This is a genomic window from Bifidobacterium sp. B4142 (genome assembly GCF_026537325.1).
Taxonomy (GTDB): Bacteria; Actinomycetota; Actinomycetes; order Actinomycetales; family Bifidobacteriaceae; genus Bombiscardovia.
In genome coordinates this window covers 57672-115342 of record NZ_JAFNMJ010000003.1, presented here as the reverse complement: position 1 = coordinate 115342, position 57671 = coordinate 57672, and the positions used below count along the sequence as shown (strand labels likewise).

39 protein-coding genes and 1 tRNA gene (2 of these 40 cut by a window edge) are annotated in these 57671 nt (G+C 59.4%); 26 read left to right on the top strand and 14 right to left on the bottom strand.

Annotated elements, in window-relative coordinates:
• From J3U06_RS06525 to J3U06_RS06510, 4 genes are all read left to right on the top strand, one after another.
• Window positions 1-1208: the 3' portion of a sugar porter family MFS transporter gene (locus J3U06_RS06525; protein ID WP_267444679.1), read on the top strand. The gene continues 178 nt to the left of window position 1, outside the view; the window shows 1208 of its 1386 coding nt (coding positions 179-1386); its start codon lies off the left edge, out of view; its stop codon occupies window positions 1206-1208.
• 39 nt (window positions 1209-1247) lie between these two features.
• A complete protein-coding gene (locus tag J3U06_RS06520) occupies window positions 1248-1922 on the top strand; it encodes an SGNH/GDSL hydrolase family protein (RefSeq protein WP_267444678.1) in 675 nt (224 codons plus the stop codon).
• 130 nt (window positions 1923-2052) lie between these two features.
• Window positions 2053-2140, top strand: a tRNA-Ser gene (locus tag J3U06_RS06515).
• A gap of 266 nt (window positions 2141-2406) precedes the next feature.
• On the top strand, window positions 2407-2721 hold the full coding sequence (locus tag J3U06_RS06510; RefSeq protein ID WP_267444677.1) for a hypothetical protein: 315 nt from the start codon (window positions 2407-2409) through the stop codon (window positions 2719-2721).
• A gap of 1 nt (window position 2722) precedes the next feature.
• Here J3U06_RS06510 and J3U06_RS06505 read toward each other — a convergent pair whose 3' ends face one another.
• Window positions 2723-3493: a GNAT family N-acetyltransferase gene (locus J3U06_RS06505; protein ID WP_267444676.1), complete on the bottom strand. Its 771-nt coding sequence runs from the start codon at window positions 3491-3493 to the stop codon at window positions 2723-2725.
• 315 nt (window positions 3494-3808) lie between these two features.
• Between J3U06_RS06505 and J3U06_RS06500 the strand changes: the two genes are divergently transcribed.
• Window positions 3809-4429: an isochorismatase family protein gene (locus J3U06_RS06500; protein WP_267444742.1), complete on the top strand. Its 621-nt coding sequence runs from the start codon at window positions 3809-3811 to the stop codon at window positions 4427-4429.
• Between the two features lie 18 nt (window positions 4430-4447).
• Here J3U06_RS06500 and J3U06_RS06495 read toward each other — a convergent pair whose 3' ends face one another.
• On the bottom strand, window positions 4448-5194 hold the full coding sequence (locus tag J3U06_RS06495; protein ID WP_267444675.1) for an SDR family oxidoreductase: 747 nt from the start codon (window positions 5192-5194) through the stop codon (window positions 4448-4450).
• 308 nt (window positions 5195-5502) lie between these two features.
• Between J3U06_RS06495 and J3U06_RS06490 the strand changes: the two genes are divergently transcribed.
• The 7 genes from J3U06_RS06490 to J3U06_RS06460 all read left to right on the top strand — a co-directional run bounded on the left by J3U06_RS06490 (window position 5503) and on the right by J3U06_RS06460 (window position 15427).
• Window positions 5503-8892: a DUF5107 domain-containing protein gene (locus tag J3U06_RS06490; protein ID WP_267444674.1), complete on the top strand. Its 3390-nt coding sequence runs from the start codon at window positions 5503-5505 to the stop codon at window positions 8890-8892.
• The gene (locus tag J3U06_RS06485) at window positions 8889-9947 is read left to right on the top strand and encodes an aldose epimerase family protein (protein ID WP_267444673.1); all 1059 of its coding nucleotides are present in this window, start codon (window positions 8889-8891) and stop codon (window positions 9945-9947) included. The genes J3U06_RS06490 and J3U06_RS06485 overlap by 4 nt, the downstream gene beginning before the upstream one ends.
• 42 nt (window positions 9948-9989) lie before the next feature.
• Window positions 9990-11429 carry a sugar porter family MFS transporter gene (locus tag J3U06_RS06480; RefSeq protein ID WP_267444672.1) on the top strand — a complete coding sequence of 480 codons (1440 nt, stop codon included), beginning with the start codon at window positions 9990-9992 and terminating at the stop codon, window positions 11427-11429.
• Between the two features lie 133 nt (window positions 11430-11562).
• Window positions 11563-12414, top strand: a complete 852-nt coding sequence (locus tag J3U06_RS06475) for an AraC family transcriptional regulator (protein WP_324123887.1) — start codon at window positions 11563-11565, stop codon at window positions 12412-12414.
• Window positions 12415-12551: 137 nt separating this feature from the next.
• Complete coding sequence (locus tag J3U06_RS06470; RefSeq protein ID WP_267444670.1) at window positions 12552-13859, top strand: MFS transporter; 1308 nt, start codon at window positions 12552-12554, stop codon at window positions 13857-13859.
• Window positions 13860-14209: 350 nt separating this feature from the next.
• Window positions 14210-14950, top strand: a complete 741-nt coding sequence (locus tag J3U06_RS06465) for an SDR family oxidoreductase (RefSeq protein ID WP_267444669.1) — start codon at window positions 14210-14212, stop codon at window positions 14948-14950.
• A gap of 111 nt (window positions 14951-15061) precedes the next feature.
• Window positions 15062-15427 (top strand): TIGR02328 family protein, encoded by a 366-nt coding sequence (locus tag J3U06_RS06460; protein ID WP_220237347.1) that lies wholly within the window; start codon window positions 15062-15064, stop codon window positions 15425-15427.
• A 157-nt stretch (window positions 15428-15584) separates the two neighbouring features.
• Here J3U06_RS06460 and J3U06_RS06455 read toward each other — a convergent pair whose 3' ends face one another.
• Window positions 15585-16835: an MFS transporter gene (locus J3U06_RS06455; RefSeq protein ID WP_267444668.1), complete on the bottom strand. Its 1251-nt coding sequence runs from the start codon at window positions 16833-16835 to the stop codon at window positions 15585-15587.
• Window positions 16836-17039: 204 nt separating this feature from the next.
• Here J3U06_RS06455 and J3U06_RS06450 point away from each other — a divergent pair, with 204 nt between their 5' ends.
• Complete coding sequence (locus J3U06_RS06450; protein ID WP_267444667.1) at window positions 17040-21896, top strand: Spy0128 family protein; 4857 nt, start codon at window positions 17040-17042, stop codon at window positions 21894-21896.
• Between the two features lie 236 nt (window positions 21897-22132).
• A complete protein-coding gene (locus tag J3U06_RS06445; protein ID WP_267400445.1) occupies window positions 22133-22549 on the top strand; it encodes a glycerophosphodiester phosphodiesterase in 417 nt (138 codons plus the stop codon).
• A 74-nt stretch (window positions 22550-22623) separates the two neighbouring features.
• On the opposite strand, the gene J3U06_RS06440 is transcribed toward J3U06_RS06445, so the two are convergent.
• Both J3U06_RS06440 and J3U06_RS06435 read right to left on the bottom strand, forming a co-directional pair.
• Window positions 22624-23394 (bottom strand): MIP/aquaporin family protein, encoded by a 771-nt coding sequence (locus tag J3U06_RS06440; RefSeq protein WP_267444666.1) that lies wholly within the window; start codon window positions 23392-23394, stop codon window positions 22624-22626.
• Window positions 23395-23647: 253 nt separating this feature from the next.
• Complete coding sequence (locus J3U06_RS06435; RefSeq protein WP_267444665.1) at window positions 23648-27139, bottom strand: SNF2-related protein; 3492 nt, start codon at window positions 27137-27139, stop codon at window positions 23648-23650.
• A gap of 160 nt (window positions 27140-27299) precedes the next feature.
• On the opposite strand from J3U06_RS06435, the gene J3U06_RS06430 reads away from it, so the two are divergent.
• The 4 genes from J3U06_RS06430 (at window position 27300) to J3U06_RS06415 (ending at window position 32080) form a co-directional block, all read left to right on the top strand.
• Complete coding sequence (locus J3U06_RS06430; RefSeq protein ID WP_220236764.1) at window positions 27300-28736, top strand: DHA2 family efflux MFS transporter permease subunit; 1437 nt, start codon at window positions 27300-27302, stop codon at window positions 28734-28736.
• Window positions 28737-28873: 137 nt separating this feature from the next.
• Complete coding sequence (locus tag J3U06_RS06425) at window positions 28874-30109, top strand: FtsX-like permease family protein (RefSeq protein ID WP_267444664.1); 1236 nt, start codon at window positions 28874-28876, stop codon at window positions 30107-30109.
• Window positions 30106-31116 carry an ATP-binding cassette domain-containing protein gene (locus tag J3U06_RS06420; protein WP_267444663.1) on the top strand — a complete coding sequence of 337 codons (1011 nt, stop codon included), beginning with the start codon at window positions 30106-30108 and terminating at the stop codon, window positions 31114-31116. Before J3U06_RS06425 ends, J3U06_RS06420 begins: the two co-directional genes overlap by 4 nt.
• 22 nt (window positions 31117-31138) lie before the next feature.
• Entirely contained in the window at window positions 31139-32080 is a 942-nt protein-coding gene (locus J3U06_RS06415; protein ID WP_267444662.1) for a hypothetical protein, read from the top strand.
• Here the strand turns inward: J3U06_RS06415 and J3U06_RS06410 are convergent.
• Window positions 32059-32724 carry an HD domain-containing protein gene (locus J3U06_RS06410; RefSeq protein ID WP_267444661.1) on the bottom strand — a complete coding sequence of 222 codons (666 nt, stop codon included), beginning with the start codon at window positions 32722-32724 and terminating at the stop codon, window positions 32059-32061. The two genes, J3U06_RS06415 and J3U06_RS06410, sit on opposite strands and share 22 nt — an antisense overlap.
• Window positions 32725-32957: 233 nt before the next feature.
• Here J3U06_RS06410 and zwf point away from each other — a divergent pair, with 233 nt between their 5' ends.
• From zwf to J3U06_RS06390, 4 genes are all read left to right on the top strand, one after another.
• Window positions 32958-34439, top strand: a complete 1482-nt coding sequence (gene zwf / locus J3U06_RS06405; protein WP_258561583.1) for a glucose-6-phosphate dehydrogenase — start codon at window positions 32958-32960, stop codon at window positions 34437-34439.
• On the top strand, window positions 34436-35452 hold the full coding sequence (locus J3U06_RS06400; RefSeq protein ID WP_267444660.1) for a glucose-6-phosphate dehydrogenase assembly protein OpcA: 1017 nt from the start codon (window positions 34436-34438) through the stop codon (window positions 35450-35452). Before zwf ends, J3U06_RS06400 begins: the two co-directional genes overlap by 4 nt.
• Before the next feature lie 78 nt (window positions 35453-35530).
• Window positions 35531-36322: a 6-phosphogluconolactonase gene (gene pgl / locus J3U06_RS06395; protein WP_267444659.1), complete on the top strand. Its 792-nt coding sequence runs from the start codon at window positions 35531-35533 to the stop codon at window positions 36320-36322.
• A 760-nt stretch (window positions 36323-37082) separates the two neighbouring features.
• Window positions 37083-43688, top strand: coding sequence for an InlB B-repeat-containing protein (locus tag J3U06_RS06390; protein ID WP_267444658.1), 6606 nt, complete (start codon window positions 37083-37085; stop codon window positions 43686-43688).
• A 292-nt stretch (window positions 43689-43980) separates the two neighbouring features.
• Here the strand turns inward: J3U06_RS06390 and J3U06_RS06385 are convergent, their stop codons facing one another.
• Entirely contained in the window at window positions 43981-44685 is a 705-nt protein-coding gene (locus J3U06_RS06385) for a FadR/GntR family transcriptional regulator (protein WP_220236755.1), read from the bottom strand.
• Between the two features lie 222 nt (window positions 44686-44907).
• Here J3U06_RS06385 and J3U06_RS06380 point away from each other — a divergent pair, with 222 nt between their 5' ends.
• The 3 genes from J3U06_RS06380 to gnd are packed head-to-tail and all read left to right on the top strand — an operon-like array spanning window position 44908 to window position 48040.
• Window positions 44908-46353, top strand: coding sequence for a GntP family permease (locus J3U06_RS06380; protein WP_258561531.1), 1446 nt, complete (start codon window positions 44908-44910; stop codon window positions 46351-46353).
• 36 nt (window positions 46354-46389) lie between these two features.
• Window positions 46390-47067 carry a gluconokinase gene (locus J3U06_RS06375; protein ID WP_267430812.1) on the top strand — a complete coding sequence of 226 codons (678 nt, stop codon included), beginning with the start codon at window positions 46390-46392 and terminating at the stop codon, window positions 47065-47067.
• Between the two features lie 28 nt (window positions 47068-47095).
• On the top strand, window positions 47096-48040 hold the full coding sequence (gnd, locus tag J3U06_RS06370; RefSeq protein ID WP_258561582.1) for a phosphogluconate dehydrogenase (NAD(+)-dependent, decarboxylating): 945 nt from the start codon (window positions 47096-47098) through the stop codon (window positions 48038-48040).
• Here the strand turns inward: gnd and J3U06_RS06365 are convergent.
• From J3U06_RS06365 to J3U06_RS06350, 4 genes are all read right to left on the bottom strand, one after another.
• Window positions 48030-48920 carry a family 43 glycosylhydrolase gene (locus tag J3U06_RS06365; RefSeq protein ID WP_258561529.1) on the bottom strand — a complete coding sequence of 297 codons (891 nt, stop codon included), beginning with the start codon at window positions 48918-48920 and terminating at the stop codon, window positions 48030-48032. The genes gnd and J3U06_RS06365 overlap by 11 nt on opposite strands.
• A 122-nt stretch (window positions 48921-49042) precedes the next feature.
• A complete protein-coding gene (locus J3U06_RS06360) occupies window positions 49043-49900 on the bottom strand; it encodes a carbohydrate ABC transporter permease (protein ID WP_267444657.1) in 858 nt (285 codons plus the stop codon).
• Window positions 49897-50826 carry a carbohydrate ABC transporter permease gene (locus tag J3U06_RS06355; protein WP_267430814.1) on the bottom strand — a complete coding sequence of 310 codons (930 nt, stop codon included), beginning with the start codon at window positions 50824-50826 and terminating at the stop codon, window positions 49897-49899. The genes J3U06_RS06360 and J3U06_RS06355 overlap by 4 nt, the downstream gene beginning before the upstream one ends.
• Window positions 50827-50840: 14 nt before the next feature.
• Window positions 50841-52091 carry an ABC transporter substrate-binding protein gene (locus J3U06_RS06350; RefSeq protein WP_267400403.1) on the bottom strand — a complete coding sequence of 417 codons (1251 nt, stop codon included), beginning with the start codon at window positions 52089-52091 and terminating at the stop codon, window positions 50841-50843.
• 185 nt (window positions 52092-52276) lie between these two features.
• Here J3U06_RS06350 and J3U06_RS06345 point away from each other — a divergent pair, with 185 nt between their 5' ends.
• Window positions 52277-53311 (top strand): LacI family DNA-binding transcriptional regulator, encoded by a 1035-nt coding sequence (locus tag J3U06_RS06345; protein WP_267430816.1) that lies wholly within the window; start codon window positions 52277-52279, stop codon window positions 53309-53311.
• Window positions 53312-53383: 72 nt separating this feature from the next.
• Here J3U06_RS06345 and gndA read toward each other — a convergent pair whose 3' ends face one another.
• The 3 genes from gndA to J3U06_RS06330 form a co-directional block, all read right to left on the bottom strand.
• Window positions 53384-54850 (bottom strand): NADP-dependent phosphogluconate dehydrogenase, encoded by a 1467-nt coding sequence (gene gndA / locus J3U06_RS06340; RefSeq protein ID WP_267444656.1) that lies wholly within the window; start codon window positions 54848-54850, stop codon window positions 53384-53386.
• A 112-nt stretch (window positions 54851-54962) separates the two neighbouring features.
• Window positions 54963-57284 carry a KUP/HAK/KT family potassium transporter gene (locus tag J3U06_RS06335; RefSeq protein WP_267430818.1) on the bottom strand — a complete coding sequence of 774 codons (2322 nt, stop codon included), beginning with the start codon at window positions 57282-57284 and terminating at the stop codon, window positions 54963-54965.
• 175 nt (window positions 57285-57459) lie between these two features.
• Window positions 57460-57671, bottom strand: the 3' portion of a protein-coding gene (locus J3U06_RS06330; RefSeq protein ID WP_267444655.1) for a TatD family hydrolase. The gene runs 745 nt beyond the window's last position; only the last 212 of its 957 coding nucleotides appear in the window; its start codon lies off the right edge, out of view — the gene reads right to left on this strand; the stop codon is at window positions 57460-57462.

Sequence of the window (57671 nt, the reverse complement as noted above, 5' to 3'; positions counted from 1 at the left end):
CGGCTGTGCTGGCTCTGGGAGCCATGGCCGGGTGCCTGGTCGCCGGCTGGATGAGCGACCATGCAGGACGTAAACCCGTCATGATCGTTGCAGGCCTCCTCTTCACACTCTCCAGCCTGACCATGGCCCTCTCGCCCACGGTGACGATACTGATCATCGGTCGCATCCTGTCCGGCATAGCCATCGGCATGGCCTCGACCATCGTCCCGCTCTATATTTCCGAGGTCGCGCCAGCCAGAATCCGCGGGACCCTGGTCAGCGCCAACCAGCTGGCCTTCGCCATCGGCATGACCGTGGTCTACATAGTCAACGCCACCATAGCCAATCTGAACCCGCCTGACTGGAACATCGCCTGGGGCTGGCGGTTCATGTTTGGCTCGGGCATGATTCCCGCCATCATCTTTTTCATCCTGACGCCTCTCATTCCCGAGAGCCCGCGCTACCTGATCGAAAAAGGCCGCACCGACACGGCCATGAAGGTTCTGACCCGCATGAACGGCGCCAGGTCCGCCAAGGACGAGGTCGGTCTGATCAGCAAGACGGTCCAGACCGAGCAAAAGGGCCTCATCAGCGAGCTCTTCAAGCCGGGCATCCGCTTCGCCCTGCTCATCGCCCTCTTGGCAGCCGCCTTCCAGCAGCTTACCGGCACCATCGCAGTCGGGTATTACGCTCCCATCATCTTCCAGAAGACCGGCATCGGCGCCAATGCATCCCTGATCGAGACCATCGGCATCGGCGTGGTCAAGATCATCTTCGTGGCCATCTTCATGGTCTACATTGACAAGCTGGGCCGCAAGAAGCTGCTGACCTGGGGCGCAGTGGCCATGGCCGGCGCCCTCTTGGCCCTGGCACTCCTCTTCTCCATCGGCAAGTTCAACACGCTCATGAACATCCTGATCGTAATAGGAATCCTCGCCCATACCGCATTCTACGAGCTCTCCTGGGGCGGCGGGGCCTGGGTCATCATGTCCGAGGTGTTCCCGACCCGCATTCGCGGCCGTGCACAGTCCCTCTGCTCCCTGACCATGTTCCTGGCCTCCTTCTTCGTTGGGCAGGGCTTCCCGATCATGCTCAACGGCATCGGAGCCACATGGACATTCATCATCTTCGCAATCTTCTGCCTTGTCATGGCATGGTTCGCCAGGAACGTCCTGCCCGAGACCAACGGCAAGACCCTGGAGGAAATCCAGGCCGAATTCCAGAAGTAAACCCCATCAGACATGGGAAGAAAGGGAATAAGACAAGACATGATGCTGTCTGAGGATTACTTCAAAGACAAGATCATCAACTGCTTCGGAGATTCGACGACCTGGGGCGACAACGGTCTGGATTCAGGAGGTCAAAGCATCTCCTGGACCCAGACCCTCCAGCGGCTCATACCTTTCAAGGAGGTGCGGAACTACGGTATCTGCGGGTCGCGCATCGCCGTCTGCGAAGACAGGGACGATTCCTTCATCGAACGGTTCGAGCAGATGGATACCGAGGCAGACGATGTCGTGATCTTCGGTGGAGTCAACGACTTCCAACACGATATACCGCTGGGTGAGGAAAACAGTACGGACAGCCATACATTCTCCGGCGCCTTGAACGTCATGCTGACTGGTCTGCTGAAGATGTATCCCACGCAAAACCTGGTCGTCATCACGGCCACGCAGAACAACTTCGTCCACCCGACCAAGAACTACCCCAACACCCGTCAGCGCAACGCCTGCAACCTTATGCAGGAGGACTATGTACAGAGGATGAAGGAGATATGCGCCAGCTACTGCATCCCGGTCATTGACCTGTTTGTGCAGAGCGGCATCAGCCCTTTCATCAAGGGGCATGAACGCTTCATGCCTGACGGCCTGCATTACAGCCAGGAAGGGTATCAACGGCTCGGGCGCCGGATTACCGGCCTGCTGCTGCCGTATCTACTGTGAGCATCATTCACCGGAGCACAGGACGATCAGACTCCTATGTCTCCACACGCCGGGAGCAGCCATATCGGCCGTCCATGCTATAGTTTTCAGTTGTGCCGTTACGGAAGTCATATGGCTCTCAACGGCACTTGGAGGATTCGCCTAGTGGTCTATGGCGCACGCTTGGAAAGCGTGTTGGGTTCACGCCCTCACGAGTTCGAATCTCGTATCCTCCGCCAATAGGTCTTGAAAAACAGCCCAAGACTTTTTTAGTATCCAGAATATCGATCTTGTAGCTCTGACTGCCGGATTCCGCGGCCTCAGCGTCGCTTAAGACACTTAAGCTGACTGCCATCGAAGCTATGCACCAATATCATGAGGCGCTAGGCCGAACCACGAAAGTCTTGAAGAATGTCGCGGACTGGCCTACCTATCCGTCGGGCAGGCTCTGGATACACTTCCCAAGGGCGAGCTGCACAAGGAAGAAATTCACAATACCTTTATTTTGGATGAGCCTACCAGTGGCCTTCACGAATCCAACATCCTGCAACAGATTGCCCTCTTGCGTAAACTCATCGTCAACACAGGCCTTACTATCATTGCCATAGAACATAACCTACGCTTCATCGGTCAGACTGACTGGGTGATCGATATGGGCCCAAGAGCCGGAAGTGCGGGCGGAAAGATGTTGTTCGAAGGAGCTCCGCTTGCATTGATGCGCCGCAATAAAACTCCTACTGCCCGAGCCATGAATACCTATTTCGGCCTCATCAAGGATGCCGCGGCGCAATCACAAGCGGCTGTATTAAAGCAGCACTAGTTCAACAATCTTGCAGACGGCGCTTCTGCTTGCCATGCTGATCGAAATTGGCATCATCCAACCAGTTCTCCAACCGCTCTTTCACTGCCGGCCATTCACTATCCGTCATGGAAAACCAATCCGTATCCCGAGTCCGGCCCTTGTAGACCATGTCATTCCTGAACCGGCCTTCAGGCTTGAATCCCAGCCTCAGCGCCGCAGCTCGTGAGGGCTCATTGAGGCTGTCGCACTTCCACTCGTACCTGCGATAGCCCAAGTCCTCGAAGACATGCTGAGCCATCAGATACTGGGCTTCGGTTGCCTGTCTGCTTCTCTGCAGCTCCTTGGTATAAATGACATGGCCCATTTCCACACTTCCCATGTCCGCCCGAATCCGCATCAAGGCATACATCCCCAACAGATCCGACGAGTCATCAGGTTTCGTCAAACTTCGTAAGCCCGGGTACTCCCCACCTGCAAATCGACCGGCGCCAGGATCAGGTGCCGGCGGCTTGCGAAGTATCGCAAAAAAGAGAGGATCACGGCTTGCCATCATGGATTCGATCCCTGCATCGAATGCAGCTCTATCAGGATAAAGGTCCTGCCTGCTATAGGTCATGATGGATTCGTCGCAATCCGGGCCAAAAATCCGTTCATAGAAGGCATCGCTTTGGTCTGCGCTCAAGGGCACCGCCAGAACGGTCCTGCCTATCAACTCGACGGACTCCGGCATCATGGCCCCCGCAAATGAGACCGCATCACCAATAGGCTGCCCGAACTCATTGATCCGCATTGCCGCTCCCTCCCTTAGGACGATGCGGGCCCAGCCTTACAAAGAAGAGACGGGCCACAATAAAGGCACCTGTCATAACCTCGCACAATCCTGGCACTCAGGATACCAAGCAGACACGCTAAAGGCCGTATGGAACCACCCCAAGTGGGCGCCTTCAATCCACCTTGCTGCCCGCCTCGCCGATGTGCACAGCCACAGGAATCGAAGGACCAGCCCGTCTGCGAGAATTAGATTGGCGCAGAAGAGGAATGATTGTCGAGCTTCAACCAGAATGATTTCTGCACACCGCCAACTTCGACCAAGGGAGTGATCACCATGTCCAAGGCTTTGATTGTCGTGGATGTTCAACCGACCTTCTGCGAAGGAGGTGAGCTGGGAGTCGAGGGAGGCAATGCCACAGCTGGCAAAATCGCCGACTATGTCCACGGCCATGCCGGGGACTACGTCTACATGGCCACCACCCAGGATTGGCACATCGAACCCGGATCTCATTGGTCCGATTACCCGGATTTTGTAGACACCTGGCCTAGACACGGCGTAGCGGGCTCGCCCGGCGCGGAGCTTCATCCCAGAATTCGTGAGCTGGGTATCGCCCACCACTTCAAAAAGGGCCAGTATTCAGCCGCCTACTCAGGATTCGAAGGCATCGAAGACAACACCGATCGCATCCAGAGCAGGGAGGAGTTCGCTGCGGCCAAATCATCTGGAGTCACCCTGGCCGATGCCCTGGCACAAGCTGGCGTCGACCAAGTGGATGTAGTAGGCATCGCCGAATCTCACTGCGTCAAGGATACAGCCCTTGACGCCGCAAAACTGGGCTACCAGGTCACGGTCTTCGAGGATCTGACTGTCCCGGTCAGCGAGGATCAGGGCATCAAAGCCCGGAAGGCCATGGCACAATCAGGCATCCGTCTGCTTTCCTCCAGCGGCGACTAAAGGCATTGGCAGAGGAATTCACCAAGGCTGGATGGTAGGGCCTACGGTGAATTCCGACACATTGGTATCCTCAGGCTGATCGATGGCAAAGGCCACCACCTGGGCCACCCGTTCGGGATCAATCTGGTAGCTGTCGTAGGTCTTGTTCATATCAGCCAGAGTCTGCTTATCTGTGATGGTATCCAGCAACTCGGTTCGAATGGCCGCCGGGTAAATGGTAGAGGTACGAATATGAGTCCCTTCCTGGGCGGACTCCATCCTGAGCACCTCCATCAGATCACGCAGACCCCACTTAGTCGCTCCGTAGACTGCTCCACCGGGATAGGCTTTGAGGCCCGCCACCGAAGAGGTGGCGATGAACTGTCCATGACGCTGCCCGGTAAACTCCGGCAAGGCCGCTGCGATGCCGTACAAAGCACCTTTGAGGTTGACGTCAATAGTCCGATCCCACTCGTCCACATGCCGGGCCGACAGGGGCGAGTTGGGCATGAGCCCGGCGTTGAGGAATACCACGTCCACTCCACCGAACTGCTTCTTGGCGAAAGCCACGAAGTCCTCATTGGCCCGCCGATCTGTCACATCCAGAGCCATAGAGGCAGCCTGGCCACCCGCCTGAACGATGTCGTCGACGATTTTATCCAGCCGATCCTTGCGGCGAGCGCCCAGCACCAACTTGGCCCCTCGCTGCGCCAAGAGCCTCGCCGTGGCCTCCCCGATGCCTGATGAAGCTCCTGTGATCAGCACTGTCTTATCTGCAACAGTCATAACCGTCCCACCTTTCCTTGATCCTTAATTGGCCTGATGGTACAACTTCGAGTCGCTGGAGGTGCAAGTCAAAAATGGACCGCCTGTGACTTACCCATCAGAATTTGTGATTTCAAAACCGACAGACCGAACTGGCACGAGGCTACAAATCCTCCTGCTAAGAGCAAGAATCCGAAATAAAAGGACAATTTTACTGGTCACAACCCAAATATCCAGCCTTAGTGTGAGACGTAAGGAGACAGCATCGGAGCTGCTTCGGGCCGCTCGACTCTCCCAGACATAGCCTTAAAAAGACAAAGGAGCAGGTAATGTCTTCAACCGAACACGTCAAAATTTCTGACACCACCTTGGTCATTCCCACCTACGGAGTCGGCAAACCGGATAAGAATCCTCAATTTATTGAAAAACGCGTCTATCAGGGATCCTCGGGCAAGGTCTATCCATACCCGGTCATCACTTCCATCAAAGATGCCAAGGAAGACAAGTCATACAAAGCTGTCATCATTGAGAATGAATATATAAAGGTAACGGTGCTCCCCGAGCTAGGGGGCAGAATCCAATATGCCCAGGATAAGACCAACGGGTACGATTTCGTCTACCGAAACGATGTCATAAAGCCTGCACTGGTCGGCCTTACAGGACCGTGGATCTCGGGAGGCATCGAATTTAACTGGCCTCAGCACCATCGCCCCACTACTTTCAGCCCAGTCGATTACCGTCTTGTCGACCTCGCCAATGGCGGCAAGGGAGTCCAATGCCATGATGTCGACCAGATGTACGGCACCGAGGTCGTCACTACAATTGCCCTCTATCCAGGTAAGGCATACATAGCCATCACGGGAGATCTCTACAATGGCACAAGCCTTCCCCAAACTTTCCTTTGGTGGGCTAACCCAGCCGTATCTGTCAACGCCCATACCAAGACGGTCATGCCTCCGGATGTGACAGCGGTGATGGATCATGGCAAACGCGACGTGAGCAGGTACCCTATTGCCACAGGCACTTATTACAAACACGACTACTCGGAAGGCGTGGACATCGGCAGGTACAAGAACGTCCCCGTTCCCACCTCATACATGGCTGCCGGAAGCAAGTACGACTTCGTTGGTGGATACGATTACGCAGCTCAAGCTGGCATCCTGCATTATGCCGACCACCACATCAGTCCCGGCAAGAAGCAGTGGGTCTGGGGTAGCGGTGATTTTGGACATGCCTGGGATCGGAACCTGACCGATGACAATGGCCCCTATGCCGAACTCATGACCGGTGTATTCACTGACAACCAACCGGATTTCAGCTGGCTCAAACCTTTCGAAACCAAACGCTTCACCCAGTATTTCATGCCGTATAAGGCCTGCGGTCTGGTAAAAAACGCTACATTAGACGCCGCTGTGAACATGGAGTTTGGCCCCGTTGATCCCGCGAAAGCCCCTGGGGAGACCGAAGGCGTCGACGGCAGCGGCTTGTCGGATGGGCAGGGCCGGGTAACCGTGTACGCCACGTACATTGTGGACCATGGTCTGGTCAAGGTCACAAATCATAAAGGAGAGACGCTACTCGAACAAAGCACTCGACTAAGCCCTGTCAATATCCTCACTGAAGAGTTCGACACTCATGGGGCGGCTCCCACAGACATGACCGTATCGGTCACTGACCAAGACACCGGTAAGGAACTCGTCTCTTACACTCCGGAACCGGATACTATCGACAAACTGCCCAGCCCCGCAAAAGCCGCACCCAAACCGAGCGATGTCGCCACCAATGAAGAGCTATTCCTAATCGGCACTCATCTCGAACAATACCGCCATGCCACATATCGTCCTGATCCCTACTATCTGGAAGGACTGCAACGTGATCCCGGCGATGCCAGGATCAACAATGCATATGGCCTGCTTTTGCTACGACGTGGCGTATTCGAAAAAGCAAAAGATCATTTCCAAAAAGCCATCGACCGCATAACCAGCCGTAACCCCAACCCCTATGATTCAGAACCATACTTCAATCTCGGCTTGGCCAATTGGTATCTGGGACTAGAAGATCAGGCATATGATGCCTTTTACAAGTCGACCTGGGATGATTCCCAACAAGAAATGGGCTTCTTCTATCTCGCAGCAATCAGCGCACGCCGCGGCGACTGGTCTCGATCCTTGGACTTCGTCAATAGAAGCCTGGTGAAGAACTCCGAGAATATCAGGGCTAGAGGGCTCAAAACCTACTTGTTGCGTAAATTGGGCCGAACAGATGAGGCCGCCAGTCAGATGGAGAAGAACCTTGCCCTGGACGCATTCGACTTCGTCTCACGCTACGAACACTACCTGACCACAGGCAACAAACACGATTTGGACCTTACCCGGGGATTCACGAAGAACCACATCAAGGCAGCTCGCGAATACGCGTCATTCGGAGCTTATGATGAAGCCTTGGCCATGCTGAACCAAGCCAAAGGCCAAGATCCTATGCTGGACTACTACAAAGGCTATTACCTGGCAGCCATGAATCATCCTGACCAAGCCAAGGAAGCTGTCCTGAAAGGCGAAGAAGACGACAGCTACTGCTGCTTCCCCAACACCTTGGACGATGTTCCGGTCCTTCAGACTGCGATGAAGATGGGCGCCAACGCTAAGGCACCATACTATTTGGGATGCCTTTATTACGACAAGCTTCAATCAGGCAAGGCAATTGAGCTATGGCAGACCAGTGCTCAGAACGATCCGAACTTCCCCACTGTCCACCGCAATTTATCCCTGGCATACTACAACAAGCGACATGACGAAGCCAGTGCCCTAGAGCATATGGAAAAGGCCTTCAGCCTTGATCCATCAGATTCCAGCATTTTCTTGGAGCTGGATCAACTCCGCCGGATGCTTGGATGGACCTACAGCCAGCGTCTGGTCGAATACCGCCGCAATCTCAACGCCGTTCAGGAACGCGATGACTTGTACATCGAGTATCTGACAGTGCTAAACATGACCGGCAACTATCGCGAAGCCTATGAACTGATGGGCAAACGGCATTTCCATCCTTGGGAAGGTGGAGAAGGGAAGATCACTGCCCAATACCGCATTAGCCTGACGCTCATGGCAAAGGACGCAATGAACGCCCAAGATTGGCAAACAGCTAAAGATCTACTGACCCAGGCCCAGTCCTATCCAGAAAATCTGGGCGAGGGCAAGCTCGAAGGACAGAAAGACAACGATCTGCATTATCTCTTAGGCCTGATCGAAGCAAACATGGGTCATGATGATGCGGCAAAGGCTCAATTCCGTCAAGCGACCATCGGGCCGGACGAAGTCAAGGGGGCAATGTTCTATAACGATCAGCCTGCAGAAATGATCCTGTACCAGGGCCTAGCTCATGATGCATTGGGTGAACACGGACCTGCCAATGCCAGGTTTTACCGCCTGCTGGACTTCGGCGAACAGCACCTTCACGATCAAGCAGCTATAGAATACTTCGCAGTATCCCTTCCAGACTTCGTAATTTATGACAAAGATTATACAAGAATGAACCACATTCATTGCTTGTATGTCACGGCTTTAGCCAACATCGGATTGGGCAAAACGCAAAAGGCGTCGGATCTGCTTGCCAAGGCTATGTCCGAAGATCCCAGCCACATCCAGGTCAACCTATTTAGCGACGAACTCTCCCATCGGCATATATTGATGAACAGTTCCGCTGCAGCCAAGGCGACAGCATGAAGGCAACGGACATGTCTGTCAGCGAATATGGCAGATTAGACGATGACAGAGTCGCGCACCTGTTCAAGCTCCAGAATGAACAGGGACGATCGGCAACAATCACCGATTTCGGAGCGAGGCTTGTCTCTTTCCTCACCCCGGACAGTGCAGGAGATCTTAGGCAAATAGTCTTGGGATGCCCGGATTTAGCGAGCTATTGCGCTGACACCTGTTGTCTGGGCGCCATCATCGGACGCAATGCCAACAGGATATCCAATGCTCAGTTTCAGCTGAATGGACATACATACCAATTAGAAGCGAACGACGGCAAGAATAACAACCACAGCGGCCCTGACGGTTACGAGCACCGGCTGTGGACGACTGATTCGTATGACGGCCGGCATGTCACCTTGAGGATGGATACCCCAGACGGCGATCAAGGCTTCCCAGGAGCCGTGTCGATCACGGTATGCTACAGACTTCAGGATGACGGACTCGAAATAACCTTCGAAGGCGCCACGAATGCAGATACCATATGCAATCTCACCAATCATGCCTACTTCAATCTGGATGGCAATGGATCTGGCAATATTCTGGATCACACACTGCAGATAAATGCAGATACGTTCTGCCCCATGCTCAGTGAGGATGCCATACCATCAGGCTCTCGACAGGCCGTGGCCGATACTCCGATGGATTTCAGGAAACCCTGCAGCATTGGTGAGCGGCGCGATCCGACTTTCGATCAGATCAGACTTGGGCACGGCTACAACCATGCCTACCCGATCAACAAAAACCCCTGGGAGTTCGGCCATATGGCCACACTAGCCAGCGCGAAGACCCGTATTCGGCTTGACATCTTTTCCGATCTACCCGCAATCCAGATGTACACCGGTGACCATCTGGGCAACACCCGAGCTAGGGATGGCCACTGCTATGGGCCTAGAGAGGGGATAGCGCTTGAGTGCGAATATGTACCCAACGCCATCAACAGCGACGACCCCATAAAACCCATCTTGAGAGCAGGCGACATTTTTACCGCCAGGATCTGCTACCGAACGAGCATCATCGCCTGAAACAACCGCGATCCGTCAACGACACAGAAAGAAGTTTCTCACATGTCTCATCCAACTAAAACCGGTATACCGTCGGCAAAAGGCTTATCCAACGGCAATAGGATCAAACTCATTATCGTTTGTGCAGCCGCTGCCGTCGGCGGATTCATGTTCGGTTACGACACATCCGTCATCAACAGCGCCGTCAAAGCACTGACCAGTCCAGATTCCGGATTCGGCGTCACAGGCTTCATGTCCGGATTCACAGTTTCATCGGCGCTTGTCGGCTGCGCTGTAGGAGCTTGGTTTGCTGGGAAACTCGCCGATCGCTATGGTCGCACCAAGGTTCTTATCGGCGCATCCATACTTTTCGTGGCCTGCGCCCTGGTATCGGGCCTGACAAGCAACGTTTGGGTGTTCTTCATATTCAGATTCCTAGGAGGAATCGGGGTTGGCTTCACCTCCGTCATCGGGCCTTCATACATCTCGGAAATCGCTCCTCAGAATCTGCGCGGCATGCTAGGTTCCATGCAACAATTCGCCATCGTCCTTGGACAAATAGCAGCTTTAGGTCTCAATGACCTCTATGCGATGGGCGCAGGCGGTGCTGAAAAGACCTGGTGGCTGGGTCTGGCGGCTTGGCGATGGATGCTGATGACTATGGCTCTGCCAGGCATACTTATGCTCATTGTGGCACTGATGCTTCCGGAGTCCCCGAGATATCTGGTGATGAAAGGGGAGAACAAGAAGGCCAGGACTATCCTCTCCGAAATCACAGGCGAGCCCGATCCCGACGACAAGGTTCAGGAAATACGTGGAACCATGCTCGAACGTCCGGCGCGCTTGTCTGATCTGAGGGGCGATTGCTTTGGATTGCGCAAGGTTATGTGGGTAGCAATCGGAGTAGCCATGCTGCAGCAGCTCCAAGGAACAAACGTTATCATGTTCTATGATTCATCCATGTGGCAGATGGTCGGATTCTCCGAGCAAAGCGCATTGCATATGTCATTCGTTCGCACGATCTTCGCTCTGATTGCAACCATGATCGGGATGGCCTGCATCGACAAGATCGGTCGGCGCAAGCTGTTGACTATTGGCTCCGTGACCATGACCATTGGTCTGGCGCTTATGGCCGTAGGATTCTTCACCGGCAAGGTGGTCAACGGTGAAGTGAATGTGACCACAGGCTGGGCCTGGTTCTTGCTGATCGTAGCTAATCTATTCTGGTTCTGCTATTCCGCGACCTGGGCACCTGGCATGTGGGTCGTCATCTCCGAAGTGCTGCCAAACTCCATTCGCGCCATAGGAGTGTCAGTGGCGACTTTCTTCTGCTGGATTGCTTCAGCCGCCTGCAACTGGGTCTTCCCCTCCATGCGTGACGGGATTGGCTTGGGCTGGTCCTATGTTATCTTCGCCCTTTTCGGCGTAGTAGGTTTCCTTCTGGTCACCAAGGCTCTGCCTGAAACCAGCGGCGTAGCGCTAGAAGACATGAGCGAGAACTGAAACTAGGACCCTACACGGGCATTTTGATGATGGCAGGGGCCATGCCACACGGTTCCTGCTATCATCCTTACCTGCCTAACGGCTGAACTCATAGCATCTCGTTAACGAATACGGACAAAGAGGAACAGTAATCATGAAACCCGCCGAGCACTTCATCGACTTGGCTAAGTCGGACTTCGTCATGCGAATTCCTTCAGCCACAGCCCGGTGTACATTTCTTTACCTGTTAAGATCTGGCCTGTTCAGCTACCAGCCTGGCTATCGTCTTGATCGCCGGTCCTTTGACAGTTTTCTAGTCATGCTAGTGCTCTCAGGATCCATGGATTTGGATCTGCCTGCAGGTCATTTACAGGCTGTGGCTGATCAATTCGTTCTCGTTGACTGCTATTCCCGTCATCGTTATGGGACTGACACTGAAACGGACGTATTGTGGATGCACTTCGACGGAATAACGGCAAGACCGTATTATGATTTGATCACAGCTAAACTTGGAAACGTAATTACCCTTCGCAACCCTTCATATGCGCGGACTCAGCTGCGTGAGATCCACGATATGGCCACGGATCATAGTGGATACTCCGAACCGGAAATGGCTCGTCATATTACAGATCTGCTTACGGAATTTGCTGTAGAGAACAAGCCCGGAGTCACAGCAAAGCGCTCACATGCCGTTGATGACTCGATAGCATACATCGCCGCTAATCTCAGTCAGTTGCTAACGGTGAGCTCACTGGCCAAACGGGCATATATGAGCGAATACCACTTCATCCGTATCTTCAAAAAACAAACAGGACTGACACCTCACGCATATATCACTGCTTCACGTATTGATGTGGCCAAGTTCCTACTTGTCAACAACGACCTTTCCCTGGACGAAATCCGCAAACAGTGCGGATTCTCCTCGATACCAATCCTGTGCAACACTTTCAAACATCAAGTAGGTATGACTCCTATACAATACCGCCGCCTAAACGGTAATTGCTGAGTGCTCGCAACTTTTAAAATCCTATTAGGGTAATTCGTGCCCATATCGGCATCCTCATCGCAGATTCCGCAACAACATACTGGTATCATCCCTTGTAATTTGTTCCGCTCTTCTCTGCAAAAGAAAGGTCAGCAGTCATGCCTCGACCATCACCATCATCTGCCCGGATGCAGACCGTTTACCCCTACTTGATCGTTTTGAGCGGCATTATACTCAACGCTGTACCAGTTTCGCTAATTTGCAGTTGTGCAGGAATATATTTCACACCTGTCAGCCAGTATTTCCACGTGCCCAAAGCTGTGTTCACCGGTTACTTTAGCCTGTTTAGCATCACCATGGTGTTCTTCTTGCCTGTAGCGGGACGGCTGATGAGCAAATTTGACCTGCGCGCTGTGCTAAGCGCAAGCATCCTTTTGGTGGGCTTAGGCTGTCTGGCGATGTCCCGTACCACAGCTGTATGGCAGTTCTACGTCTGTGGATTCATCATGGGCGTGGGCATGCCGGCCATACTTTACCTAGCCGTACCCACCTTGATCAACGCATGGTTCTGCAAGCGCATCGGATTCAATATAGGTTTGTGTATGGCCTTCACAGGTATAGGCGGTGCTATCTTCAACCAATTAGGCAATTCGATCATTCAATCTGCACCCGACGGATGGAGACGTGGATACTTGACATTTGGAATTATTATCCTGGCCGTCACTCTTCCATTTACCTTATTCGTCGTTCGCTCACACCCATCAGACCTAGGTCTGCAACCATATGGGACTGATTGGTCCCCAGTCAACGCACAGACGGATAAAGCGACAAACAAGGAAGAAAATGAGTCTGCAACAAAACCCACGAGCAAGGGCATAACAGCACATCAGGCCCTGCGTACCCCGGCTTTCTGGTCTTTTGAGATATTCTGCGCACTGATCACCATGAATCAGACTGTCTACCAATTCCTGCCCTCCTATGCGACATCCATTCCCTCCATAGCAGCCATGGCAGGTCTGATTGCCTCCTCCTGCATGATTGGACAAGCAATTGGCAAGATCGTACTTGGATTCAGCAACGACCGGAATGTAGTCCTCGGCTTAGGGGTGGGGATCAGCAGCGGACTGATAGGCATCTTTTTGATGTGGGCTTTCCCCACCCATGGCGTCCTGCTGCTGCTCGGTTCTTTCGGATTTGGATTCGTATATGCCTGCACGACGGTCGAAACACCTCTATTGGTGCGTTCGGTCTTCGGCACCTTGGATTATACGGAAATTTATGCCCGCATACAGATGGCCGGTTCCGCCGCCTCAGCCGTTGCAGCGATCCTCTGGGGAATAATTATTGACCGACCACATGGATATGCCGTACTGTTCACCTTGAGCGCGCTGATCATGGTAGCAGCTCTGGCAACTGGCTCTCTTCCACTAATCAATGGCCGTAGGAAAGGCAGCCTGTATACCTGAAATCATTTTACAGTAATTGCTGTATTGCTGCTTTTCCAAAGATAGGGTACAAAGCTACAAAGCCCAATGAGTGCGAATAGGTTATTAACCAAAAACATATCGGCCATTCTCCTTAACCAATCCGTGAACAATACAGTTGGCATAATTCTGATTTACGCCATATAGCATCGCTTTTGAAGTCGAAATATCTGATTTAGATACAGCCCGCAGGCTTGACGAAGCAATAACACAAACCTACATACCGGCCTTAGGAGACGTATTATCCGGAAGGGCTCATGCAGCAACCATCAGTATGGGCAGGCCATCAGATAAAATGGGATATGACGGCACATCTCTATAAAGGAGTGGATATGACTGATCGTCTACGAGGCAAGGTAGCCATCATCACTGGAGGAACGGGCGGCATAGGCATGGGCATCGCCGAATGCTACGTCCGCGAAGGAGCCAAGGTGGCCCTTACAGACATCAAGGAGAGCGATGCCTCCCGCAGCTTCACGCAGAAGCATCCCGAACAGGTCGTCTTCCACACCTTGGACGTAACGGACGAGGACCAGTGGGTTTCCGCCATCGACGCCGTCGAAAAGGAGCTGGGCCAGCTTACCACTGTGGTCAACAATGCCGGCATAGGCGGCAGCGGCGCCACCATGGACGAGGAGACTTACGAGGATTGGAAGAAAGTCATTGCCATCAACCTGAACGGGACCTTCCTGGGCACCAAACATGGCATGCGGGTCATGAAGGGCCGAGGCGGATCCATCATCAATATCTCCTCCATCGAAGGATTCGTAGGTCTGAGCCGAGCCGGCGCATACAACGCCAGCAAGGGCGGCACCAGGCTACTGACCAAGTCTGCCGCGCTGGATTCCGCCAACAACGGCTACGGGGTCCGCATCAACTCGGTCCATCCCGGATTCATCAAGACCCCGCTGATCAGCCAGAGCCTTGAGGACAGAATGAGCAAGCTGACGCCTCTGGGCCATATCGGCGAGCCGCAGGACATCGGCGAGATCTGCGTCTACCTGGCCAGTGACGAATCCAAGTTCGCCCTAGGTGCCGAATTCGTTGTGGACGGTGGATTCATCGCCCAGTAAGCAATCCCAGTAACGAATTCCCGGACCCCCCCTCTACCTGTCCGCTTCACAGTGATGCAAGCAGCTAGGCTGAAGGAGGGGTTCACCTATGACCCCAATGAGGGGATCGTTATGCGACTGTGGCATCAGGATCTGATTCCGTTGCTTCCCAGACATCAGCTGCTGGGCCAGCACCGCGAGATAACCGCGCTGCGAGGCCTGGGCTGGGGTCGGCGGCATGCCACCGTTGACTACGTCTTCCGCCACTGCCCTTACAAGCTCTTTCAATTTCACCTGCTGGTCATGGCAACGATGCGCGAGCGCGGCTACCACCCTGATCCTGACTGGTATGATCCGCTTTACCGTGGCAAGCATTGCCCGCCATACAAGGATTTAACTGCCGTGCCGTTGACGGACCCCATCTACCCCGAGCACGATGCAACCTATCTGCAGGAGTGCTTGGAGAACTTGGCTGGGAAAGGCATCCATCTGACCTAAGGCGATCCTCAGGGCCGGCGCCAACTGAATGCTGCAGCCATACAATTCACTGATGTTTACGGCAATATTTGGGAACAGCCGTTTGAATCCGATTGTCTGCCCAGAGACTGTACTTCGTCCGACAGCCGGTCGGCGGAGCTTTGCCAACCGAAGAGCATCATTGCCGAGTGAGCCTGGCCACCGAAGGCACCAAGAGGGTAACCACCGCCAGCAAGAGCGCCAAAGGCAGCAGCGCCGGCCTGACACCAGTATGGTCTGCCAGAAATCCAATAGCCGGAGGAATGATCCATGAGACCCCGTAGTAAGCAGTGGAGATGACCGAGGCACGCTGGGGTGCCACGGCTGGATCCCTGGTTGCCAAGGTAGTGACAATAGGTACGCCCAGAGCAGCTCCGACACCCCAGATTCCAGTGCCCACAAGGCTGAGCACGAAAGAGGGCGAAAGAGCGTAGACCAGGATGCCCAGAGCCGAGACCAGCAGGGTCAGGGCCAGCGAACGCATGTTCCCCAGTCGCTCGATCAGATGCGTACCCAGCAACCTTGAGATGATCATGGCTGCAGCGAAGATCGTGGGAGCGAGACCGGCTTGAGACTCGGGGACGCCAAAGGCATCGACCAGGCCGATCCCGCTCCAGTCGTTGACGGCGCCCTCGCTGGCCTCCAAGGCTACGTTGATCAGAGCGAGCATGAGAACCAGGGCATCGCCCCAGGCCGCCAGCTGCTTGCCGAAAGCGGATGATTGCCCTGAACCCGCCTGCTGATCCGAGCATCCTTCGTCAGCGCTGCCCTTATAATCCCCTAGAGGCTGAGCCGGGCAGAGCAGGACGCAGGAGACTACCAAAGCCAGGCTGATCAGCGCATTGACCGCCAGGTGAGTGCCGATGGCCACGCCCAGATGAGACAGGAACGAGCCTAGTCCCAAGGCAAGAAACATGCCCAGGCTATATGAGGCATGGAAGCGCGGCATTATGGATCGAGAGGAGAATCGCTCCACTGCGCCGGCCTCGACGGTGTTGACCGTTCCCCAAAGGCTGATCCCAGCCGAATTGAAAAGCAGGCCCAAAACCACCCCAGGCGCTGAGCGCAGGGTGACGGCCAGGGCCGCGATTAACATGCCCAGGCACCAGGTAGAGGCTGCCAACAGCATGGCCCGGCGCACGCCCAGTCGATCGGTCAGAACCCCTGAGACCAGTATGCCAACCAGAGCGCCACATCCGCCCAGGATAGTCATCAGAGCCAGACCCGAAGGCTGCAGACCGAGGCCGGCCTTGACTGTTGGCAGTCGAGAAATCCATGCCGAAGTGCCGATGCCCATGATGATGAAGAACCCGTAGACAGCCGACCGCTCGCGCATTCCGTGACCCTGAAAATCGGCCGCCGGTGGCTCACGATGATCCCGTTCGCTCATGCGGGCCTCCCCACTCTGTTCACCGTTGACCCTTTTCTCCGGAGGCGCACAGCAATAGCGGAATCCTAGCCAATGATTTTGTATACTGTTCCATATCACTATAATCGGTTGACTCGAAAAACATCGTGGATAGTTGGCCGGATGACCTCAGGGGGATGCCTGGCCCCATGCCCCAGGCGATCGTCGGCGCTCAAAAGGAGAAACGTGGCAAAGGGTAATTTGAGCGGAAGAGTCCTGGCCGGCCTGATAGCTATGGCCATGCTAATACCCGCCATTGCTATAGCCGGCAGTGGGCAGACCGCTGAAGCCCAGACCACCGCCTCCACACCGCTATCGGCAACAACGCGTAAGCAACAGGCTGGAGACAACAGAAAGACATCAGACAAGAGCAATCGAGTCCAAGCTACGGCAACCATTCAAACTTCGGCACCCCAATCAGACATAACTAAATCCGACACAGCCCGATCCACCTCTCCCAACCAGATTGCATCCATACAACCAAGCAACACAACGAGTGCCAAATCAACCCTCAATGACATGTTGGATACCGACAATGCCAGAGTCACCTCAATAAAACAGACCTCCCGCAGCACCGGCACCGCACCTTTTGACAATGACAATGCCCCCGGTGATGACCGCGATGCGGACAATGACATCGTGCGCTCTTTCGATACAGCGATATATGACTTTACCTTCTCTGTGAACTCCCTGAACGATACGTCTTACCGACAGGCTCGGATAGGCTTTCAATTCACGCTGAATCAACCTAAGAAACTGATCACTTTTGATCAGGACTCCATGCCATGGATAGACAATACGCCCGGCTATGAGCCCAAGCTAGAGCAAAAAAGCGTCAACGGTCAAACCACTCAGGTACTTACCGCTTACAGGCTCCTCACCGCTACATCGAACTCAGCTAACGTCATCCCAGGCACCTCAAGCGTCTCCCTGGTCCTCCAGGTTCGGAACATGGCCAATGGCAGCAGTTTCGCCCCCGAGGTCCAGGCCTGGTGTGCCCACGATGCCACGACCAGGACCGAACCGGCTTCTGCTGCATCAGATCCGGTGACCGTGTCAGCCAAGCCCAACCTCAACCTGAGAATCACCGGCGGAACCAACGAGGGCTCCGGTAATCAAACCTTTGACTTCGACACCCCAGCTGCCCATAACTACATCAATCATGAGCTGGGCAAAAGCAAAGGGATCATCAGCAAATTCAACTGGGCAGTTGACATGCGCTGGCCTGATCGATCCAAGGGCCTCAGAGGTCTGGAAGTGCCCACCGGCCCCATAACCTTCTCCATCTCTTTGAGTAACCTCTGGCAGACCAGCGGTGGAAAGGCCTTTCCCAAGATCGAGGACCTTCAGCCTTACTTCTGGGACATCGGCACCATTGACGGCGACTTCAACAACAGCGGACGCAACACCATCAGTCAGGGCTGGAGCCCCGCTTTCAACAACTACGACTACGCCCGCTCTACGGGTGGCCAGGCCGGGAAAGACCGCGTCCAAGGCAACGGTAAATACACGGTAGCAGAACACCGCAGCGATCAGGGTATCGTGCTGGATTTCAGTGTAGATGACTACCGGACAAACGACCCATTCCCCAAATTTGGACATACCTATGCCTCAGATAGATGCACGACAATCTTAGCCTCAACCGACTGCTCACAGGTGGAAGTGGCCGAGATCTCCACCGGCTACCTATACGTCTTCAACCCTTCCACCGTCCAAGGCAAGGACGTGGCCAATTACTATGACCAGTCCGGCCTCAGCCTGCAGAGCCAAGTCAATGACGGTCGACTGAGGGCAACTTCGATTTCTGGACAGCAACTGCCTACGGTTTCTGACCCCAAGGATGTATCGAACCAGGCCGTCCAATCCGATGACGAGTGGCACAATGTCATCTTCACACAGGCCTCCGGCACCTGGAAGCCAGGCATCAGCAACATCATTCAATACTCTTGCATGTCTGCACCCAACTACTTTGACAACGGCGTAGACTGCGGTTGGTGGGATGCACCCGACAACAAGCAGGGGACCGACTCAGCAGTGGCAGGAACCCGAGTACGGATCATGGCTGGTTTCAACGCCAAAACCAGCAAGGCCGATCTGCCGCTGCTGGCCATGTCCCTGGTCAAGATCGATCCAAACGTCCTCGAATTGCCGAGCCCCAACCAAAAACCCCCTGAACCGAACCCTGGACAGGATCCCTCTAACTTTATAGACCCTGTCCCCGAAGACCACGATCATTACCACAATGAATTGGGACTGCCTTGGCAGGGCAACGGCGTCTGGCAGAATGGCCAGGACAACACATTCGGCAATTCTTACCAGAATCTGACCATGGTCTTGTACGCAACCAAACGCGACGGTGGAACCTGGAACAACGACCAGGAGCAAGCCGATGCCGACATGAAGGATTTGAACTTCTACAAAACCCCAGATGAGGCGAGAAAGCACGGCACCATTGTGGGCATACTGCTGGGTGCCCGCACCGCTGCCTCTAGCAGCTTCGTTTACGACGACAACAACAAGAACAAGAACCCTCGGTACGGCTTTGGCGGATTTGTTGCCAACGTGCGCGCCGACGCTAAAGAAGGCTCGGTGGCCCAGCTGACATCAGTTTCACACGCTTTCACACGTAGCCAACTAGCAAACCTATCCGGTTTAGACCCCGAAAACTCCAGCGACCAGGACTGGGAGGATTGGGCAGAAAAGCAGAATCCATACAATCTGTCCCAAAACCTCTCTCCTGTCTTCGCAACATCCACCGGAGGCTATACAAAGGCTCACTATGATCAAGCCAAAGGTTACCTAGGCGGCGACACCGGCGGCAACGAACACGGCGACAGCCTCTATGTAGCCGGCGAAGCCAGCACCATCTCCAATACTGTGGCACAGCGAGGCGCAAATTCCGACCCAAAAGGATCCTTCGACATAGACCGTGATCAGCGGTATGTCGACTGGCGGCTGACCATCAACACCGGCACTTCGGCCTCCCAGGCCAACAAGGTTGCCAAAACCGATCTTTACGTCACCGACGTGCTGCCGGCCAAACTTCACTACGTCCCCGGCAGCGCCAGACTGGGAGGCACCTATACCGAAGGCACACCTGAAATGGGACATATTGAGGGTGGAACAGTCTGTGAACCCTCGGTGAGCACCACTGAAAACTCCGGTGAGACCAAGCTAAGCTGGACACTGCCCGACATACCTGTAGATGGCAGCAACCACGTCATCTATTTCTCAGCCTCCATCGGAGACCAGACCGACCCAGGCAAAGACGTCGTCAGCCCCTACGAGAATCTGAAGACCCGTGCCGAAGTCCAATCAAAGCATAACATGTCAAACCCCAGCTCTTTCATGAGCACTGTCAGCACCTCGACCATTCGCGCTGTGCGCAATAATGCAACCAGCCTGTCCACCTCGCCCCAGCAAGCCATCAACGAGACCGGTGACCCTATCGGCTTCACCAACATGCTGAGCAATACTGCCGGCAGTAGCAAGGTGTATCACTATGCCGTCGACATCATGCCCTACCCTCATGCGAGCGGCAATCCCAGCAAACCCGACTTCCAAGGTAGTTCAACTCTCACCGATATGAGCGTGAAGCCCCTAGGGGTCGATCTGAAAAACATCCACATATACTACACGACAGATGCTCAATGGCAGGTGAACGACACCGCTTCCATAACACCCAGTACATTCCAAGACTGGTCCAAGGCTGAATTGGACCAAACTACAGGCAAAGTGAGCTTGCCCCCAGTTGTGACCGCCTGGGCTTTCATGGTCGATGGACAACCTGGACAATTCCGTTGCGACATCACCTTCCACATAAACCCCGGAACAAACTCCCCCGGCAATCTTTACCGGAACCGCTGGGGCAACGCACAGAATCAAATGTCCACCCAGGCCGTAGTGGCTCAGCGTTCTGTCAGCGGCATAGTCTGGTACGACTTCAATGGCGATGGGATCCGCACCGCCGATGACCCCTTGCTAAGCGGCGTCAGGGTGACCTTGCTTGACAACCAGAATAATCCTGTCAGATCGGTTGTAGCCCCCTATGATGATCTGAGCACGAAAACCAATGCACAGGGCAGATACAACCTGACCAATATACCTGCCGGACAATTCCATCTCAGGTTTGATCCGGCTGATGGCACTGACTGGAGCCATCTAAACACCACCACTCCGCAAGCTGACAGAGCTACCCAGAGCGAGAACTCTTCCGCCCGTGATCTTGCGGAAGGTGGGATCTTGAAAGCAGCCGTCATCGAGCTGGACGATTTCGAGCAGGCTGCAGAGATGGGCGCCGCTAGCCAGTCCCAGGACTTCAACAACTGCGGCCTGAAGGGGCTGATGAGCGCCGATCAAGTGGAAGCTGACATCCAAGTACAGCTTCAAGGCCGAGACTGGCTCGACAGTGATTCCTTCACCCTAAATGTCGAGCCCATGGATGAAGCGCCGGCTGCGGCCCTGCCTGAGCAGATTGACGCAACGGCCGAACATAAGGAACTCCAAGTGCCTGTCAAGATGGAAGCCTTCCCCAGCGACGGCACCTACCAATACCGTGTGAGCCAGGCAATCGGCAACATACCTGGTCTGACCTATGACAAAGGCAACGCGATACTGACCATCACGCTGAAAACCAATGCAGGTCAGTTGCACCGGACTGCTACTGCAAAGTGGACTGACGACAAGGGTCAGGAGATGACCAAGGCCATCTTCACCAACCGCTACCAGGCACAGCCGGCCACGCCGGATAAGCCAGATAAGCCCAACGACCCTGGCAACTCTGGCGAGCATGACAAGCCGAATCCGCCGGTGGAACCGAACAAACCAGGCGAGTCCGATCATGCACCCAGCAAGCCGGATCAAGCCAGCAATAGCCAATCTTCTGATGACCAAGCAAAGTCATCTGCAGGTTCCCAAACCCTGGCCGCCTCAGGCTCAGACATAATCTTGCCTGCAGCGCTGACTGTCGGCGCTGCCGTCCTCGGCCTGGCACTGATGTGCCTGTTTCGGCATCGCAGGGATCAGGATGCTGACTTGGGCTGATAGTTCCCCGCATACGAGCACAGCTGGACCTATTTTTCGTTAGTGACAGGCACCCATGGCGAACCTCACGGTTCCCTGCACCTATCTGCAGGCGAAATTTGGTATTCTTGCAAGTGGAAGGAATCTTGCATCCAGAGGTGACCGTCGACGATGGATGGTCACCTGAACGGTCATGGCCCTGCATGGTCATGATGTCGATTGTCACACGTGCAGGCCGTCAGACAGAAAGGTCAGTCATGGCAGACGATACAGTCATTGTTGTTGATACTTCCATGTTCGAAAAAGATGCCGCCGCGAAGACCGCCAAGGCCAACGATGTCGCCCGCAAGTACGGCATCAGCGACGAGGCCCTCAAGAAGGTCGAGGATTACAAGAATCAGCTGAGCTATCACCAGGCATGGGATCTGCCATTCCTGGGCTACGTGGACGAGGACGGCTACGGATATGCCTATGTACCCAACAAGGCTGTCGCCGCCGATGGATGGGATGCCCATAAGGCTTTCCTGGACCTGCCTGATGATGTCCAGACGGCCTTCGCCATCCGCATGCTCTTCACTCACCGCGACGTCGACCGCCATGGTGCCGAGATGTTCCTTCACCATGGCCGCGGGCTGACGGTCCGCTTCCAGGAACCCACCTCAACCAGCTACTGACCTTGAGCTGACCGACTCACTCGGCCCTCGGTCCTGTCCTCCTGACAGAACCGAGGGCTTTTCCATGCCGACGATCAAGGCAGAAGCCCCATCCAGACAGGCGCCAGCACACCTATGCAGGCTCCGATGATCGGACCGACAAAGGGTATCCAGGCGTAGCTCCAATCCGCATCCTTCTCGCCGGACATGGGCAGAAGACAGTAAGCCAATCGAGCGGAAAAGTCACGTGCAGGATTCATGGCCGCGCCCGAAACCCCGCCCAGGGCCATGACCAGAACCGTGATGACCAGAGCCACGCCCAAGGGCCCGACCTGGGTAGGCGTCCCCCCATTCAGGAAAACCCAGGTAACGAGGATGGCCGTGCCGATGGCCTCCGATGTCAGATTCCAGAAATTTGAACGTATAGCAGGCTTGGTGCAGAAAACCATGAGTTTGGTATCTGTATCGGTCGGAAGTTCGAAATGCTTGCGAGTACCCAGGTAGCCCAGGCAGGTGCCAAAGAAAGCCCCCAGAAACTGGGCGGAGATGAAGATGGCCACATTGGCCACGGTTACGGGAATGCCGCCCTTGCCCATGGCCAGGCCGTTCAAGGTCGCTTGTGGATCAATCCAGTGGCCGACCACCCTGGCCAGGGTCACGGCCGGATTGAGATGGCCGCCTGTTCTCCACCCCACATATACGCCCACATAGACAGCGAGGCCCCAGCCCAGCGACGCGTTGATCCAGTCGGCTCGATAGGCCCCTGTCTTGGGGAGCGACCTGCTGGCGGCGACCATGACCGCGATGGCCATCATAAAGGCTGTGCCCATGAACTCTGAGCAGAACATCTGCACACCGCTGATCACGCTCTTCCCCCCAGCTTCCTGTCATCAAAGGAGCTGAAGACGGCCAGGCTCCCATAACCCGAATAATCGACTGCTGCCAAACCTGGAAACCGCCGAAGAAGCAACCGTCAACCTGCTCATGCATGTAGTCTTTCGATTCGACTACCGCATCAAGAATAACCGGAACCGTGGCCCAAAGGCCTCGCCATCGACGATGCCGCTACATTCAAGACCACTGACTAGCAGATTCAAGCAGATTCATATCCAGACGCGATCAACCCAGCAGGGCCAGGAGGTCCTTTCTGTTCAGCCTGGCCACACCGGCGGCGCCAGTGGAGGCGGCCGAATCGACAAAACGCGAGGCTAGGTCGCTCTTGCTGTGCTGCAGATTGAGGATGCGTTCCTCGATGGTGCCTTTGGCTACGATCTGGTAGACGTTGACATCCTGGGTCTGGCCGATCCGGTGGGCGCGGTCGTTGGCCTGCTCCTGGGCGGCGGCGTTCCACCAGGGGTCCGCATGGACCACCACACAGGCTCCAGTCAGGTTGAGCCCGGTGTTGCCGGCTTTCAGGGAGATCAGGAAAACCGGCGTAGCATCCCTATTGAACTGTTCCACCAGCTCCAGCCGACGCTTCTTTGATGTGGCGCCGGTGATCAGATCGTAGGACACGTCCAGCCGATGGAGCCGCTGGGCTATCAGGTCAAGGTAGGAGGTGAACTGGGAGAAGATCAGCATCTTACGTCCGGCATCCTGGCAAGAGACCACCAGATCCTCGATAGCATCCAGCTTGGCCGAATCGCCGCGCCGGTCCCGGCCTTGATCCTGGTAGACCAGACGCGGATCACAGCACACCTCCCGCAGCCTAGTCAGCTGAGCCAAGACCTGAATTTTGCCAACCTCGTACTCCTGATCCTTTTCCTTGTTGAGGGCAGCCCTCAGCTCCTGTTCCAGGGCGGCATAGAGCTTGCGCTGACGACCCTGCAAGGGCACGCTGATCACGTTTTCGATCTTTTCGGGCAGATCAGTCAGCACCTGTGACTTGAGTCGGCGTAAAATGAAGGGTCCCACCAGGGCCTGGAGCCGGGACTGGGCATCCTGGTCGCCGCTGAGTATGGGCATCTCGAAGCGGTCCCGGAAACGGGAGTAAGGGCCCAGCATCCCAGGCATCAGGAAGTCGAAGATGCTCCAAAGCTCGGACAGCCGGTTCTCGATGGGCGTGCCAGTCAGGGCGAACCGGTGCAGGCTGTCCAGAGCGCGTACAGCCCGGGCGGCCTTGGTGGCATGGTTCTTGATGTATTGGGCCTCATCCAAGACCAGGGCATACCAGGGCAGACCGCGGTACCGGTCCAAGTCCCGCCTGAGCAGATCGTACGAGGTGATCAACAGGTCGTAGGACCTCGCCTGATCCAGCAAAGCCTGACGCTGGCTGCGCCCCCCAGCCAGGACCCCCACCCGCAGACCAGGAGTGAAGCGGCGGCACTCGGCCTCCCAGTTGTAGACCAATGAGGCCGGGCATACGATCAGCGAGGGTCCCCGATCCTTGGCCTGATCCTGACGGGAGAGCAGGTAAGCCAGCATCTGTATGGTCTTGCCCAGACCCATCTCGTCGGCCAGGATACCCCCGAATCCGCGGTCGCTCAACGTACATAGCCAACGCAGCCCCTCCGCCTGATAGGGTCTGAGCCGCCCGCGCAGACCGTCGGGGACCCTGAACCCATGGGGATCGGGCTGGTGTTCCTTCAGGTAATCACGGAAGCTTGAATCGCGGTCCTGCTCGGGCACCAGCGCATCCAGGTAGCCGAGCTGGAATTCAGGCACCCGGACCGGCCCCTTGGCCAGATCGGCTGGATTGATGCCCAGGTCTTCGGCCAGGGTGTCCACAGCCTCTGTGTTCAGATCAGCCAACTCGACGAAAGCCCCGTTGCGCAGACGATGGAAGCGCCGCCGACGACGGTGGTCGGCCAGGATGGCGGCGGCCTCCTCGGGCCGTACTTCGTCAGCGATGGGCGAGATCTCGACCAACCCGGAACGCACCCGCACACCAACACGGATCTGCGGATGAGAGACGACACTGAGCCCGTCAAAGGCCGGCGTGGAGAAGACCCGCCCCAGCCCTTTGAGCACAGGCAGGCCCCTGGTCAGCAGGGTGTGGATGGCTTCCTCGTTCTCCTCGGGGATGCGTGCCAGCCCCTCCTCCATGAGAGGGAAATAACGGCGGACCGTCTGCCGGGCCAGAGACTCGTTCTCCCGATCCCTGCCGGTTTCATCCTCGGAGCCGGGATCAGCGGCGACAGACAGAAGACGATCCCCATACCGGGCCTTGAGATCACAACTGACCCCCTGCCGGTCCCGGTCCAGGTAAAGCTCGATCCTGCAGGGCGGACGCCGTCGGGCATCCAGCTCCTCGGGCAGGCTGGCGGAGAGCCCGGATCCCTCCTGGGCGCCCTGATCCAGGTCGGGCAGCACGGTCCGGACGAACAGGTCCAGATCATCGGCATCCAAGTGCAGATCCCGATCCTCGCCAGGGCGGCAGAGGGTCTCCAACAGGTCCCGATGACGCATGAAACGTGCACTGCAACGGTGGATGACCGGCCCCGGATCCAGTCCGGAGCCGAGCTGCGAGGGACGCACGATGACGAAGGAAAAAGCCTGGCCTACGATGAAGCGCTCCACGCCCAAGGCATGGGTTATACGGTAACCGTCCGCCTCCTTGCTGACTGCGATGCCAGTGTCCGGGTCCCCGTCGACCACTGGGGCAGGCATGGTCTGCAGGAAGGAATCCTCGGGAGGCGTGTAGTCCAGGGTGAGCCCAGAGTCCACAAACAGGTCGAGAACCTGCGCCACCTCGTCGTCGCTGAGCCGGATCCCAGCCAATCCTGCGCGTGTAAGACGGCGGCGCATGCCCCCCTGCTGTTCGGCCAGGCTGCGGCGGATGGCGCCGGCTCTTTCCAGAATGGTCAGCAGAGCCTGGGCCCGGTCATCAAAAGTGTCACGAGAATGAATGAAGGCCAGCCGCCGCCCATAAGACAAGAATTCGCCCTGGTCCACGGCACGCAACAAGGCCGGCAGATCCTTGACCAGGTAGGCGACCCCGTGGGAGGACAGGATGATATGCAGACGGACCAGCCAGCCTCCGCGCTCGCTGGTCAGGTCGGGGATCAGCCCGACCGAACCGATGGGCAGGTGACGGCCGCCGACCGGCCCGTTCTCCTGTTTGAGCAGGCTCAGCTGGCGGTCGCGAAAGGCCTGCCGTCGCCGACCCTCCTGCCGGTGCATGTAGGCTGCCAGAGGTCCTGAGGTCGACCGGGCGGACCGGGATCGACCCTGGTCGCCGGCCCAGTCGTCCGAACCTGCAAAGACCTGGCTGGACTCGTTGTAGGCCATGATCAGGGCGACTACATGCTTGCATGCAGGACCTTGGCGTCCAAAGGCCCGGCAGGTGCAGGAGGAGTCGATGACCCGATGGGCCTGCTCGTCCAGCCGAGCCTGAACCATGCAGTCGCCATCCGGTTGATAAGTGGCGGGCACACGCCCCTTGAGAACGGTCAAAGCCCCCAGGTGCCGCAGGCGCAGGTCAGTAAAGCGGCGGTCATCCAGCAGTTGATGGGCACGGAAGTAGGCCTTGCCGCCCAATCGACGCAGAGCGGCGTCGGAGATGGTGTCAGGGTCGCCGAAGGTCCGTCCCTCTTCATCGCCTGGATCATAGAAGCCATGACCTCCTGAGCCAGCGGCTCTTGACCCGTAGACCGCTGCATGCCAATCCACACGCACCCTCCTTATGGCTTCTGACGACCATTCCCGAGCATAACCTTTTCCGTCCCGATGCGGCACGCCTTCGGCGAAGCGAGTAGACATGCCGACTTACGAAAAAATGGCAGCCTCCCTAAGATGGCGTCCTGTTTGTCTGAAGAAGGAGATCATTATCGTGCAAAACACGTCCACCTCTGCCTCTGTTCACCGGTCACGCCCGGCCGTCCCCCACCCCTGGCTGGCCATCGCCGCGCTGATGATCGGGGCCTTCGTGGGCATGCTGAGTGAAACCTCGCTCAATATCGCCCTGCCCAACCTGATGGAGAGCTTCCAAATCCCTGCCGCCACCGTCCAGTGGCTGGTCACGGGATACATGCTGGTCATCGGCATCGTCCTGCCCTTTTCCAGTCTGATCTCCAAGTGGTTCACCACCAGGCAGACCGTGATCTTCGGCCTGGTCGCCTTCCTGGCCGGCTCGGTGGTCTCGGCCATGGCCCCCACCTTCCCCGTCCTTCTGACGGGACGGCTGATCCAGGGTATCGGCACCGGCCTGATCCTGCCGCTCATGTTCACCGTGGCCATGCTGATCTTCCCACCTGCCCGTCTGGGCACGGTCATGGGCATGTGCGCCCTGGTCATCATGTTCGCTCCCGCCATCGGCCCGACCCTGACCGGAATCATCCTGGGCAAGCTGACCTGGCACTGGATCTTCTGGTTCTTCACCCCATTCCTGGTTGTGGCCCTTATCTTCGCTGTCTGCTTCCTAAAGAATGTAGGGACCATCACTCACCAGCGACCCGACCTGGCCTCTATTCTGGAGTCAATTGTCGGCTTCGGCGGACTGGTGGGAGGAGTCAGCCTGGCCAGCCGGTACGGATGGCTTTCCCCCGTCACCCTGATCATCCTGGTTGTGGCCCTAGTAGCCCTGGTCCTCTATATTCGTCGCCAGCTGGGCCTGGAACACCCGGTGCTCAACCTGCGCATCTTCTCCATTCCGGCCTTCCGCTACGGTGCCACCCTGGTCATGCTGGACTTCGCAGTCATCCTCTCCTCCATGTATCTGCTGCCCCAGTTCCTGCAGCGGGGGCTGCTCCTGCCCGTGGCCATGACCGGCATCCTCATGCTGCCCGGGGGCGCCATCAACGCCTTGGTCTCAGCCTTCGCCGGCCGGCTCTATGACGGCTTCGGAGCCCGCATGCCCGTCCGTTGCGGATTCCTCATCGCACTGGTAGGGACGATCATCCTCCTGTTCACCAGCCCGCACACCCCTGTGGCCCTGGTGGTAGCAGCCCACATCATTTTGATGATCGGCTGCCCCCTGGCCATGTCACCGGCACAGACCTACGCGCTCAACTCTCTGAACGGCCCACAGTCCGGCGACGGAAGCACCATCATCAACACCATGCAGCAGATTGTGGGAGCCGTGGCCACGGCCATCACCACCTCCCTGCTGGCCATGGGCGAAGGGCAGGCAGCCGGAGCTGATAAAGCCCAGGCCTTCACCAGGGGCACCCACTGCGGATTGATCTTTACCCTGGTGCTGATTCTGGCTGCTCTGGCCGTCTCCCTGAAGGTGCGCAACTTCTCCCATGCCGAGCGACCAGAGGCCTAGCAAGACATTCAGCAAGCTCCAAGTTCGCACCGCTAGCTTGGGAGCGTCCTTGGCTAGACTGGAGGACGGCGACCGGACTTAAGGCCCGCCATTGTGGGCCGCCCGGTCACCCCTGGAACGCTATCAGGAAGGGTGTCATGTTCGTTCTCAAGAACGCCTGGTTCACCATCAGGCGGCATGCGGCGCGGAGCCTGGTCGTGGTTCTGGCCTGCCTGGTCGTGACGGCTCTGGCCACGACGGCGGCCACCGTACTTCAAGCTGACACCAGGGCACGTACTACAGGCTACGAATCCCAACAGGTGGACGCCGTCATCAGCCCGCGCAAGGGAACCAAGGCCTCCCCCCTGGGCTGGAACGAGTATTCCAAGTATGCCCAGCGCCTGCAGATGGATGGCATGCAGTACAAGGCTTACTTCCATGAGACCGCGAATATCAGTCCGGAGGGGCTGCCTCAGTCAGGCGCCTACTCCCTGGTGGGTGTCTCTGACAAGGCAGCCGAGCCCACCCTTCCTCACGGCCCCTTTGTGCTGGACCAGGGCAAGGGGCTGGACTACGCCTCACAGAATGCCTCAGGCACCCAGACTGTGCTGATCTCCAAGCAGATGGCACAGGCCAACAAGCTCAAGATGGGCGACACCCTGACCATCAAGGATCCCCGCCAGCAGGGTCAGCAGGTCAAGCTGACCGTCTCGGGCATCTATCACTACCGCAAAGCCGCCGACCAGGCAGCCAACCGAGCCATCTACACGGCCTATCCCACCTTTGCCATGCTGGGGCTGGATTCGGCCAGCAAGCCCGGTGACCCTGGTCACGAACTGCTCGTTGCCTTCGTTCTGGATTCGCCGAGCACCTACCAGAAGTTTATCAAGGAGCTGCGCAAGGACGGGCTCAAGACCTCGCAGTACGACATCGACTCCCCCAGCCTGAAGGCCTACCAGCGGCGGATGGAGCCGGTCCACCAGGCCGCCGACCAAGCGCGAACCGCCATCATCCTGGCCTGCCTGCTGGGCGGGCTGATTCTGCTGGGCTGCCTAATCCTCATGCTGCGCGGTCGAGTCAACGAAATCGGCATGGCCATCACCATCGGGGTTCACAAGGCCCGGCTGGGCTGGCAGTTCGCCTTGGAGACCCTCTTGCTCACCCTTCCCGGACTGGCCCTGGGCCTGGCTTTGGGCGCCGCAATCAGTCGGCCGCTGGGCCGGTCGCTCTTCCGGCTGGGGAGCCTGGCCAGCATGCCTGATGCTGGTCTGATCTGGAAGCTGATCCTGATTGGCCTGGCCGTCTGCCTGGTCCTCGCACTGGCAGCAGCCGCCAGGGTGGCGGCCTTCAGAACCGCCCAGCTATACACCAACGACCTGGAGGACGAGGCATGAGCGAAAAGACATCGGACCAGCGGTCAGACGAAGAGTCCCAGGAAAAGGCTGCGGCCAAGGCCGCCGACCAGGCAGAAACTGATCAGAAACAAGCGGTTCGAGCAACGGCAGACGCTGAGCAAAAAACCGGCGAGAATGCCAACGCCGAACTCCTGCACGGATCCGGCGAAGAAGCAGCTACTCAGACGAACAAGAAGTCCGAGGAGGATGCTTCCTCTGAAGAGGACGTGTCGATGGCCGCTTTCAAGGTGGTCATCGAGCAGGACAATGCCGAGGATCCCGACGACGGTAAGGAGGAGGGCCCGCTGCTGGAAACCGATGACCAGCGGGTGCTGGTTCCTGGCGGCTATCCGGTGCTCTCCCTGAAGCACGTGGATTACACGCGCAAGGTCCAGGGTCGCCCCGAACAGATCCTGGACGATGTCGATCTGGAATTCCAGCGTCGCCGCATCTACTCGGTGGAGACCACCTCGCCGTCCGGAAGGGCCGCTCTGATGGCCCTGATAACCGGCCTGCGCGCCCCCACCCAGGGCAGTGTGCTCTTCCGGGGCACGGACCTGCGCCAGTTGCTGGCCTCCGACTACCGCGGCCACCAGATTGGAGCCATCTTTGGTACCGATGCCCTGAGACGCGACCTGACCGCTGTGCAGAATCTTGTCTACACCATGGATGCCAGCGGGCGCACCTTCCTGGGCCCCAAGGACAATCTGGCCCGTCATCTGCTGGATGAGGTGGGTTTCCCGGAGCGTCTGCAGGACAGGCTGACCGCTGATCTGGGCCACTTGGACTTCCGTCTGGCATCCGTGGCCCGTGCCCTGTGCTGCGAGTGCGACGTGCTCGTCGCCGACGAACCCACCGAGGGGCTGGAACCGGGCGACTGGGACACCCTGCTGGCCACGCTGAAGCGGGTCTCCCGCCGTCATGACTGCACTGTGATCATCCTGACCTCAGGCGGTTCGGACACCGTAGACGAGGGCACCTACGACGACCGATTCATCGTCGATTGAACTCCAACCTTCCGGGCCGGGGATGGACAGCACTGCACTGGCTTGCTCAGTCATCACCCATGAGGAGTGGATACCCAGGGTCATGGCCGAACAAATCGATTCGTGCAGCAAGGGCCCAAACCCGCAACAGCGGGTCATTCTGCATCATCACCATGGATTCGGACCCGTTCGGGAGGTCGGCGTCAAGGAAGCCGTATGGATCACGCCAGGGCTGCTAATCGCCCAGAACGCCTGGCTGGCATCCGAAGGCCGTCCCTCATGGGTCCTGTCAGCCCCACCGACCATGTGGCTGGATGGGCTGGACCGATCCCTGACCGGACGCAGGATTCTGACTGTGACGGCTGGAATCATCCTGACCTGGCGCCGACTGCCATCGGGCCTGGGGAAGCGCCCCTGGTCGCAGCTGGCCGCCGGCCGGGTATCGGACCTGCCTGCAGCCCGACGAACCCTTGAAGATCTGCAGAGCGATCTGCGGACGGCCCCTGCACGATCGCTGATTCGCATCCAGGCCCATTTGCCCAGTATCCATGAGGAGTGGCGGGTCATCATCGACAGGGACCGGATTGCAGCCTCCAGCGGTTACTGCCTGCATGAAGGCGAGGACTCCAGAGTCATTACCACGGTCTTTGACGGCGTCGTTTTCGATCCCAGGCATCAAACGATCGCCGAAGGCTGTGCCCTTCAGGCAGCCAAGGGTCGATCTCCTGCTCCGATCAGCGTGGATCTGGCCTTCCTGCGCGGGTCGGATCGGCCTCTCATTTTGGAAGGAAACCCGGTCTGGTGTGCAGCCCCTTACGCTTATGGATCGCAGGGCATGGCCTCTTTCCTGAAAGCCGTCGCAGCCTGCCGGACCGATCCAGTCGACCCCTATCAACCAGACCCGTGGATGCTGCGTGAATTCGGCGGCCGCTTCCGCAGTTCCTGGGGGCCGGTCCGGCCGGATCAGACGATGGTCATGCCATAGTGCTGAGCCAGGGGCTGCAGGTCCGGCACTCCATACCGGGCTACTAGTTGCCTCCAGCGGGCCAGATTGTCGGGACCATACTTGGCCGTGCGCTTGGCGGCAGTGGGCTCGGAGACGAAGATAGGCGGCTGGTGCTTGCTGTGGAACTTGTCCGCATACATGACCACCTCCTGCTCGGGGTTGACCGGCAGATAGTCGTCCGGCGGCAGGTTCAGATGCTCCTCCTCCACCTGGCGGCGGGTCAGCCCCACCCCAGTGTGGTTGCGTGCAAACTGAGCCACCGACTCATCCACCCCAGCGTCCAGCAGCAGGCGGTAGCCCTCCAGCCCGTGTTCTATGTACCGCTGACCCTGGAAGGTCAGAGACCGACCCTGGGAGCCGTCATCCTTGAGGATCCGGTAGGTGCCGATGTCGTGCAGCAGGGCACCTGTGCGGACCAGGTCACGATCCAGCGGCCGCTCGGGCAAAACCCCGTCAGGATCATCACCGCGCAGCAGGCGTTCGTTGACCTGGTCGGCCATCCGCACCGCGAGGGCGGCGATGATCTGGCAGTGGGTGTGTATCAGTTCATAGGCGGCTTGTGAGGGTGCGTACTGGCGGTGCAGGGCCTCGGCCATGGGAACATTGGGAATCATACCGACCATTCTAGGGATCCTTGCCGCAAATGTGACCTTTGCGACGCTTATGCACTCTTCAGCGGATAATCCGCCCTGCCCTTCTACTGCCGACAGTACACTGGGAGCCACGGTATTTCACGAGGAGCACTATGGACACTTCACCACTTGCGCGCTCCGCCGACCAGCCCGCTCCTCCCGACGAGGACGGCGGCCGACAGGCGCCCTGGCACAACCCCCTGCTGGACCCCCGCGATCTGCGCATGCCGCGCATCGCGGGCCCAAGCTCATTGGTCATCTTCGGCGTCACCGGCGATCTGGCCAAGAAAAAGCTTCTGCCGGCCGTCTATGACCTGGCCAACCGGGGACTGCTGCCAGCCAGCTTCGGGTTGATCGGCTTCGGGCGGCGCGACTGGAGCGACCCGCAGTTCGTGGCCTTTGCAGAGGAGAACGTCCGCGCCCACTGCCGCACCCCCTTCAACGAGTCCACCTGGCGACATCTGAGCCAGGGCATGCGCTTCGTCAAGGGCAGCTTCGACGATGCGGAGGCCTTCCGTCGCCTGTCGGCCACCGTCTCGGAGCTGGACCGGGTCCGGGGCACCCGTGGCAACCATGCCTTCTACATGTCGGTGCCGCCTAAGGCCTTTCCCCAAGTGGCCCGCCAGCTGGCCGAGTCCGGGCTCTCCCACTCCACCCAGGGGGCCTGGCGACGGGTCATCATTGAGAAGCCCTTCGGCCGCGACCTGGCTTCGGCCAAGGAGCTTGACCGGGTGGTCTCCCAAGTCTTCGAGCCGGATTCGGTCTTCCGCATCGACCACTATCTGGGCAAGGAGACTGTGCAGAACATCCTGGCCCTGCGCTTTGCCAACATGATGTTCGAACCAGTCTGGAACTCCAACTACGTCTCCCACGTGCAAATCACCATGGCCGAAGACATGGGCATCGGCGGCAGGGCCGGCTACTACGACGGAATCGGAGCGGCTCGGGATGTCATCCAGAACCACCTCCTGCAGCTGATGGCCCTGACGGCCATGGAAGAGCCGGTCTCCTTCTCAGCATCAGATCTGACAGCCGAAAAGACCAAGATCCTTTCCGCTGTCCGCCTTCCCAAGGATCTGGCGGCCCACACCGCCCGGGGCCAGTACACGGCAGGCTGGCAGGGCTCCCAGCATGTGGTCGGCTACCTGGATGAGGACGGGATTGATCCCTCCTCTACCACCGAGACCTATGCGGCCATCAGGCTGGACGTGGATACCCGCCGCTGGGCTGGCGTCCCCTTCTACCTGCGCACAGGCAAGCGCCTGGGCAAGCGGGTCAGCGAGATCGCCATCGTCTTCAAGCGTGCACCTCATCTGCCCTTCGAGGCCACAGCCACCCGGGAACTGGGCGCCAACGCGGTGGTCATCCGCGTACAGCCCGACGAGGGCGTGACCCTGCGTTTCGGGGCCAAGACTCCCGGCTCGGCCATGGAGGTGCGCGACGTCAACATGGACTTCTCCTACGGGCGTTCATTCACCGAGGCCTCCCCGGAGGCCTATGAACGGCTGATCCTGGACGTGCTCCTGGGCGACCCTCCCCTCTTCCCCACCACCGAGGAAGTCAATCTCTCCTGGAAGATCCTGGACCCCATCGAGGAGTTCTGGGCCGGACAGGGCCAGCCCCAGCCCTACTGCGCCGGCACCTGGGGTCCGCGGGAGGCTGATCTGATGCTGGCCCGCGACGGATACCACTGGAGGATGCCATGATCGTCAGACTGAACAACACCACTACTTCCGCCATCGCCCAGGAGATTGACGAGCTCCACGTTGAACGTGGAGAGGCCGCCCAGGGAAGAGTGCTGACCCTGGTCATCGTCACCGAGCAGGCCCATCTGGAGACGGCCCTGGAGACCGTAAACGCCGCAAGTCGTGAACACCCCTGCCGGGTCATCGCCATAGTGACCAATGCCGAAGACCATCAGGCCGAGCAAGAGGCGGACCAGCGGACCGCTGCGGCACAGTCCTCAGAAGATTGCGTCTCCTACAAGAACACCAACCATGACGGTGACCGCACGTTGGATGCCGAGATCCGTTTCGGATCAGATGCGGGAGCCGGCGAGATAATAGTGCTCAGGCCGGTCCTGGCCCTCCTGAGCCATTCCGATGCCTTGGTCATCCCGCTGTTGGTCCCGGACGCCCCCCTGGTGGTCTGGTGGCCCGCCAATCCACCCCAGGACCCATCCAAGGACCCGATCGGGGCCATGGCCACCAGCCGCATCACCGATGCCATGGAAGCCGACGACCCACAGACCGCCTTCGCCTCCCTCCTCAAGCATTCGGGTACTGCTGACGTGGACCTCTCCTGGACAAGAACCACGATCTGGCGAGCCTTGCTCGCTTCCATGATGGATCAACCGCCGCATCTGCCCGTAACCTCAGTGCGGGTGACCGGCCAGACGCACTTCCTGCCCTTGGAGCTCCTGGCTTCCTGGCTGGCTCTGAAGCTTGGGGTGCCGGTCACGATTGAGCGTGATCCACAGGCCCAGGCCATCACCGGGGTCTTCTTCAAACGCAGCGACGGAACCATGAGCATGGAACGTCACAAGGCCGACCAGGCCAGAATCAACCAGCCCGGCCAGGCCAGCCAGACCATCTCCATGCCTTTGCGAACCGCCGTTGACTGCATGAGCGAGGAAATGGGACGTCTGGATCCTGATGAGGTCTATCGGGATGTCATCAGCAGGGGCTGGCCCATGGTGCATGAACGGTGCACCAGATGACGGCTGGTTCGGCGCCGGGAGCCACTGGAGGCGCAAGCGCGCAAGTATGATAGACATCACTGCCATGAAGGAGACGCCATGACCGAGCGTACAATCATCCGTTATGCCAGCACCAGCCTGCTCAACAAGGCCACAGCCGCGCGAATGCTGATCGAATTAGGGGACATCCTGGCACGTCAGGAGCGGGCGGACCTGGCTTTGACCGGTGGAACGGACGCGGCGGAAATCTACGCACTGATGGGGACCAGTGATCTTGCAGCGAGCATCGACTGGAAGCGGGTTCATCTGTGGTGGAGCGACGAGAGATTCGTGAGCCCGGAAGACCCTGAACGCAATGCCAAGCAAGCCCGGGACGCCTGGTTCGGCAGGCTCATCGACAAGGGTGATCTACCTGCGGACCATGTTCATGAAATGCCGGCTGATATTCGTACCCCCGACCAGATCGCAAGGGCGAGCGAGGCCGACGACACAGAAGCACTGGCCCAGGCGGCACGGGCCTACCAGGATGAAATCATTCGGGGGATCGGCCCCCATGGCCATATGGACCTGGCCGTTTTCGGCGTAGGGCCAGACGGCCACTACGCATCGCTCTTCCCTGACCGCCCCGAGGCGCTGATCAGCGACGAAACCACGCTGGTGGCAGGCGTCAGCCATTCGCCCAAGCTCCCACCGCTGCGGGTGACCATGACCACCCCGTTCATCCGCCGTACCCCCAAAGTCTGGCTCTTCACTTCCACCCAAGAAAAGGCCCAAGCCGTGAAGAAGGCACTGAGGGATGAGGACAACCCCCACGTCCCCTCCTCATTCGCCAGGGGTACCGAACAGACCTTATGGCTGCTTGACGAGGACGCCGCAAGCCAGCTTGGCTAAGATCCCGAACACCAGCTATGATTCGGCCGACCGCAAAGCGTCAGCAACGCGGTGCGAAAGTCGCGCCGCATAGGATAACGTGACTGGCAAGCCCACCCGATCCAGGTCGTGGGACGGCCTCAAAACCGTTCCCCTGATGGCTTTCCGTCACACTCGCCTCCCCGCGCTTCAGCTCGGGAGTCTTCTCCCGGCCCGCGAAGACAGGAATCCCCTTTCGCCGAGTATCCCCTCAAGACAGGAACAAGGTGTTATAGTGCTAAGCAGTGTATAGAACTGCCCTCTTCTGATTATTCATGGGGTTGAAGAAATCAGGTTCCAAGAAATTCTGAGGGCAGCATGTTGGGAAGGCATCTTTCATGCGTGTTGCTTCTAGGCGCGTCTCACGCCCTATTATCTGCGTCTTCGCCGTGCTCGCTGCCATGGGCCTGGGGCTCATGGCAGATGCGCATGCTGCCGGTGCTGAGCAATCAGACACCAATGCACTGGCAGAGTCTGAAATCAGGGGGGGGGGGGGGGTGAGAGAGAAGCCCCGGCCCCAAGGCCGTCAGTTCCCGAACTAGATAACCATCCTTCACCCTCTTCCATAGCAACACCCTCCGAGCATCCATCCCCGCAAACCGCCCAATCGACACCACTGATCCAGCCCACGAACCCTCAACCGGAATCAGGGAACCATCCTTCACCCCTGGCGACGCTGAATTCTCTGACCACCACACAGCAGTCTCCAGACCCGTCACCAAGAAACAACGGTACCCATACGGTGCAGTTCACATCAGATGAGGGCACCACGGGCATGCCCGCCCAACAGATCGTAGCCGACGGCGAAACCGCTTCCTGGCCACACGACGATCCATCCCGCCCGGGCTGGACATTCGACGGCTGGTTCCAGGGCGATGTCCCCTACGATTTCTCCAGGCCCGTCACTCAGGATACGAATCTGAAGGCCAGATGGGGGCAATGGGCGACCAACCCCACGAGCGGCCCCTGGCAGGGCGGCACAGACGTAACGGTGAATTCGCCAAAGGACCCGGTCCGACTCGCTCAGGTGTCCGCTGCCCAGTACCATTCCCTGGCATTGGGCAGCGACGGGAACGCCTACGCATGGGGTAGAAACGACTGCGGACAACTGGGCGACGGGACGACCACGACGAGTAGAACGACTCCGGTGCCGGTATCCATGCCCGCGGGCGTCAAATTCACCCAAGTGTCCGCAGGCGGCTGGTATTCTATGGCCCTGGACCGCGACGGCAGGATCTGGACCTGGGGATTCAACGATGGCGGACGACTGGGCCGCGGCTCTGTCAACAGCTCCTACTCCACACCGGGCCTGGCTGACATCCCATCAGACACAACCTTCAAAGCTATCAGCGCCGGGAACCTGCATTCCTTAGCCCTGGACACCAAGGGCAACATCTGGACCTGGGGCATCAATTACAATGGTCAGCTCGGCCGTCCTCCATATGGCAGCACGGCAAGCGACAACACGCCGGCGAAGGTGACCGCGCCAGATGGAACCCATTTCACGGCAATCAGCGCAGGCGTTTACCATTCCATGGCCCTGACCGCCGACGGCACCGCCTGGACCTGGGGGGACAACGGCGGCACAAAAGATGACTTTTACGGCGTACTGGGCCGCACGCCAACCGATGCCGCCCCCGCCAACAGGCCCGGCCAGGTCGATACCGACCGGAAGTTCACCGCAATCAGCGCTGGATACAACCATTCCATGGCTGTCGGCACCGACAACACCATATTCACTTGGGGAGGCAACCGTTCAAAACAACTGGGACGCTCCGGCGACACGACCCGACCAGGACAGGTTCCCGGCATGACCGGCGCCACAGACATCAACGCCGGCCGGAACTACTCCACCGCCATCACCAACACCGGTGCCTGGGCATGGGGAAGCAACGACTACGGCCAACTCGGCACCAATACAGACACGACCATACCCACCCGCATGACAACCCCTGACGAAACTCCCGCCTCCTTCACCTACACCAGCCTCAATACAGGAAACACCAGCTTCCACACGCTTGTCATCGGGTCGGACGGGAACACCTACAGCATGGGTCGCAACGACTACGGCCAACTCGGCACCAACACGACCAACAGCGCAACGAGCGGATCAGCGGCAGCCAATCCGAAGCCAGACATGGTCTGGCGGTCAACCGACGGGCGGATAACTTCCGTTCTTTTCGGCGACAGCCACAACATTGGCGACATCACCAAACGCGCCGACGGATGGCACGTTACCTCCCCCCGGCACCATCTGGGCACCGTCACCCTCACCATCCAGTCCGCTGACGCCACAGGTGCAAGCCAACCCGACGACACTAGCCAGAGATTCACCTACACCGGTGTCGCGGCCGCCGTCACTTTCAAGTCGGAGCACGGCGACCCAATCCCCAACCAGCAAGTCGCCGTAGGCGACACCATCCAACGCCCAGACGACCCGAGCGAGGCGGGTTGGACATTTGACGGCTGGTTCCAGGGAAATCTCGCCTATGACTTCAGCAGACCCATCAAGGGGGCCACCACACTGACCGCCAGGTGGACATTCGGCAATAACCAGTGGTCAATCCACCCCACGTCGGGTCCCCGGACCGGTGGCAACAATGTGCGCATCGACCCTCCAAACCGCATCGCCTTCTCCCAGGTGTCCTCGGGACAGTTTCATTCCCTGGCATTGGGCAGCGACGGGAACGCCTATGCATGGGGAAGAAACGATTGCGGCCAACTGGGCACCGGCAGAATGGGAGGCACCTCGGCGCGTCAAACCACCCCGGTGATGGTCAAGGTGCCCGATGGAGTGAAGTTCACCCATGTCTCCAATGGTGGCTGGTATTCCATGGCCCTGGACCGGGACGGAAAAATCTGGACCTGGGGAAACAACGAAGCCGGACGTCTGGGGCGCGGATCCGTGGGAGTGGGTAACTGCTATCCCACGCCGGGCCTTGCCTCCACCCCTGCAAATGTTCAGTTCATCGCCATCAGCGCCGGCAACATCCATTCCATGGCCCTGGACCGGGACGGCAACGTCTGGACCTGGGGACAAAACATGGATGGCCAGCTCGGCCGTCCGCCCTACGACGGTTCCATGAACGACATCACCCCTACGAAAGTGGCCATGCCCGAGGGAACCACCTTCACCGCGATCAGCGCCGGCGACCGGGATTCCATGGCCCTGGCCGCCGACGGCACCGCCTGGACCTGGGGCCGCTATGAAAAAACCAACACCCTTAGCGACTACTATGGTATATTGGGGCGCGATTCCAGCGATGCCTACCCCGCCGGCAAACCAGGCCCAGTCGCCACAGATCTGAAGTTCACCGCGATCAGCGCCGGTGCATACGTATCCATGGGCATAGCCACCGACGGCAACATCTATACATGGGGAGGCAATAAGCACAATGAGCTGGGACGCAGCGGAGAACGCACCCGCCCAGGACGGGTTCCGGGCCTGACCGGCGCCATAGACATTAATGCAAGTTGGGACTTTTCCACCGCCATTACTGACACGGGCGCCTGGGCATGGGGAAGCAACCAATACGGCCAGCTTGGCACCACCACCACCAACGGCAGCGACTCAGGCGTAGCCACACCCACGCGCATACCCAAGCCGGACGGAGCGCCGAGCGACTTGACCTACTTCAGCCTCACCATCGGCAGCAACCACTGGCACATGCTGATCATCGGGTCGGACGGCAACGTCTACAGTTTTGGCCGCAACGACTGGGGACAGCTCGGCATCAACAGCGTCAACACCAGCAACGGGGCAGCGGCGGCCAATCCGAGACCGGCGAGCGTATGGTTCCCATGGCCCTTGACCGTGTCCTCCGTCACCTTCGACGGAAAGCCATCGATGATCGTGCCAGTCAGAAACCCTGACGGCTCCTGGAAGGCGCGCCCGCCGGCGCACACTCCGGGCCCGGTGGATGTCAAAGTCTCCTGGTCACGACGGAACCTGGATTCCGGCACGGCTGCCCTGACTTACACGTATCTCACAGTCAGCCACCGGGTCCGATTCGACCCAGCCAACGGCGACCCGGTCACCAGCCATGACGTAGACGACTGGGGACAGGCCGTCCGGCCCGCAGCCGACCCGGGCCGCGCCGGATACAGGTTCGACGGCTGGTTCCAGGGCAACGTTGCCTTTGACTTCACCCAGCCCGTCACCAGCGATACAACCATCACTGCCAGATGGAGCCGACCAGGCCCCTGGACCCGCTCTCCTGCCTCAGGTCGCACATCCGGAGGCACCAGTCTGACCCTGACCCCGCCCGACTACGCGACCAACACCCGCCTGGCCGGCATCAGCGCCGACGGCACCCATTCGCTGGCCGTATCCAGCGACGGCCGTCTGTATGCCTGGGGGGACAACGACCACGGCCAACTCGGCAATCCCGACCGGGCCAGACGCTCCGCCCCCACCAGCGTTCCCACCCCCGATGACACCCGATTCACCCAAGCCACCGCAGGCGACAAATACTCCGCCGCACTCGACACCCAGGGACGCATCTGGACCTGGGGCGACAACGACCACGGCCAACTCGGCCATGGCACCACCAGCGGTGACGACCCGACACCACGGCAGGCCGATACCGGGGACACCAAGTTCACCCAGATCAGCGCCGGCGACGGCCATATGACCGCCCTTGACACCCAGGGCAGGGCATGGACCTGGGGGGACAACACCCAAGGCCAGCTCGGCGACGGAAACACGGGCGGCTCCACCGGTACCCCGACCATGCGGGCCATGCCTCCCGCCACCCCCTCATGGCTGGTCTACACACAGATCCAGGCCGGCGGCCGCCACACCCTCGCCATCGCCAACAACGGCCGCATGTACGCTTGGGGCGACAACAACTACGGCCAGCTCGGCGACGGAAACACGGGCGGCTCCGCCGGTACCCCGACCCAGGTCCAGGCCCCGACCGGCACATCCCCCGCCTTCACATGGCTGCATGTCACCGCCGGCACCGACCACACCTTCGCCATCGGCTCCGACGCCGACACTGGCGACGACATTCCGTACACGTTCGGCTCCGATCAGCAGGGCCAACTCGGCGCAGGCAGCGGCACCGAGACCGGCCGACCCGTCAAACCCGGTCTGCCCGCAACCATCACCGCCATCTCCGCCGGCGGCCATGCATCCTTCGCCATCGACAGCCATGGAACCCTGCACGCATGGGGCGACAACACCCAGGGCCAACTCGGCGACAACACCACCACCAGCAGAGCCAAACCCGTCGCCATCGACGCACCTGCCTCCGACGCCACCTGGGTCCGCACCGCCGGCGGCACCGGACACACTCTCGCCATCGACAGCCATGGAACCCTGCACGCATGGGGCAACAACACCCAGGGCCAACTCGGCGACAACACCACCACCAGCAGAGCCAAACCCGTCGCCATCGACTACCCCGACCTGCAGGTCGCCTCCATCGATTTCGGCGGGATGCCAGGAGCCGATCCCTCCCGACAGCCGGACGGCGCCTGGACCGTCATCGCGCCACCCAGACGGCATCGACCCGGCACGATACCTCTCGTCATCCACTGGAACCAGAACGGTCTTCCCCAACCAGATGCTGTCCTCGACTTCACCTATACCCCTGAGCGCTACACCATCACCTACGACAGCGACGGAGGCTCGCCCACACCACCATCGCAGACCGCGGACGAGGACACCACCGTCACCCGACCTGCCAATCCCGCCAAACCAGGTCAACAATTCGACGGCTGGTTCGACGGGAATGCCGCCTATGACTTCACCCAACCCATTCAGCAGGGCCACAACCTGAAAGCCAGGTGGAGCCCTGCAAACACCAAGTGGACCCTCACCCCCACGCGCGGCATCGATACCGGCGGCGAGACCGTGACCCTCACCCCACCGCCAGCCGGCAACATGCGTCTGTCACAGGTCAGCGCCGGGTCAGGATACTCACTCGCGATCGGCAGCAACGGAAAAGCCTACAGCTGGGGAGACAATAGCTCCGGCCAACTTGGGGACGGCACGCGGACCAATCGGAACCAACCCATTGCTGTTGCCGCTCCGAAAGGGGCCAGACCCGGGTTCACCTGGCTGCAGGCCGCCGCAGGCACCACGATGAGCATCGGCTTGGGATCCGATGGGATGGCCTACGCCTGGGGCACCAACGCCACAGGCCTGGGCGACGGCACCACCAGCACCTCCACGATCCCTGTCAAGGTGGTCCTTCCGGCAGATGCAGCCCCAGGCTTCAGGTTCACTCAGGTGGCCGTAGGCAGAAGGCATATCCTGGCTCTGGGCAGCGACGGGAACATCTATGCCTGGGGATCCATCACAGGCGGGCTAGGTGATGGCAAGACCGGCAGTTCACCGATTCCGATCCGGGTAGCCAAGCCCGGCGAAGCCGCATCCGGCTTCTCCTACATCCAGATCAGTGCGGGAAGCGAGCACAGCCTGGCCATCGGCACCGACCGGAAGATATACGCCTGGGGGTCCAATGCCAATGGGAGACTCGGCCTTGGCGACGGAAGCAGCGAAAGCAAGGTGCCCAAACCGCTGGCAGTACCATCAGGCATGAGCGAAAGCCCCGTGTACATCCGGATCAGCGCCGGGTCATCCCACTCCGTGGCCCTGGACCAGGATGGGAGGGCCTGGGCCTGGGGGTCGAACAGCAACGGCCAGGTCAGACCCGTCGGGGACGACGAGCCCATACCCGTTCAAGTCGCCCTCCCCCGGGGTGCATCCGACAGCTTCGCCTATCAGCAGGTGGCGGCCGGAGACAACCACAGCCTGGCCATCGGCACCGACCAGGTGGTCTACGGTTGGGGGGACGACACCCACGGCCAACTCGGTGATGTACGCTCCCCCGAGCAGCCTGCCAAGGCCAGGGATCCCAAGGACAAGAGCCAGGGACTCAAGGCTGGAAGCATCAGCGCCGGCGACAACCACAGCCTGGCCATCGGCACCGACGGAACGGCCTATGGCTTCGGCCGAAACAGCACCGGGCAGAACGGGACCGGCTCCGACAACACCGATCTGGTGCTGGCCACCCGCATTGCCATCCCGCCCATGGGCATTCCCACCCGCCTTTCCTTCGGCGATGCCGACGGAACGATTGTCAGTGGGCAACCGGACGGGACCTGGCAGGCTATCACCCCCAGCCATAGATTCGGCCAGGTTTCCACCACCATCGAATGGACGCTGGCCGGGGAGCCGCAGACCCCGGACACGAGCAATATCTACATCTTCATGCATTCATGGATACTGCCGAATGCCGGCGGAAGGGGGATAATCCTCCTCCTGCTGATCGGTCTTATGACATTGGCAGCCATCGCCGCCCAACGCAAGCACCGAATGCAGGAAGGCATGAGTTGATCAGGATTTCGCTCGAGTAAGTGGCCATAGCAGGGGAAGCTCCCCAGCTTCCCGGCCGGAAGGCAGCTCCGCCAGTAATATCCCCCTTGGCAGGCTGCCTTCTTTCTTGTTGTTCCCGATCAGAAAAAGGCCTGCCTCTTTGAAAAATATGCAACCAAGCGAATTCCTGGCTTGCTTCGCAGACGTGGAATCAGTCAGCATACGGCGTGCCGAACAGAGGCGGGGATGGCTTGCACACTCTGTCGCGATAGCCACAGCCCGACGACGATGCCAACCTTTTGCCAGTGACGACTTACCCCTGCGAACTCGTCATGGCATGAATGGCCTGGTCGGATTCGTCAACGATGCGCTCCATGGCCCTGCGGGCACCATCGCCGTCACCCTGGCGGATCAGAGCCGCCACGTCGCCATGGAGCCTCAGCGCCTGTTCATTGGCCCGCCGGGGCATGAGTTCATGGCGGGTGCGGCCCGCCAGGACAGCGGCCACCACGTCACCGAGGGCAGCAAACATGGCGTTTCCTGATGATTCCAGGAGTGTCCTATGAAAACATTCGTCAGCCTGGAGGTAGTCGGACTCATTCGCCCGGTTGGCGTGGGCCACCATGTCGATGGCGGCTTGAGTAAGGGCGGCCCATTGTTCCGGCTTGGCCCTGGATGCCGCGAGCCGTGCCGCCGTGGGCTCCACGCTTCCCCGCAGCTCCGAGAGCTCGTGGAGCGTGCTTTCCCGATCCGGTCCGCGCAGTCTCCATTCGATGACCATGGGGTCGTAGATGTTCCAGACCCTGGCGGGGTTGACGGCGGCTCCCACCTTACGTTTTACCGTGACCAGCCCCATGGATTCGAGGACACGGGTCACCTCTCTGGTAACCGTTCGGGAGGGGAGCTCCCGACCTAGGGCCGGGGCGGGCAGACGCTCTCCTTGGGCTATATGGCCAGTGATGATGCCCATGCCCCATTGATCGAGCAGCCTGTCATGCAACGACGGTTCGGTTCCCATGAAATTCACTCTACCAATCATTCCCGGCGAGGTGTCCCGTACTGAAATACGGATGGGTCCTGCCATAATGAAGGAGCGGCAGCGTCGCTGCCGTCCACAGGGCGTGTACACTTATAGCAGTTAAAACATACATAATGTCATTTGGTCGATATTATGTCATGCAAAATAAAAAAATGAACCCGGGAGACCGGATTCGTCCGATTCCTCAGAGAAGAGGCAGCAATGCAAACCATATTGCACCTGGCAGCCGCCGAGCAGGTCCTGATCGCCGCTGGCGGGACCGCCAAGCTCAACACCACGCAGCTGGGCGTCAGTCTGATCCTCAGCCTGGCGGTGCTCATATTCCTGGTGACCGTCGTCAAACTCCACCCCTTCGTATCCCTCCTGGCGGCCGGACTGGTGGTAGGCATCGGATCAGGCTATGGCCCCATGCCGACCTTGACCAGCTTCACCGGCGAGTTCGGCAACACCATGGGGTCAGTAGGCATCCTGATAGGCCTGGGAGCCATGATAGGCAAGGTGCTCATGGATACCGGCGCCACCGACCAGGTGGTCAACACCCTGGTATCCAAATCCTCCGCAGCCTCCATACCCTGGATCATGGCCCTGATAGGAGCCCTGATCGGCCTTCCCATGTTCTTCGAGGTAGGCCTGGTCATCCTGGTGCCGGTCATCATCCTGGTGGCCCAACGCACCAAGCTGCCCTTGATGCGCGTTGCGATCCCCACCCTGGCGGGCCTGTCGATCATGCATGCCTGCGTACCCCCCCACCCCGGCCCGCTGGCCGCCCTGAGCCAGTTCAAGGAAACCGGCAATGTAGGGCTGACCATGATGTTCGGCATCCCCTTCGCCCTGATCACCCTGGTCCTGGTCGGCCCCCTCTTCTCCAGGGTGGCCGCCCGGTGGGTTCCGGTCCAGGCACCTGCGGACTTTGTAGCCAAAAGCGATGAGGCCGGCAAGGAGGAGACCAAGCTTCCCTCATTCGGCATTTCCCTCTGCTGCATCCTTCTTCCCGCCGTCCTCATGCTCCTCACCTCAATCTTCGAAATCGCCTTGCCCGGTTTCAAGGACCGCACAGACGGATTCGCCCAGACCATCAACTTCATCGGCAACCCCGTCATGGCCCTGGCCATCGCCCTGGTCGTTTCCATGCTGGTGCTCAAGGCCGCCTCCGGAATATCCTGGAAGACCGTCAACGATTCCCTGGGCGCCTCCCTGCCCGCAGTGGCCGGCATTCTCCTGATCGTCGGGGCAGGAGGCGGCTTCAAGGGCGTCCTGGTTGCCACGGGCATCGGCAAGATCATCGGCAACTTCGTGGAGACCTCAAGCATCTCCATCTTCCTGTTGGGCTGGCTCATCGCGGTCTTCGTCCGTGTCGCCACCGGTTCAGCCACCGTCTCCATCCTGACCACGGCGGGCATCCTCAGCAACGCCATGACCATGATGCATGCCACCCCGATGGCCACCACCCTCCTGGTGATCGCCATCGGCGCCGGGTCCATATTCCTCTCCCACCTCAACGACGCAGGCTTCTGGCTGATCAAGGAGTACTTCGGCCTGAGCGTTGGCGAGACCCTGAAGACCTGGTCGGTTCTGGAATGTCTGCTGTCGGTCGTGGTCCTGGTTCTGGTCATGGTCGCCAGCCTGTTTGTGCCCATCGCCTCCTGAGCATCATCGTCACATCACTTTTCAGAAAGGTTGCACATGGTAGATACATCATTGAAGAATTCCGACGCGCTGAGCGCAGAAAGCCACCCGGAGCCCAAGGTCCCCTCGGCGGTCGACAACACGGTTCCATCTGACTATTTCCACGGCCGCACACCAATCCTGGTCATCATGGGCGTTTCAGGCTGCGGCAAGACCACCATGAACGAGCACCTTGGACGCAAGCTGGGCTGGGACATGGCAGAGGCCGACGACTTCCACCCCCAGGCAAACATCGACAAGATGGCCCGCGGCATCCCCCTGACCGATCAGGACCGCTGGCCCTGGCTGGACAGCATCCATGATTGGATTGAGGACCACGTACGCCGGGGGACGCCCGGGACCGTTACCTGCTCCGCCTTGAAGCGAATCTACCGTGACCGGCTGCGGATGCCGGGCGTGGTCTTCATCCACCTGAGCGGGGACTACGACTCCATCATGGAACGGCTCTCCAAGCGGAAGGGCCATTTCATGAAGCCGCAGATGCTACGCTCCCAGTTCGATGACCTGGAGCCCCTGGGACCTGACGAGATCCATCTGACCATCGACGTGGGGCTGCGCATGTCTCCTGAGATCGAGGCCGAAGAGGTCATCGACACTCTGGGGCTCCAGTGCGACGTCAAGGCGCACACCGCCCAGGTTCAAGCTGAGCGCGCCCGGCAGGCAGCCCGCCAGTAGCACCCGCGAATCGGCCCGACCGCGGCCGATAACCAACTATCGCGGTCAACTTCACACTGTTGCAGTTAAGAGTCAAGGGAGAGGAACTAACACTATGAAGATCGGCATGATTGGCCTGGGACGCATGGGCAAGAACATGGCAGACCGCCTGCGCACCGGCGGTCATCAGGTAGTCGGCTACGACATCGCGCCGGACTCGGGCAGGGATGTGGACAGCCTTGAGGCCCTGGTCCAGGCCCTGGAGGCACCACGAGTGATCTGGGTCATGGTCCCGGCCGGCAAACCCATTGAGTCCACTCTCAATCAGCTGGGCGAGCTGATGGAGCACGGCGACCTGGTCGTGGATGGCGGCAACACTCGCTTCACCCAGGACCAGGAACACGCCCAGGCCCTGGCCGCCAAGGGCATAGGCCTAGTTGACGTGGGCACCTCCAACGGCATCTGGGGCAAGGAGAAGGGTTATGCTCTGATGGTCGGCGGCTCGGACCAGGACGTGGCCCGAATCCAGCCCATCCTGGACACCTTGAAGCCTGAGGGCGACTACGGTCTGGTCCACGCGGGAGGCACCGGCGCGGGCCACTATGCCAAGATGGTCCACAACGGCATCGAGTACGGGATGATGCAGGCCCTGGCCGAGGGGTACGCAGTCCTTGAGGCCTCCGACCTGATCAAGGAGCCTGGCGAAGTGGTGGAGTCCTGGCGCAAGGGCTCGGTCATCCAGTCGTGGCTGTTGGATCTGCTGGCCCAGGCTCTGAAGGATGACCCGCATCTGAGCGGGATCGCCGGCAAGGCCGACGAAACCGGCGAGACCAAGTGGATGATTGCGGACGCCCTGGAGCTGGGGGTGCCCACGCCGGCCATCACCTCGGCTCTCTATGCCCGCCAGTCCTCCAAGATCGAGGATCCCATGACCATGAAGGTAGTGTCCGCCCTGCGCAGCGCATTCGGCGGCCACCCCATCGTCAGGGAGTAACCGGATTCCGGGCTGGGTACCAGTAGGATCCCACTTGCGGGCGGATCTGGACCAGGGCGCTGTCATCGGCGAAATCCAAGGAGTCAAAGATGATTTCGCGATGGCAGCCGTCACCCCGGCCGTCCCTGGCGAACCTGTGGTAGGCCACGATCCAGTCATCCCGGCCCGGCACACGGGTGATGCAGTGGTGACCCGTGGCCAGAATCCCCTTGGCATAATCAGCCTCGATCAGGATCTGGGGTGCGGTCCATGGCCCGTCCAGCGATGGCGCGCTGGACCAGCGGATCCGGTAGCTCGGATCCCTGGTGTCATTCTCCGACCAGGAGGCGTAGTAGATGTCTCCCCGTCGGCAGACAGTGATGGCCTCGCGGAAGTTGTCAGGCACGGCGGAGTGCACCGAGCCGTCCTCCAGGCGCCGGCCGTCCGGACTCAGCCGTGCCATGTAGGCACGGCCATTGCCCCATAGCAGATAGGGCACATCGTCGTCATCCACAAAGACCGAGGGATCGATGGGCAGGCAGTCGTAGTCCCCCCGGGCGATGAATGGCTCCTGGGCCGCCCGGAAGGGACCGGTTGGACCAGGTGCGACTGCTTGGCCGATCTGTCCGTCGGCCACAAAATACAGGATGCAGGTTCCCTGACGCATCAGCAGGCAGGGAGCCCAGGCACCCTGTCCCCCATGCCACCAGGGGACCTGGTCCAGGTCCAGAATCTTTCTGCGGGTCCAATGGCACAGGTCCACGGATTCATAAACATAGAAGGCATGCGAGGTCCATTCAGGCAGACCATCCTCGGTGCAGTACAGGTACCAACGGTCCCCGATCATGACCAGATCCGGGTCCGCGCAGTAGCGATGCAGCGGGTTGCTTGCCAATCCCATTCTCTTCGATCCTGGATGTGCGTTTGCGAATTCCTCCATGGACTGTGACTCCGATTCCTTACGAGCGGAACGGCCGGAACCCCCAACCGCCTCCATAGACTACGACCTTCCGATTGGTCGCCTTACCCCTTGACCGCTCCGGCAACCAGCCCGGAGACGATCCACTTCTGGCAGAAGATGAAGAAAACGAAGACCGGAATCAGGGCCAGGACCGTAATGGTCATGAAGCTGGGCCAGTCAGTGCTGAACTGGCCGACTGCGTTGTAGACCTGCAGGACGATGGTGCGCAGGTTGGAGCTGCTGATGAAGACGTTGGCCGTCATGAAGTCATTCCAGGTCGACATGGTCTGAAAGACCACCACTGTGGTCAGGATGGGCCTGATCAGGGGCAGCACAATGCTCCAGAAGATCCTTAGGGGCCCGGCCCCGTCGATCCTGGCGGCCTCAATGACCTCGAAGGGCAGGGACTGCATGTAGCCCACAATCAGGAAGTAGCAGAAGACCGCCCCGCCCAGGTACATGACGATCAGGCCCAGGAGCGTGTTGACCAGCCCCACGCTGGACTCCATCCGGTAGAGGGGAATCAGGGTGGACTGGGTCGGAATGACGAAGGCGATCATGAGAATCACACCGATGACCGAGGTGAAAATCGACTTGCGCAGGATCATCCCATAGGCGGCCAAAGCTCCGATCAGCACCTGGAGGAGAACGCCGAAGAAGGTGACAATCAGGGTGTTGACCAGGCTTCGGACAATGGGCACCGTGGCGAAGGCCCGCGTGTAGTTGCGCAGCGTCCACTGCTTGGGCAGGCCCAGGGGATTGGTGGCCATGTCGGGGACGGTCTTGAAAGTGTTGATCAGGATGTACCAGAGGGGCACGGCGCAGATCAGGGCGATGATCAGCACCACCAGGCTCCTGACCGCCGAACGCTGCCGTTCCCGCTGGCTCAGGGTCAGGGTCGGGCTCTTGCTGCTACTCATTGGAACCTCCTGGAAATCAGACTGGCGGCGCCCATCTGAGCGAAGACCACAAGGGCCGTGGCCACGGTGAACAGGACTGCTAGAGCCGAGCCCAGCCCATACTGGGACTGGCCGATACCCTGTTGAATGATGGACTGGGTAACCGTATAGGTGGAGTACCCGGGGCCGCCCTTGGTCATGGTGTAGGGCAGGTCGTAGACCTTGAGGCCGCCTGACATAAGCAGGAAGCTGGAGGTGACGATGCCCGGGATTAGCTGGGGCAGGGTGATGTGGACGAACTGCTGGCGGCTGCTGGCCCCGTCCACCGTGGCCTGCTCATAGAGGTCTTCGGGAATGGATTGCAGGAAGGCCAGGTAGAGCGTGGCGTGCCAGCCTATCTGCGCCCAGACTGCGATGAAGATGACGCAGCACCGGGCCAGGGTCGAATTGGACAGCCAGGGTACCGGCCCAAGGCCGAAGACACCCAGGACGGTGTTGAAGACGCCTGACTTCATGGGCGAGAAGATGTACTTCCAGACCATGCCCATGATGGCCAGCGATGGCACGCTGAAGAAGAAGAACAGGGAACGGGCGAAGTTGCGGCCCCAAAACTTCCGGTTAAGCGTAACAGCCAAAGGGATGGCGAAGATGGTCACCAGGACCGTCTGGGCCACGGCGTACAGGATGGTGAACACAAGTCCCTGCATGGTCGAGGCGTCGGTGAACACGCTGTGGTAGTTCTTCCAGCCCACATAGTGCATGTTCAGGCTGTAGCCGTTGAAGTCGGTCATCGAGTAGATGATGGTCTGCGCCAGCGGCACGGCGAAGAGAACGACGAAGACGGCCAAAATAGGCAGGAGGAACCAGAAAGAGGTCAGATCCTGCCGCAGGCCGAGCGTGCGCCGTCGATGGGCGTTGGCACGCTCCGCCGCAGATTGTGAAGCCATGGTCCAGCCCCTTCCTACTTGACCGAGGCCATCTTGTCGTCGATAGCCTTGGCCCACTGATCCAGATTGATGGACCCCTGGACCAGCTGCTGGGTCTCGGACTGGCGGACGGTGGTCAGCACGTCCGGCTTGGCATAGAAGTTCATGAGCAGGAAGTAGTGGCCCGGCTGCACGTTGGTCCGGTAGACCTGCTCATACTCGGGCTTGACCTTGGCCTTGAACCCCTGGACCGTGATGGCATCCCCGTTGTCGGCCGAACGCTGCAAGGCCCAGTGGCTGTCCATGAAGGTCAGGAACTTCTGGGCAGCCTTGAGCTTGTCGCCCTTGAGGCGGGAGTATATGGCGTAGGCGGGCGATGGCGACCCCTGTGCGTAGTTGACCGTGTTCCTCTCCATAAGCGGCATGGGGGCCATGCCATACTTGAGCCCAGCCTGGCCTATGGATGGCAGGTCCCAGGGGCCGGTGCAGATCATGGCCACCTGGCCGTTGATGAACTGGGTCTTCATATCGTCGCCGCTGATGCCGACCGTGTCACGGGTGACCAGGCCCTGGTCGTAGAGCTTCATCCAGGCCGCAACCGCCTCACGTTGGTCGCCGCCGGGCTTTTGAGGGCGGCGGTCGATCAGGCTGGTCACATCAACCTTGTCCCTGTCGAACTGCGAGCCCATGAAGGCATCGGGAATCCTGCTGGGGCCATCGGCGATGGTCTCCAGGAAGGGCGTGACCCCAGCGGCCTTGAGCTTCTTGCACAGCTGCAGGAAGCCATCCCAGGTCTCTGGGACCTCCTTGGCGCCCGCCTTGGCCAGAAGGTCCTTGTTGTAGACGATTCCTGAGGCCCAGGAGGACACGGACATGCCGTAGACCTTGCCCTGATGGCTGACGAAGTCCTTGTTGGCCTGAGAGATGTTGTGCATGAAGGGCTCGTTGGTCAGGTCGCGCACGTAGCCGTTCTTGATCAGGTCAGCCTTATTCTCGGAGGTGATGATGAACACATCCGGGGCCTGGTTACCGACCAGTCGGGTCTGCAGGGTCTGGATGTACTCAGGGGTAGGCGGCGAATAGCTGAAGTCCACCTTGATCCCTGGGTTCTGCTGCTCGAATTGGTCGATGTATGGCCTCATCACCTGTTCGTTGTTCCATGACAGGAAGGTCAGCGCAGTCTTGGACCCGTCAGCGCCGCCAGCCCCGCAGGCACCCATGGCCGACACCAACATGCCGACACCCAGCGCCGCAGCTATGCCCCTCCATGCTCGCTTCAGCTTCATGACTCCTCCTTGCAATCAATCCTCTGAACATCTCTCCGGGCTGTTCAACGTCGAGACCCGGGGATTGACACGATTCAACTCCAGTCACAACATGGTATATCACATTGATTGAATCGTGTCAACTATATTCTGATAAGGCCACCCACGTGCCTAGGATAATGGCTGAACCCCGGGAAAGGTGCGAGATGGTGACGATGAGCGATGTAGCCAAGGAGGCGCAGGTCTCTCGGGCCACTGCTTCCTATGCCCTTCGAGGCGATAAACGCATAGCGGATGACACCAGGCGCAGGGTCCTGCTTGCCGCCCACAAGCTCCGCTACTCAGCCAATCTGTCGGCCAGGAGCCTGCGCTCAGGCAAGAGCGGAATCATCGGCGTGGCCATCTTCGAGCTGGACAAGCCTTATCCCGCGCAGATGAGTGCAGCCATCTCCCGGCAGATCAACGCCCACGGTATGCAGGCCATCATTCAGCAGACCTCCAACTCCAAACAGGACGAGGTCTCCATTCTCCGGCATGTGACCAGCCAGCTCTGCGACGGCACCATCTTCAGTCCGGGCAGCATCACCAATGAGGAGATGCAGGAGCTGGCCGATGGCAAGCCTCTGGTGCTGCTGGACGACCCCTCAGCCGAGCCGGTCTTCGATTCGGTCATGACGGCCGGGTTCGAGGGAGCCGCCATGGCTGTGCAGCACCTGCTGGACTGCGGATGCCGACGAATAGGCGTGGTGGGTGCCGACATGACGGCCAGCACCGATCCGGTCCAACAGCACTCGGTCCACGGCCGCAGGGTGGCCGGCTGTCTGAAGGCTATGAAAGCCGCCGGAATCAAGGCCCGTCCCAAAGACTTCCTGCCCCTGGACCGCTGGGACGGAGAAATGGCGCGCGACCTGGGCCATCATCTGGCGGACACATCCGGCCAGCCCTTTGACGGCATCTTCTGTATGACCGACTCTCTGGCCTTAGGTCTGATTCGTGGACTGCACGAATGCGGCGTGGAGGTCCCCAGGGACCTGGCCGTCGTGGGATTCGACGGCATTCAGGAGGGAGAGTCCTACATACCCTCGCTGACCACTATCAGCACCGACAAGGACGACCTGGCCCGCAAGGCGGTGGATGCCCTGCTGACCCGTCTGCAGGGAAGCGATGAGAATCATCCCCCCACCCGGACGACCGCCGCCTGCCGGCTGGTGGTCCGGGAATCCACAGCCAAGATCCGCTGACAGGATGATAAAAAGGGGTCCGCGCTGCCGTCTCAGCGGCTGCTCGGACCCCTTGCGATTCTGGCGAGAAGCTCAGTCCTGCTTGATCTCGGACTTGTCCTCGGCCCAGAGGGTGTGGAAGGCACCTGGCTGATCCACACGCCCATAAGTGTGGGCCCCGAAGAGGTCACGCTGGCCCTGAATCAGGGCGGCAGGGAGCCTATCGGAACGCAGCCCGTCGTAATAGGACAGGGAGCTGGCGAAAACGGGGATGGGGATGCCGGCCTGGGTGGCACGGGCCACGACACGCCGCCAGGAATCCTGGGCCTGCTCGACCGCCTGCTTGAAGAAGGGATCGAAGAGCAGGGAACCCGGCTCACGTCCAGAGGCGTAAGCATCGGAGATCCGGTTCAGGAACTTGGCCCGAATGATGCAGCCGCCACGCCAGATGCGGGCGATGGCACCCATGTCCAGCTTCCAGCCGTAGACCTGGGCGCCCTCCTGCATCTCGTTGAACCCCTGGGCGTAGGCCACGATCTTGGAGGCGTAGAGGGCCTGACGGATGTCCTCAATGAAGGACTTGCGAGCCTCGGGATCGGCGGCCAGGTCGGCCATGACGGCCTTGGGCTGCGGCCCCTTCAGGCCCTCCTGGGCCGCTTGGCTGCGCAGCTCGGGCGAAGAGGACAGTCCCCGGGCGAAGACGGCCTCGCCAATGCCGGTCACGGGCACGGCAAGATCCAACGCGGTCTGCACGGTCCAGGTGCCGGTGCCCTTCATGCCAGCCTGGTCGGTGACGATGTCGATAAAGGGCTTGCCGGTGGCAGCATCGGTGTGATGGAGCACTTCAGCAGTGATCTGCACCAGGTAGGAGTTCAGATCCCCCTGGTTCCACTCTTCGAAGACCTGGGCGATGGCCTCGGGCTCCATGCCCAGGCCCCGGCGCATCAGGTCATAGGACTCGGCGATCACCTGCATGTCGGCGTACTCGATGCCGTTGTGGACCATCTTGACGAAGTGGCCCGCACCGTCGGTACCGATGTGGGTGACGCAGGGTTCCCTATCGACCTTGGCGGCGATGGACTCCAGGATGGGCCCCAGGGTCTTCCAGGACTCATCGGTCCCGCCGGGCATCATGGAGGGCCCTAGGAGGGCGCCCTGCTCGCCGCCCGAGACGCCGCAGCCCACGAAGTGCAGCCCACGGGCCCGGATGGCCTTCTCCCGGCGGATGGTGTCCTTGAAGTAAGCATTGCCGGCATCGACGATGATGTCACCAGGCCCCATCAGGTCGGCCAGGTCATTGATCATCTGGTCGGTGGGATCCCCGGCCTTGACCATGATGATGGCCGTACGGGGCTTGGTCAGCGAGGCCGCGAACTCCTGCAGGGTCTTGGCCGGAACGAACCGGCCCTCCTGGCCATGATCGTTGATCAGGGTCTCGGTGCGCGAATAGTGGCGGTTGTAGACCGCTACGGTATTGCCGTGCCGTGCCAGGTTCCTGGACAGGCTGGCACCCATGGCGGCCAGACCCACGACTCCGATATTGGCTTGAGCTTGTGTCATCACATCACCTTTCGACGGTAGCCCGGAAAGGCCGGGCACCAGGTTCCATGCCGTCAATTCTATGGCCCGGACTCGATTTGAGCCAGGCTCCCCGGGGTGAGATTCCACTCATTCAGCCCTTGTGGTGCTTGCCGCCCTTGATCTTGCGGGAGGGCAGGACCACGCGCGTCAGCTTGGGAACCGCCCTGGTGGAGACGAACAGGGGCTGCACCTCCACGATGGGGTTGTAGGGAGCCAGGCCGAACCACTTGATCGGCGAGCCCGCCACCTTGCGGATGGCGTACTTGACCTTCAGCGAGAAGGCACCGCGGGAGTCGATCTTGGACTCGGGCATCAGGGCCTTATGAACCAGCACATAGGTGACCGTGCCGATCTGCGGATCCTCGTCCACCTTGGGATAGATGGAAGGCTGCTTGGGTAGCTCGCCGCTGTCAATCAGCTCGTGCATGATCTGGTGCAGGTAGGTGGCCACATTCTGGTCCACCTTGAAGCCCAGCCTCATACGCACACGGAAGAGGTAGTTGGTGCCGAAGTTCTCCACCGAATACTTGCGGGTGTAGGGGGCGTCCGTGGTCTGGACCGAGACGGCCCACCAGGCGCGAGCCCGCTTGGGCCGGTTGGCGAAGATGGAGAAGAAGATGTCGGTGTCCAGCCGTCGCATCTCCGCATCCGAGGTCAGATAGACCAGGTTGTCTGCGTAGTAGGGAACGCGGAAGTCATTGTGGAGCATCTCCAGGGCGGGCAGACACTCCTTGGCCGTCATATGCCGCCGTTGCGAGCGCTCCACCTTGGTACCCACATCCCAGGTGTACATGATGTAGAGGATGGCCGCGGTCAGCAGCATGGTGAACCAGCCGCCGTGCATGAACTTGGCCATGGAGGCCATGAAGAAGAGGATCTGGATGGCCAGGAAGACCAAGGCGAAGAGCAGAGAGAACACGCGCTTGCCATCGTGCCAGATGTAGTCGGCCAGCAGGACGGTCGTGGTGATCATGGTCACCGTCAGGGCCAGTCCATAGGCGGCCGAGATGTGCTCGGAATCCTTGAAGATGGCCAGCACCGTCAGCGTGGCCGCGCACAGGACCCAGTTGATGGTAGGGATGTAGAGCTGGCCGCGAGTACGCGCCGGGTAGCGTACCTGCAGGTGGGGCATCCAGTTGAGGCCGGTGGCCTCCGAGACCATGGTGAAGGCGCCCGTGATCAGGGCCTGCGAAGCGATGACACCGGCCGTCACCGACAGAAGAACCGCCACGTAGCGCACGGTGGTGGGCATCATCTGGAAGAAGGGGTTGAGTCCGTCCACGCCCTGCAGGGCCTGATTGTCGGTGTTGCGCAGAATCCACGCCCCCTGGCCGAAGTAATTGAAGACCAAGGCGATGTTGATGAAGGGCCAGGTGGCGTAGATGTTGCCACGGCCCACGTGGCCCATGTCGGAGTAGAGGGCCTCGGCTCCCGTAGTCGACAGGAAAACCGTGCCCATGATGGTCAGGCCCACCGGGTTCTGCGGGCTGAAGAGGAAGCGAATCCCGTAGACCGGGTTCAGGGCCTCGAAGATGGACCAGTCGTTGCCGATGCAGTAGATGCCGATCAGGGCCAGGAAGGCGAACCAGACCATGACCACGCTGCCGAAGACCTTGCCGATCCGCTCGGTTCCGCGCGATTGGACGGCAAACAGGATCAGGATGATCACGAAAGTGATGACCATGGTCAGGTTCCCGTTTTCACGGAAGATCGGAGTCAGGATGGGGATGGTCTTAAGGCCTTCGACTGCCGAGGAGATGGAGACCGCAGGAGTCAGCACCGAATCAGCCAGGAAGGCTGCACCACCGACCATGGCCGGAATGGCCAGCCATTTGCCGTAGTGCCGAACCAGGGTGTACAGGGCGAAGATGCCGCCCTCGCCCTTGTTGTCGATGCGCATGGCCACCAGGACGTATTTGACCGTGGTGATCAGCGTGATGGACCAGAAGACCAAGGAGAGCATACCCAGCACGGCCGGCCTGTCCACACGGGCCATGCCGCCCTGGCCGGCCACGAAGGCCTGCATAGTGTACAGGGGCGAGGTGCCGATGTCGCCGTATACCACGCCCAGGGCCACGATGCACATGCCCAGGCTGATTCTGTCTGGCGAGGACTGCACCCGCCGCCACCAGCGGCCCAGAGGACCCTTCGGCGGGATGCGGCGACGCTGGGCCGCCCGTTGGGCCTCGCGCCGAACCCGCTTGAGCTCGTTCTCCTCCTCCCGGGTGCGGGACTTGGCCGAGATCTTGGGAGCCTTGGTGAAGCTCTCCTGAGGAAGTATCGATTCTTTCGTCGGCCGACCTTTACGGCGGGCCGTCGTCGGCTTCGCCGCTTTTTCACCGGATAACCGGGGTGGTTCGTCAGCGCCCCTGCCATCATCCTGAGCCGCCAACTCATGCCGCTCATCCGCCATAGAGCCCTCCATCGGCCAATGCCTTCACTCATCTACTTCCGGGTGCCGTATGTTGCTGTTCGCGCACACGTGCGACGACAACCGTAGCACTCTCCCCCCACACTCTGCAGGGACGATTCAGACCGCGACACACCATTAGCTTAGTCCCGGTCCGGCACCGTCCATCGGACACCCCTCACAGCCCGTAAACCCGGCGCGTGGTGGCTGCCGTCGCTTTGGCCACCTGAGCCAGGGGGCAGTCCAAGGCATCGGCCATGGCACGCAGGGTGTAGGGAATCATGTATGGGGAGTTAGTGCGCCCCCGGTAGGGCATGGGACTCAGATAGGGCGCATCGGTCTCCACCATGATGTGGTCCATGCCGACCACAGACAGGGCCTGGCGGATTC

What these genes read in the sequence shown, in the direction of transcription:
- J3U06_RS06360 (WP_267444657.1), bottom strand. Translation starts at nt 49,900, where the DNA reads ATGAGTAGCAGCAAGAGCCCGACCCTGACCCTGAGCCAGCGGGAACGG.
- J3U06_RS06380 (WP_258561531.1), top strand. Translation starts at nt 44,908, where the DNA reads ATGCAAACCATATTGCACCTGGCAGCCGCCGAGCAGGTCCTGATCGCC.
- zwf (WP_258561583.1), top strand. Translation starts at nt 32,958, where the DNA reads ATGCCGCGCATCGCGGGCCCAAGCTCATTGGTCATCTTCGGCGTCACC.
- J3U06_RS06385 (WP_220236755.1), bottom strand. Translation starts at nt 44,685, where the DNA reads ATGGGAACCGAACCGTCGTTGCATGACAGGCTGCTCGATCAATGGGGC.
- J3U06_RS06335 (WP_267430818.1), bottom strand. Translation starts at nt 57,284, where the DNA reads ATGGCGGATGAGCGGCATGAGTTGGCGGCTCAGGATGATGGCAGGGGC.
- J3U06_RS06470 (WP_267444670.1), top strand. Translation starts at nt 12,552, where the DNA reads ATGCCTCGACCATCACCATCATCTGCCCGGATGCAGACCGTTTACCCC.
- J3U06_RS06415 (WP_267444662.1), top strand. Translation starts at nt 31,139, where the DNA reads ATGGACAGCACTGCACTGGCTTGCTCAGTCATCACCCATGAGGAGTGG.
- J3U06_RS06345 (WP_267430816.1), top strand. Translation starts at nt 52,277, where the DNA reads ATGGTGACGATGAGCGATGTAGCCAAGGAGGCGCAGGTCTCTCGGGCC.
- J3U06_RS06505 (WP_267444676.1), bottom strand. Translation starts at nt 3,493, where the DNA reads ATGCGGATCAATGAGTTCGGGCAGCCTATTGGTGATGCGGTCTCATTT.
- J3U06_RS06410 (WP_267444661.1), bottom strand. Translation starts at nt 32,724, where the DNA reads ATGGTCGGTATGATTCCCAATGTTCCCATGGCCGAGGCCCTGCACCGC.
- J3U06_RS06465 (WP_267444669.1), top strand. Translation starts at nt 14,210, where the DNA reads ATGACTGATCGTCTACGAGGCAAGGTAGCCATCATCACTGGAGGAACG.
- J3U06_RS06455 (WP_267444668.1), bottom strand. Translation starts at nt 16,835, where the DNA reads ATGAGCGAACGGGATCATCGTGAGCCACCGGCGGCCGATTTTCAGGGT.
- J3U06_RS06480 (WP_267444672.1), top strand. Translation starts at nt 9,990, where the DNA reads ATGTCTCATCCAACTAAAACCGGTATACCGTCGGCAAAAGGCTTATCC.
- J3U06_RS06355 (WP_267430814.1), bottom strand. Translation starts at nt 50,826, where the DNA reads ATGGCTTCACAATCTGCGGCGGAGCGTGCCAACGCCCATCGACGGCGC.
- J3U06_RS06445 (WP_267400445.1), top strand. Translation starts at nt 22,133, where the DNA reads ATGGCAGACGATACAGTCATTGTTGTTGATACTTCCATGTTCGAAAAA.
- J3U06_RS06375 (WP_267430812.1), top strand. Translation starts at nt 46,390, where the DNA reads ATGGTAGATACATCATTGAAGAATTCCGACGCGCTGAGCGCAGAAAGC.
- J3U06_RS06520 (WP_267444678.1), top strand. Translation starts at nt 1,248, where the DNA reads ATGATGCTGTCTGAGGATTACTTCAAAGACAAGATCATCAACTGCTTC.
- J3U06_RS06495 (WP_267444675.1), bottom strand. Translation starts at nt 5,194, where the DNA reads ATGACTGTTGCAGATAAGACAGTGCTGATCACAGGAGCTTCATCAGGC.
- pgl (WP_267444659.1), top strand. Translation starts at nt 35,531, where the DNA reads ATGACCGAGCGTACAATCATCCGTTATGCCAGCACCAGCCTGCTCAAC.
- J3U06_RS06425 (WP_267444664.1), top strand. Translation starts at nt 28,874, where the DNA reads ATGTTCGTTCTCAAGAACGCCTGGTTCACCATCAGGCGGCATGCGGCG.
- J3U06_RS06485 (WP_267444673.1), top strand. Translation starts at nt 8,889, where the DNA reads ATGAAGGCAACGGACATGTCTGTCAGCGAATATGGCAGATTAGACGAT.
- J3U06_RS06350 (WP_267400403.1), bottom strand. Translation starts at nt 52,091, where the DNA reads ATGAAGCTGAAGCGAGCATGGAGGGGCATAGCTGCGGCGCTGGGTGTC.
- J3U06_RS06365 (WP_258561529.1), bottom strand. Translation starts at nt 48,920, where the DNA reads ATGGGATTGGCAAGCAACCCGCTGCATCGCTACTGCGCGGACCCGGAT.
- J3U06_RS06490 (WP_267444674.1), top strand. Translation starts at nt 5,503, where the DNA reads ATGTCTTCAACCGAACACGTCAAAATTTCTGACACCACCTTGGTCATT.
- J3U06_RS06420 (WP_267444663.1), top strand. Translation starts at nt 30,106, where the DNA reads ATGAGCGAAAAGACATCGGACCAGCGGTCAGACGAAGAGTCCCAGGAA.
- J3U06_RS06475 (WP_324123887.1), top strand. Translation starts at nt 11,563, where the DNA reads ATGAAACCCGCCGAGCACTTCATCGACTTGGCTAAGTCGGACTTCGTC.
- J3U06_RS06460 (WP_220237347.1), top strand. Translation starts at nt 15,062, where the DNA reads ATGCGACTGTGGCATCAGGATCTGATTCCGTTGCTTCCCAGACATCAG.
- J3U06_RS06400 (WP_267444660.1), top strand. Translation starts at nt 34,436, where the DNA reads ATGATCGTCAGACTGAACAACACCACTACTTCCGCCATCGCCCAGGAG.
- gndA (WP_267444656.1), bottom strand. Translation starts at nt 54,850, where the DNA reads ATGACACAAGCTCAAGCCAATATCGGAGTCGTGGGTCTGGCCGCCATG.
- J3U06_RS06500 (WP_267444742.1), top strand. Translation starts at nt 3,809, where the DNA reads ATGTCCAAGGCTTTGATTGTCGTGGATGTTCAACCGACCTTCTGCGAA.